This window comes from Escherichia sp. 93.1518 (assembly GCF_013368915.2).
Lineage (GTDB): Bacteria > Pseudomonadota > Gammaproteobacteria > Enterobacterales > Enterobacteriaceae > Escherichia > Escherichia ruysiae.
In genome coordinates this window covers 57672-107592 of the sequence record NZ_JABWMT020000015.1, presented here as the reverse complement: position 1 = coordinate 107592, position 49921 = coordinate 57672, and the positions used below count along the sequence as shown (strand labels likewise).

Here is a 49921-nt window from a genome sequence, read left to right as displayed (position 1 = left end):
TCAACTGAGAGCCGTTAACGGCATCTTTACTGTCAACAGTCAAATCACCGTCTTTCACGTTAGTGATTTTGTTGGTGGCATCGGTGCCGTGTTTGGCGGTGAATGCACCTGTGTCGTCATCCCATGACAGTGCATCCGCACCAAGGTTAGTCACCGTATCAGCCAGGTTGGTGATACTGGTGGTGTTGGCGGCAACGTCATTCGTCAGGTTAGTGATGTTAGTGGTGTTGCTAGCAACATCGCCGGTCAGGGTGCTGATATTGGTGGTGTTGGTGGCGATGTTGTCAGCGTTAATTTGCACATTGTCGTTAGTGGTTTTCAACTGAGAACCGTTAACCGCATCGGTACTGGATGCGTTCAGCTCACCCGCCGTAACGTTGGTGATTTTGCTGGTGGCATCGGAACCGTGTTTTGCACTGTAGACTTTTTTAAGCGAGTCCCATTGCAATGTATTATCGTCAAGACTTTTTAACGCTTCGCCAACATTATTAAAAGTACCGCTTTGCAGTTTGTAGTTAGGGGCGTTAACAATCCCTGCAGTACTCACGGAGGCACCGCCGCCCAGACGGTCTGCGACTGACTTACTGATATCATAAAGCTGTGAACCATTGATGGCATCAGTACTGGTACTGCTAATATCGCCTTTAGCCATATGGACAATTTTACGCTGTAGTGTGTCGTTACCTACTGAAACAGTATTATCTTCCACCGCTGTGGAACCCGTGCCCAGAGCAACGGAGTTGACACCCGTTACACTGGACAGGCTACCAATTGCAATACTTTTTTCAGTACCGGCAACGCTTTCTTGTCCAAGCGCAATACTGTTTTCGCCGCTTGACTGACTTTTATTACCCAGCGCAATAGAATTTAAACCGTCTGCTTTTCCTGCCTGACCGAAAGCCATTGCTCCAGCTTTGGTTGCATTGGCTCCATATCCAAGCGCAACGGTATTGTCCGCGTTAGCTATGCTGCTTGAACCCAATGCCAAACTATATAATCCATTGGCTTCGCTTGCGGCACCCATTGCAATGGCACCATCGGCATTCGCTAAAGCCAGTCTTCCAAATGCCAGGCTATCAATAGCATTGGCTTTTGTATCTGAGCCGAGTGCCAGACTATACTTTCCTGCGGCTAATGCCTGGTAACCAAGGCTAGCTGCATAATCAGCACCATCTTCTACTCTTGCACTTCTACCTATTGCAATGGAGGATGCACCACCGGTATAAGCTACCAAACCCAATGCAACGGAATACTCTGCTTTTGACTCTGCGCCGCTACCGAATGCTACGGATCTGTTCCCCGAGGCTTTAGACATGTGCCCTATAGCTATGGATAGCTCACCCAATGACTGACTCTTGTAGCCGAATGCGGTACTTCCTATTCCACTGGCTGTCGCGTCGATTCCTATTGCAATTGCGACTCCTCCATCTGTCTTTGATGTAGCTTTTGCATTCTTTCCGATAGCAATCCAGCTATCGTGTTCTTCGGGAGTTTCAATGCTCGTACCACCATCAAGACTGACAGAAGCACCCGCCCCGAACGACGACATCAGTCCACCGGCAACTAATGCAGAAATTAACAGCTTGCTGCGCCCGGACTTCTTTCCACGGCTTTTTGCCGTTTCGCTGGCGACGCTGTAACTCCCCGTTGCAGGGTTCCAGATAACTTTAAAAATTTTGTTCATTGTTGTTGCTCTCTATTCCTTGATATAAGTGCAATGACTGCATTTATTTTTTGCTTTTTTTCTGCCGGTTATCAGCCGGTGGAAGGTTGTCGAAGTTGATATTCTGCATATTAATAGCCAACTTCAGGTATTTCAGGTTATTGGGAGACACCCCTTTTAGCGTCAAGTTAATGTCTTGCCATTGACCTGGTAATAATTTCAGCGTGGAGTTCATGGTGGTGCTAAATAGCAGTTGTTGCCATTTTGCATATTCTTTTTGATCAATAGGTTTTTCACCGCCCCAGGTGGCATGAAAACCAATGTTAGAAACAGTTACGCTTAATAAATTAACCAGCGACATATGTATAACACTGCCATTTTCAGAGGCCTCTATTGATAATATGCGCCCCGCTAAACCCACAGACCCATTATTCAAAATAAAATATTTTGTTTGAGCTGGGTTAAATTCAGTAAAGACAAAGTAGTCTTGCTGACGCTTAATCTCTTTCACCACCTGAGCCAGCGTTTTTGTACTGTTTATTACGCTAATGTTTTGTTTTTCAATGGTGCCTATTTTTTTGTCTTGTTGTTCTAATTGTTTTTCGAGTTGATCGATTCTGGCCTTTTGTTCTTCCTGTTGTTTTGTTAGTTCATCAACTACTTTCGTTTTTTCGACGTAATCACAACCTGACAATACCAGCATTGTCGAAGCCGCCATGACGCCTGTAAAAAATTTATTCACATTCATACAAAGTTATCCTTACATATCATCCCTGCTAGCAATTTGAACTAAGGGATGTGTCCATTTGTGGTTGATGCTTTTGTGATTTATATGGCTGGCTTTATAATTATTGCTTATACATTCATTTTGAAAATTATTTATTAAATTTTAAAATTGTTTATTTGTATTAAGGAGGCGGATTTTAATGAGGAGGGTTGTCAGATGTCAAACACTGCATTTAAAGCAGAAAAATAGCTTTAATTTAATATTCATACAATCAATGTTTGGGGTGGATTTTTAGAATGCGGATGGAGAAAATAAGGGCAAAAGTTTTATTTTATGAATGATATCGTCCATTTTCAGGTGTCGAACCAAACCTTTTACTGAACGCATTTTCAGATTGAGTGCCACTGGTAAAAAGCAGGCTCTACGAGGAAACAGAGGAAAAAGAGGAAGATAATTGTTACATCCCGCATTTATCTGCAACGCGGGATGTGAAGGAGATAGACAGGTAAGAGGGTTAAAACGCTGTCTTTGAGAACCCGGTCATCTCTTGCAGACCCATTTCACGACCCAGTGCGGTCATCGGATGCACTACGACTAACCCACGGACACTCTTCTTCAGCTTACCCATATCGGCTTGTTCTTTTTTGGTAATCGCACGCTGAAACGGCATCTTCATCAGCTTTTGTGCTTCTTTGCTGAGTTTCTGGCTATGAACTTCACGCAGGCGGGCAATTTCCGCTTCCAGCGTAGCTTTCTCTTTTTCCAGCTCGGCATACTTGTCTGCGGCTTCAACCAGCGACAGTTCGGCCTGCTGGTGGCGGATGGCGTCCAGGCGATCGCTAAGACGTTTAATTTCGTTTTTTTCGACTTCTTTCATGGGATGGCTTCTGATAAAGATAAATTTATAGCCCCTAGTATGCGCGACCAGGTGCTTTGTTCACAACTGATGGCATTGTAATAGTTTTGTCGGGTAACAAATCTGGGGTTCAAAAATCATATAATGCATTGATTAATAAATAATATAATCAGAAGGTGAGGGCAAGCGTTGTGGATTTCGCACGTTTTCCTTAATGTCATTTTTATCGGGATCTAAACTAAAATCGGCGGTCGCGCATTCCCGGCGCGGGGTAATACGGAGATATTATTATGGGCAAATTAGGTGAAAACGTTCCGCTTCTTATTGATAAAGCCGTAGATTTCATGGCATCAAGCCAGGCGTTCCGGGAGTATCTGAATAAACTTCCCCCCCGTAACGCGATTCCATCCGGTATACCTGAGGAAAGCGTGCCGTTATATCTACAACGTCTGGAATATTATCGCCGACTTTATCGGCCGAATCCGGTAGAGGAGAAGTAAGCGAAAGTACTTACTTTTGAAAGGCTTTTTTTAAGCTGATTTTGGAAATCAGCTCTGTCAGTGAAAGGACCATTGTTGATCGCACAGCCTGTTGATAGCGTTGAACTTGCATCGCATACAAACTGGAGTCTATTGGTTCAAACTGTGGCGGCGGAGGCAGTGCCGCCACGCAATGCAGTTCGCCAAATGGCCCAAGAATTTCATCATCGGTAAATGCGTACTCGTTGCCGTCGTGGTTCAGCTCTTCCCGCAGTGCCATCAACAGTTCCGCATCTTCGTATTCATGGCGACTAATTACGCCAAGCCCATAAATCAGCTTTAAGCGCACGGACAAGTCGCCCAGCGGACCATCGCCGTCGAGTAATGGTTCTACAGCATACTTCACCGCGTAATCGTCTTTGCGGAATACCTGAAGCACCAGAAGATTCACCGCCTCGGTCAGGAGATCGACGGCGGTAATCAGAAAGCTTCGCACGGTTTTGCCAGCATTCAGACGCTCAAGCACACGGTTTTCAAAGGCCTGGGTTTGTTCCATTGTTGCCTGCATATCTGACAATCTGTTATTCGGGCGCAGGGAGTCCTGCGCCTGGTTCACCATTATTGCATTGCGTTATAAGCGGTTACCGCCTCGGTGACAACCTCGCTGTTGGCATCAAGCCCGGAAATGTGCGCCAGCGCAGCCTGCGGGCCTTTGTCGGCAATCAGCGCCGCCAGTTCTTGTGCCTGCGGATCATCTTCACTGCGGAAGTGCATTGCAGCGGCAATACCTTCAATCAGATTTTTGTGCGGCAAGCCATATTCCAGCGTACCCAGCAGCGGCTTGATCAGACGGTCGCCAGCACTCAGTTTACGCAGTGGTTGACGGCCTACGCGCTCAACATCATCTTTCAGATACGGGTTTTCAAAACGACCGAGGATTTTCTGGATGTACGCTGCGTGCTTGTCCGCGTCAAAACCGTAACGCTTAATCAGTACTGCGCCGCTTTCTTCCATCGCCCCTTTTACCACCGCACGGATTTTCTCGTCGAGAATCGCGTCACGAATGGTCTGATGACCCGCCAGTTTTCCAAGGTACGCGGTTATAGCATGACCCGTATTCAGGGTGAAGAGCTTACGTTCGACAAACGCCATCAGGTTGTCGGTTAACTCCATACCAGGAATATTTGGCAGTGTGCCTTTGAACTGGGTTTTATCGACAATCCATTCGCTGAAGGTTTCTACCGTCACTTCCAGCGGATCGTTAGTTGCCGAAGCAGAAGGCGGCACGATACGGTCAACGGCGGAATCCACAAAGCCAACGTGTTCTTCTACCCACGCTTTGGCATCTTCCGGCAGGGCGTTCATCACATGACCTTTCAGTTGTGTTGTGCCACGTACCATGTTTTCACAGGCGATAATGTTCAGCGGGGATTCATTACCTTGCTCTTTACGTTTCACCAGCCCTTTGGCGATTGCCGGAGCAATGCGTTCCAGCACGACCGGGCCAACGGCGGTGGTGACTAAATCAACCTGGGCGATTAAATCAACCACGTCGTCGCCAATGCTGCTGACGGCATTAACGCCGGAAACGGTATCCACCTGCTCGGTTTCGCCGACAACGTGAACCTGATAGCTATGACGGGCATTCAGGGCATCAAGTACCACCTGATTGACATCGGCAAACGTCAGTTGGATACCCGCGTCTGCCAGCAGTTTACCGATAAAGCCACGACCGATATTACCTGCGCCAAAATGTAATGCTTTCATAGTATTAACCTTCATCAATGTTTTTACCCGAGAGGGCTGGGGTGAGGCTTTTCCCTCACCCAAACCCTCTCCGTGAGGAGAGGGGCAGCGCCGGATGCGGCGTAAACGCCTTATCCGGCCTACAAGAGCGTGCAAATTTAACAAACTGCGCTTTGTTTTGTAGGCCTGATAAGCAAAGCGCATCAGGCAATCAGCCCCACCGTCTCCATGAGGAGAGGGTGGGCCTGGATTACTTACGACCTGCCAGCAGTTCCAGCACTTCATCCACGCTGGTGGTGTGTGCCAGACGCTCGATGACGGACTCATCATCCAGCGCGTTGGTCAGGCTGGTGATAACCTGAATGTGCTCGTTATTACGGGCAGCAATACCAATCACCAGACGGGCGATGTCATCTTCTTCTTCACCGAAGCGCACGCCTTCCGGGTACTGACAGAACACGACGCCTGTTTTCAGTACGCGATCTTTCGCTTCAACCGTACCGTGTGGCACCGCGATAGACTCACCCAGATAGGTCGGGGTCAGTTTTTCACGATCCAGCATCGCCTGTACGTATTCCGGCTCAACATAGCCGCCTTTCACCAGTTGTTCACCGGCAAAGCGAATCGCTTCTTCTTTGGTTGCCGCTTTGCGACCGAGGAAGATGTTCTCCGCGCCGAGCTTAAACAGGTTGGCGTTAGAATCGTCAAAGCTGTCTTTCAGGCTGTCTTTCACTTTCACTTCGTTTTCAGTATGGCGCTGGGCAGCAACCAGACGTTCGGTCAGGCTGGTGTACAGGCCGCTGTCGAGGAAGTTAGTCAGCGAAATATGCTGTGCCTGCGGAACCTGACGCATAGCACGTTCGGTCAGGTCACGGTGAGTGATGACCAGGTCCACATCCGGCGGCAGGTTGTTGATCGCGCTGTTAGTAACAGAAATCTGCGACAGACCTGCATCCTGAATTTTCTTACGCAGCACGCCCGCACCCATCGCACTGGAACCCATACCGGCGTCACAGGCAACGATGATTTTACGCACGTGGCTCAGGTCGTTAGTCACATCGCCAGCAGACAGTGGAGTAGCGCCTTTTGATTCAGCTTTCATCTCCTGGACACGACGCGCAGCCGCTTCAATATCGTCTTCTTCTTTCACTTTGCTGGTTTTCAGCAAAATAGCAGAGACAACGAAGGAGACTGCCATCGCCGCACACACACCTGCGATGTTAGCGAAGTAAGCACCTTTTGGCGTCATCGCCAGTACCGCGAGGATAGAACCCGGAGATGCCGGAGAAACCAGACCACCGCCCAGAATAGTCAGCGTGAACACGCCAGTCATACCACCGAGGATAACGGCCAGAATCAGACGCGGATTCATCAGCACATACGGGAAGTAGATTTCGTGGATACCACCCAGGAAGTGGATGATTGCCGCACCGCCCGCAGACTGTTTCGCACTACCGCGACCAAAGAACATGTACGCCAGCAGAACACCCATACCCGGACCCGGGTTCGCTTCAATCAGGAAGAAGATGGATTTGCCAAGTTCATGGGACTGCTGAATACCCAACGGCGAGAAGATACCGTGGTTAATGGCGTTGTTGAGGAACAGGATTTTCGCCGGTTCAACAAAGATAGACGCCAGCGGCAGCATGTCATGGACAACCATGAAGTTAACGCCCGCAGCCAGCATTTTGGACAGGGCTTCAACAATTGGACCAATGCCGAGGAATGCCAGAATGGCGAGGATCATCCCGATGATGCCAGCGGAGAAGTTATTCACCAGCATCTCAAAACCGGATTTGATCTTACCGTCTACCCAGCGGTCGAAGTGCTTAATGCACCAGCCACCCAGCGGACCTGCAATCATAGAACCGAGGAACATCGGCATGTCTGCGCCGACGATAACGCCCATGGTAGTGATAGCACCAACCACGCCGCCACGTTCGCCACCTACCAGCTTACCACCGGTATAACCGATCAGCAGCGGCAGGAGATAAGTGATCATCGGCCCGACCAGCTTCGCCAGCGTTTCGTTCGGTAACCACCCTGTTGGAATAAATAACGCGGTGATGATACCCCACGCGATAAACGCGCCGATATTTGGCATCACCATGTTGCTGAGGAAACGACCAAAGCTTTGCACTTTGATCTTAATATCGGATGACATAAAAACACCCCTTCTTATGTTTGCTGTCGCGCAGGCTGGAAGCCCGAGGTTTTTTGTTAATGTGGCGGCAGAGGTAGCCGGACCTTGTAGATACTGCGAAATCTGGCACTGAATCGGTTAACTGTCCAGTCGACGGCCTTTTGTGTGATATCGGTCACATAAATATAGGGGGTAGAGAGGTAATTGACGTGATGTGCATCACAAAATACTTGTGTAAAAAAGCAACAAGGCGGCGATTTTCGCTAAAAATGGCATTAAAATGTGAATAGCATCACATTTTTGTTTTGGTTGTTTGTTGAATTATTGTGATCTGAATCACAAGATATTTTCTTCGGTAATTCACCTGGTGTGATCTGCAGCATGTTCTGACTTTGCCTTAAGACTGTTTTGTAACTGAGCAACTCATCACCTTTTAAAATTATCCTTCGGTGTGATGGCGAGATTGGCAAACGCGGATTAATGTCAAAGTATCAGCCTGACTCCCTTCCGGCTGCCAGCCAAAAAACAACACTGATAAGCGTGAATCCGAGGCAGATATGTTTCTAAACTACTTCGCGTTGGGAGTGCTGATCTTCGTCTTTCTGGTGATTTTTTATGGAATCATCGCGATACATGACATCCCCTATCTGATTGCCAAAAAGCGCAACCATCCCCACGCCGACGCCATTCATACGGCGGGTTGGGTAAGTCTGTTTACCCTGCATGTAATCTGGCCGTTCTTGTGGATCTGGGCAACGCTTTACCAGCCAGAGCGCGGCTGGGGAATGCAGTCACATACTGCGTCGCAAGAGAAAGCGACTGACCCGGAAATTGCCGCGCTTTCTGACCGTGTTTCCCGGTTGGAGCACCAACTTGCAGCTGAAAAAAAGACTGACTATTCCACGTTCCCGGAGATCTGATTATGGATCTGTTAATTGTTTTAACTTACGTGGCGCTGGCATGGGCGGTCTTTAAAATCTTCCGCATTCCGGTGAATCAGTGGACGCTGGCGACAGCGGCGCTGGGTGGCGTGTTTCTGGTGAGTGGTTTGATTTTATTGATGAACTACAACCATCCTTACACTTTTACTGCGCAAAAGGCAGTGATAGCTATCCCCATCACGCCACAGGTGACGGGGATCGTGACTGAAGTCACCGACAAAAATAATCAGCTTATTCAGAAGGGCGAGGTGCTTTTTAAGCTCGACCCAGTACGTTATCAGGCGCGAGTAGACAGACTCCAGGCTGATTTGATGACGGCGACGCATAATATCAAAACGCTGCGCGCGCAGCTCACTGAAGCGCAGGCCAACACCACTCAAGTTTCAGCGGAGCGCGACCGTCTGTTTAAAAATTATCAACGTTACCTGAAAGGTAGTCAGGCGACGGTCAATCCGTTCTCGGAACGTGACATCGACGACGCGCGGCAAAATTTTCTCGCGCAGGATGCGCTGGTGAAAGGTTCGGTGGCGGAGCAGGCGCAGATCCAGAGCCAGCTCGACAGCATGGTCAACGGCGAGCAATCACAGATTGTGAGCTTAAGGGCGCAACTGACCGAAGCGAAATATAACCTTGAGCAAACTATTATTCGCGCGCCGAGCAACGGTTACGTTACTCAGGTACTCATTCGTCCTGGCACTTACGCGGCAGCGTTGCCGTTACGTCCGGTGATGGTCTTCATTCCAGAGCAAAAACGGCAAATCGTCGCCCAGTTCCGGCAAAACTCGCTGTTACGTCTGAAACCCGGTGATGATGCGGAAGTCGTATTTAACGCGCTGCCGGGGCAGGTATTCCACGGCAAACTGACCAGCATCTTGCCAGTGGTGCCTGGCGGTTCGTATCAGGCACAGGGGGTGCTGCAATCGTTAACGGTCGTGCCCGGAACGGATGGTGTGCTGGGAACCATTGAACTCGACCCTAACGCTGATATCGATGCCTTACCCGACGGCATCTACGCCCAGGTAGCCGTTTACTCCGACCATTTCAGCCATGTTTCGGTAATGCGGAAAGTACTGCTGCGGATGACCAGTTGGATGCATTATCTTTATTTGGATCATTGAGACTTGTATCACCTGTGTTTTGCGCGAGCCTGAGCCATACTGATATTTTTCCTCGCACAAAGGACATGGCATGAAACTCGTCGGTAGCTACACCAGCCCGTTTGTACGCAAACTTTCTATTCTGTTGTTAGAAAAGGGCATAACTTTCGAATTTATTAATGAACTGCCCTATAACGCGGACAACGGCGTGGCGCAATTTAACCCGTTAGGGAAAGTGCCGGTGTTGGTGACCGAAGAGGGCGAATGCTGGTTTGATTCACCGATCATCGCCGAATATATTGAATTAATGAATGTCGCTCCGGCGATGTTGCCGCGCGATCCGCTGGAGTCGTTGCGAGTGCGTAAAATTGAGGCGCTGGCCGACGGTATTATGGATGCCGGGCTGGTGTCGGTGCGCGAACAGGCGCGTCCTGCGGCGCAGCAGTCTGAAGATGAATTGTTACGCCAGCGAGAGAAAATCAACCGTAGCCTGGATGTGCTGGAAGGATATCTGGTCGATGGCACGCTCAAAGTCGATACGGTCAATCTGGCGACTATCGCCATTGCCTGTGCCGTTGGATATCTCAATTTCCGCCGCGTTGCGCCGGGCTGGTGTGTCGACCGCCCACACTTAGTCAAACTGGTCGAAAACTTGTTTAGCCGCGAAAGTTTTGCCCGCACCGAACCACCAAAGGCTTGATGCGCGATATGTCCTCCTGACCCATCTCACGTTACAATCCGTGGTTATGTTAAACGCCCTTCTCCGTGTGAGAGGGCCTTGATCAGCCAGGTTTCCTATGACAACCGAAACGCGTTCCCTCTATAGTCAACTTCCGGCTATTGATCGCTTATTGCGCGATAGCTCCTTCCTTTCTTTGCGTGATACTTATGGTCACACCCGCGTGGTGGAATTGCTGCGTCAGATGCTTGATGAAGCGCGAGAAGTGATTCGTGACAGCCAGACGCTGCCCGCGTGGTGTGAGAACTGGGCGCAAGAAGTCGATGCCCGGCTGACGAAAGAGGCGCAGAGCGCGCTGCGTCCGGTGATCAACCTGACGGGAACCGTGCTGCATACCAACCTTGGGCGAGCTTTACAGGCGGAAGCAGCGGTGGAAGCCGTTGCGCAGGCTATGCGTTCGCCGGTGACGCTGGAGTACGATCTGGACGACGCCGGACGCGGGCATCGCGATCGCGCACTGGCGCAACTGCTGTGCCGCATTACCGGCGCGGAAGATGCCTGTATCGTCAATAACAATGCGGCGGCGGTGCTGCTGATGTTGGCAGCCACTGCCAGCGGTAAAGAGGTGGTGGTGTCTCGTGGCGAACTGGTGGAGATTGGCGGCGCGTTTCGTATTCCTGACGTAATGCGTCAGGCAGGCTGCACCCTGCACGAAGTGGGGACGACCAACCGTACCCACGCCAGTGATTATCGTCAGGCAGTAAATGAAAATACCGCGCTGTTGATGAAAGTACATACCAGTAACTACAGCATTCAGGGATTTACCAAAGCGATAGACGAAGCGGAACTGGTGGCGCTCGGCAAAGAGCTGGATGTTCCCGTGGTGACTGATTTAGGCAGTGGTTCGCTGGTCGATCTTAGCCAGTACGGTTTGCCGAAAGAGCCGATGCCGCAGGAGTTGATTGCGGCGGGCGTCAGTCTGGTGAGCTTCTCTGGCGACAAGTTGTTAGGCGGGCCGCAGGCAGGGATCATCGTTGGTAAGAAAGAGATGATTTCCCGCCTGCAAAGCCATCCGCTGAAACGTGCATTACGCGCAGATAAAATGACCCTCGCGGCGCTGGAAGCGACGCTGCGCCTTTATTTGCACCCCGAAGCACTGAGCGAAAAATTACCTACCCTGCGTCTGCTTACCCGCAGCGCAGAGGTTATTCAAATCCAGGCACAACGTTTACAGGCTCCCCTTGCCGCACATTACGGCGCGGAGTTTGCGGTACAGGTTATGCCGTGTCTTTCGCAGATTGGCAGTGGTTCGCTGCCGGTTGATCGCCTGCCGAGCGCGGCATTAACGTTTACACCCCATGACGGACGCGGCAGCCACCTTGAAGCATTAGCCGCCCGCTGGCGTGAATTGCCGGTTCCGGTGATTGGACGTATCTACGACGGGCGATTGTGGCTGGATCTACGCTGCCTTGAAGATGAGCAACGGTTTATGGAGATGTTGTTGAAATGATTATTGCGACTGCCGGACACGTTGACCACGGCAAAACAACCTTATTGCAGGCGATTACTGGCGTAAATGCCGACCGTCTGCCGGAAGAAAAAAAGCGCGGTATGACCATCGATCTCGGCTATGCCTACTGGCCGCAGCCAGATGGGCGCGTGCCTGGTTTTATCGACGTTCCCGGTCATGAAAAGTTTCTTTCCAACATGCTGGCGGGCGTCGGGGGTATCGATCATGCGCTGCTGGTGGTGGCTTGCGATGACGGTGTGATGGCGCAGACCCGTGAGCATCTGGCGATTTTGCAGCTTACCGGTAACCCGATGCTGACAGTGGCGCTGACTAAAGCCGATCGCGTGGACGAAGCGCGTGTTGATGAGGTTGAACGTCAGGTAAAGCAGGTGCTGCGGGAATATGGTTTTGCTGAGGCAAAACTGTTTGTCACCGCAGCAACCGAAGGTCGGGGAATTGATGCCCTGCGTGAACATCTGCTTCAGTTGCCTGAACGTGAACACGCCAGCCAACATAGTTTCCGCCTCGCTATCGACCGCGCTTTTACCGTAAAAGGTGCCGGGCTGGTGGTCACTGGTACGGCGTTAAGCGGGGAAGTGAAGGTGGGTGATTCACTATGGCTGACCGGTGTAAATAAGCCGATGCGCGTGCGTGCTCTCCATGCGCAAAATCAACCAACAGAAACCGCCCATGCCGGGCAACGTATTGCGCTTAACATCGCCGGTGATGCGGAGAAAGAACAGATTAACCGTGGCGACTGGCTGCTTGCCGATGCGCCGCCGGAGCCGTTCACGCGGGTGATTGTCGAGCTACAAACTCATGTACCGTTGACCCAGTGGCAGCCGCTGCATATTCACCACGCCGCCAGCCACGTTACGGGGCGCGTTTCGCTGCTGGAAGATAACCTTGCCGAGCTGGTGTTCGACACGCCTCTGTGGCTGGCGGATAACGATCGCATAGTGCTGCGCGATATCTCGGCTCGCAACACGCTGGCGGGGGCGCGCGTGGTGATGCTCAACCCGCCACGTCGCGGTAAGCGTAAGCCGGAATATCTGCAATGGCTGGCGTCTCTTGCACGCACACAAAGCGATGCCGACGCACTGACGGTTCATCTGGAACGCGGAGCGGTGAATCTTGCCGATTTCGCCTGGGCGAGACAGCTCAACGGCGAAGGGATGCGCGAACTGCTGCAACAGCCTGGCTATATTCAGGCTGGTTATAGCTTGTTGAATGCGCCGGTTGCCGCCCGCTGGCAGCGGAAAATCCTCGACACATTAGCGGCTTATCATGAGCAGCATCGCGACGAACCAGGTCCGGGGCGCGAGCGCCTGCGGCGCATGGCGTTGCCGATGGAAGATGAAGCTCTGGTTCTGTTGTTGATTGAAAAGATGCGCGAAAGCGGCGATATCCACAGCCACCACGGCTGGCTGCATCTGCCGGATCATAAAGCCGGATTCAGCGAAGAGCAGCAGGCCATCTGGCAAAAAGCAGAGCCGCTATTTGGCGACGAGCCGTGGTGGGTGCGTGACCTGGCAAAAGAGACGGGAACCGACGAGCAGGCAATGCGCCTGACGCTACGCCAGGCGGCGCAGCAGGGGATAATTACGGCGATCGTCAAAGATCGTTATTACCGTAATGATCGGATTGTCGAATTTGCCAATATGATCCGCGATCTCGATCAGGAATGTGGTTCAACCTGCGCGGCGGATTTCCGCGATCGCTTAGGTGTAGGCCGAAAGCTGGCAATTCAAATTCTGGAATATTTTGACCGCATTGGCTTTACGCGGCGTCGTGGAAATGATCATTTATTGCGCGATGCATTATTATTTCCCGAAAGATAAGGAAATGATTAATTCATAATAAATATGAATTAATACAAAATTCTTATTAATATTAAGGAAGCACGTTATTTGATGAATGTAACGTGCTTTTTATTAAAAATATTTTGATAAACGGTAATGTTGATCATATTTCCGAATGAAAATACTTTGTAATCTGCCAGCCCTTTTTACTCTTCCAGGAGTGTTTTATGGCAGCTTCAACCTTTTTTATTCCTTCAGTGAATGTCATTGGCGCTGATTCATTGACTGATGCAATGAATATGATGGCAGATTATGGATTTACCCGTACCTTAATTGTCACTGACAATATGTTAACGAAATTAGGTATGGCGGGCGATGTGCAAAAAGCACTGGAAGAACGCAATATTTTTAGCGTTATTTATGATGGCACCCAACCTAACCCAACCACGGAAAACGTCGCCGCAGGCCTCAAACTGCTGAAAGAAAATAATTGTGATAGCGTAATTTCCTTAGGTGGTGGTTCTCCGCACGACTGTGCGAAAGGCATTGCGCTGGTAGCAGCCAACGGCGGTGATATTCGCGATTACGAAGGCGTTGACCGCTCTGCAAAACCACAGTTGCCGATGATCGCCATTAACACCACGGCGGGTACTGCGTCTGAAATGACCCGTTTCTGCATTATCACTGACGAAGCGCGCCATATCAAAATGGCGATTGTGGATAAACACGTAACTCCGCTGCTTTCTGTCAATGACTCTTCTCTGATGATCGGTATGCCGAAGTCACTGACCGCCGCAACGGGTATGGATGCCTTAACACACGCTATCGAAGCGTATGTGTCTATTGCCGCAACGCCGATCACCGACGCTTGCGCACTGAAAGCCGTGACCATGATTGCCGAAAACCTGCCGTTAGCCGTAGAAGATGGCAGCAATGCGAAAGCGCGTGAAGCGATGGCTTATGCCCAGTTCCTCGCCGGTATGGCGTTCAACAATGCGTCTTTGGGTTATGTTCATGCGATGGCGCACCAGTTAGGCGGTTTCTACAATCTGCCGCACGGTGTATGTAACGCCGTTCTGCTGCCGCACGTTCAGGTATTCAACAGCAAAGTAGCTGCCGCACGTCTGCGTGACTGCGCTGCTGCAATGGGTGTGAACGTGACAGGTAAAAACGACGCGGAAGGTGCAGAAGCCTGCATTAACGCTATCCGCGAACTGGCGAAGAAAGTCGATATTCCGGCAGGTCTGCGCGATCTGAACGTGAAAGAAGAAGATTTCGCGGTACTGGCGACCAATGCTCTGAAAGATGCCTGCGGATTTACTAACCCGATTCAGGCAACTCACGAAGAAATTGTGGCGATTTATCGCGCTGCGATGTAATCATCATTCCCACAACGGCTGGCAAATTGTCAGCCGATTTTTCAATTATCTCTGTAATCCTTGCCCGTAAATTCGTGATTGCCGTCGTAAAGCTGTCACCGGCTGGCGAAGATTTCGCCAGTCACGTCTACCCTTGTTATACCTCACACCGCAAGGAGACGATCATGACCAACAATCCCCCTTCAGCACAGATTAAGCCCGGCGAGTATGGTTTCCCCCTCAAGTTAAAAACCCGCTATGACAACTTTATCGGCGGCGAATGGGTAGCACCCGCCGATGGCGAGTATTACCAGAACCTGACGCCGGTGACCGGGCAGCTACTGTGCGAAGTGGCGTCTTCGGGCAAACGCGACATCGATCTGGCGCTGGATGCCGCGCATAAAGTGAAAGACAAATGGGCGCATACTTCGGTGCAGGATCGCGCGGCGATTCTGTTTAAGATTGCCGATCGAATGGAACAAAATCTCGAACTGTTGGCGACGGCAGAAACCTGGGATAACGGCAAGCCCATTCGTGAAACCAGTGCTGCCGATGTGCCGCTGGCGATTGACCATTTCCGCTATTTCGCTTCGTGTATTCGGGCGCAGGAAGGTGGTATTAGTGAAGTCGATAGCGAAACCGTGGCTTATCACTTCCACGAACCGTTAGGCGTGGTGGGGCAAATTATCCCGTGGAACTTCCCGCTGCTGATGGCGAGCTGGAAAATGGCTCCCGCGCTGGCGGCGGGCAACTGTGTGGTGCTAAAACCCGCACGACTTACCCCGCTTTCAGTGTTGCTTTTGATGGAGATCGTCGGTGATTTACTGCCGCCAGGCGTGGTGAACGTGGTCAACGGCGCGGGTGGGGAAATTGGCGAATATCTGGCGACCTCAAAACGCATCGCCAAAGTTGCGTTTACCGGCTCAACGGAAGTCGGTCAGCAGATTATGCAGTACGCCACGCAAAATATTATTCCGGTGACGCTGGAGCTGGGCGGTAAGTCGCCAAATATCTTCTTTGCTGATGTGATGGATGAAGAAGATGCTTTCTTCGATAAGGCGCTGGAGGGCTTTGCACTGTTCGCCTTCAACCAGGGCGAAGTCTGTACCTGTCCGAGCCGTGCTTTAGTGCAGGAGTCTATCTACGAACGCTTTATGGAACGCGCCATCCGTCGTGTTGAAAGCATTCGTAGCGGTAACCCGCTCGACAGCGTGACGCAAATGGGCGCACAGGTTTCTCATGGGCAACTGGAAACCATCCTCAATTACATTGATATCGGTAAAAAAGAGGGTGCAGATGTGCTTACCGGCGGGCGGCGTAAGCTGCTGGAAGGCGAACTGAAAGACGGTTACTACCTCGAACCGACGATTCTGTTTGGTCAGAACAATATGCGCGTGTTCCAGGAGGAGATTTTTGGCCCGGTGCTGGCGGTAACCACCTTCAAAACGATGGACGAGGCGCTGGAGCTGGCGAACGACACGCAATATGGCCTGGGCGCGGGCGTCTGGAGCCGCAACGGTAATCTGGCCTATAAGATGGGGCGCGGCATTCAGGCTGGGCGCGTGTGGACCAACTGTTATCACGCTTACCCGGCACATGCGGCGTTTGGCGGCTACAAACAATCAGGCATTGGCCGCGAAACCCACAAAATGATGCTTGAGCATTACCAGCAAACCAAGTGCCTGCTGGTGAGCTACTCGGATAAACCGTTGGGGCTGTTCTGATATAAGAAGCTGGTCGCATCGGGCATTCATTGCCTGATGCGACGCTTGCGTGTCTTATCGGTTCAAATGTTTACGTCTCCTGGGGCTGAGCATTAGCATTCACTGAACTAAATTAAGAGCATCTTTTCTACAAATTACTGCACACCGTTATTCTTCTTACGAATATCCCTATTAGCCCCCCCTTTAAACTTATTTTCGTTGATTGTAATGAGAGTGATAAGCGGCGATATGCCGTGAAGCTGTGACAATGTAAGGAAGAGAGAAAGGCACCTTTTGCGGAGCAGGACACATATTGGTGGCTAAAATAAACATCGCGAATAAAAAATACTTTTTAATGATTTGATGAATATTTAAATATCTCGAATGTTTCTGTGCAAAGCTATTTATTTTTATGGTTTATGAATTGGCAGGAGTCATATCTAATATTTTTTATGATATTTGGTTAAAAACGGCACTATTGTTATATTCCTCACGTTCCAGGAAATCAGCTGATTTACTCGTATTATGTGGCGGGATACTATTCGCTGGCTTGCTGATGTTGCATTAAAATCGAAAGTGCACATCCTATTAAAACAACTTTTATATTTTTCTATATACGCACTCATTCTTGAAAGCGTAGGGCATCCTTTATTTCAGGGAACGTAAATAATGAAAAAATCGACGTTATCTTTAGCCATAGGTTTATTATTGGCATGTAGTACCGGTATGGCAAAAACACAGCATTTAACGCTGGAACAACGCATGGCATTGCTGGAAGAACGCCTGGAAGCGGCAGAAATGCGGGCAGCAAAAGCAGAGGGGCAGGTAAAACAGCTGCAGACACAACAAGCCGCTGAGATCCGCGAAATTAAGGCTGCCCAGGGCAATACGCCGGTAAATGGACAGGCAACGGCGGAATCTGCAAAGAAAAATGCCACCTCACCTAATCTTTTGCTTTCAGGTTATGGCGATTTAAAAATCTACGGCGACGTAGAATTTAATATGGATGCGGAAAGTAATCATGGCCTGCTGGCAATGACCAACGCTGATGTGAATAGCGATCCTACCAATGAACAGTGGAATCTCAATGGCCGTATTCTGTTAGGCTTTGATGGTGTAAGAAAGCTGGACAACGGTTATTTCGCCGGGTTCTCCGCACAACCGCTGGGGGATATGCACGGTTCTGTGAATATCGATGACGCGGTTTTCTTCTTTGGCAAAGAAAATGACTGGAAAGTCAAAGTAGGGCGTTTTGAAGCCTACGATATGTTCCCGCTAAATCAGGATACCTTTGTTGAGCATTCAGGTAATACTGCGAACGATCTTTATGATGATGGCAGCGGTTATATCTATATGATGAAAGAGGGGCGCGGGCGTTCTAACGCTGGTGGTAATTTCCTTGTCAGCAAACAACTCGATAACTGGTATTTTGAATTAAACACGTTACTGGAAGACGGAACATCTTTATATAACGACGGTAATTATCATGGTCGCGATATGAAGCAGCAGAAAAATGTTGCTTACCTGCGCCCGGTGATAGCCTGGTCGCCGACGGAAGAATTAACCGTTTCCGCAGCGATGGAAGCGAACGTGGTAAATAATGCTTACGGTTATACCGATAGCAAGGGTAATTTTGTCGATCAGTCCGATCGTACCGGTTATGGTATGAGCATGACCTGGAACGGCCTGAAAACCGATCCGGAAAATGGTATCGTGGTTAATCTTAATACCGCCTATTTAGATGCCAATAATGAGAAAGATTTCACTGCCGGGATTAACGCGCTGTGGAAACGTTTCGAGCTGGGTTATATCTACGCGCACAATAAGATTGATGAATTCAGTGGGGTAGTTTGTGATAACGACTGCTGGATTGATGATGAAGGGACGTACACCATTCACACCATTCATGCGTCTTATCAGTTCGCTAACGTGATGGATATGGAGAACTTTAATATTTACCTTGGTACTTATTACTCCATTCTGGATAGCGACGGCGATAAAAAACACGGCGACGATAATGATGATCGTTACGGCGCACGCGTTCGTTTTAAATACTTCTTCTGATGAAAGTGCGGCGCCGGAAAAATATCCGGCACCGCAACTCATTAAGGCAGGTAAAACACTTCTTGTAGCTCGCTGCTGACCGGGCTGTTATCCGGATTAGCGGGCATAACGTCGGTCATATATTTCCACCAACGTTGGCAAACGTCAGTGCTGGCAACCGCATTCCAGCGTTCTTCAGATTCAATTTCTACTGTGGCAAACAGCAAATTTCGCGCTTTATCGAGATAGATGGCGTAGTTATGCGCGCCGTGTGACTTCAACACCGCTTCCAGTTCCGGCCAGATCGGGTTATGCCGACGCTGATACTCGTCGTGGGCGTCCGGGTTGACTTGCATAACAAAGGCTTTGCGGATCATAACGCCTCCAGATAAAGCTCACGCACTTCGTCGCGGCTGGCGGTACGTGGGTTACATGGTGCGCATGGGTCGGCCAGGGCTTTATCTAACCAGCCTTCGATATCCTCTTTGCTGATGCCAAGCTGACTAAATCCCGCAGGTATGCCTACGCGATGGCTCAAGGCTCGAATGGCATTAATTGCTTCCAGACTTGCCGCTTCATCACTCATCCCGCGCGTATCGACCCCCATCGCCTGGGCGATACGGGCAAAGCGTGCGATGGCATTCGGGCGGTTAAAGTTTTCGATTACTGGCAACAAGATGGCATTACACACCCCGTGTGGCAGGTTGTGGGTAGCACCGGGCTGATGCGCCAGTGCGTGAACCAGCCCCAGTCCCGCGCTGTTAAAAGCCATACCCGCCAGATATTGCCCGAAAGCCATCTGTTCGCGAGCTTCCAGATTATGACCATCTTCTACCGCTTTCGGCAGCCACAGAGAAATCAAGCGGATAGCCTCCAGCGCGTTGGCATCAGTTAGCGGATGGGCGCCAACGGAAACAAAGGCTTCTATGGCATGGGTTAGTGCGTCCATACCGGTGGCAGCGGTAACGGAGGCAGGGATCTCCAGCATTACACTGGCATCATCCACGGCGATATCAGGAATAATATTCGAATCGATGATGACTTCTTTCACCTGCCGCGCAGTGTCGATGATCACCGCATTGCTGGTCATCTCAGCGGCAGTTCCGGCAGTAGTATTGATCGCCACCAGCGGCACGCCTGGGTTTCTTACTTTGCCAATGCCAGAGTAAGCAGTAGAAGGGCCTGGATTAGCGGTAAGGATTTTCACGGCTTTTGCGGTATCAATCGGGCTACCGCCACCGAAAGCAATAATGTAGTTACATGCGGCGTCCTGAAATGCAGCGTAGCCTTTTTGCACCAGTTCTTCGGTGGGATTTGGAAAGACTTCATCGAATAGGTGGTAAGACATTTCGTGTTGATCCAGCGCGGTGAACAGACTGTCCAGCAATCCCAACTTAACCAGTTGCCCATCGGTAACGATCAGTGCTTTTCCCCACTGCTTATTCGCAACCAGGTTTACCATATCGCCAATTGCCCCAGCGCCATGCAGGCTGATTTTCGGTAATGCCAACATAAAACTCATGATTATTCTCCTTAAGATCAAATCCTTCTGTCCGGCGGCATAACCCGCGCCGCCAGATGCGAAACGGGGTGTTAAAGCGCCAGTGCGTTTGCCAGTGGGGTGACGCCGAAACGTTTGCCCAGGGCTATCAACTCTTCACGGCTGATGGTCTGTTTCATGCCGCCCATCGAATACACTTTCACCAACACTTCCGCCGATTTTTCTGCGGTATCGATCAGGCCAAACGCTTCGTCCAGCGTCGGACCACTGCCGAAGACGCCGTGGAAAGGCCAGAGAACCAGTGAATGTTTTTGCATTTCCTGCGCGGTGGCCAGGCCGATTTCGTCCGTGCCGGGCACCATCCACGGCAAAATGCCAACGCCATCCGGGAATACCACCAGGCACTCGGTGCTGCCTTCCCACAGTTGGCGAGTGAAGACCGCCGTGTCGTTTTCCAGTACATAGGTGAGGGCGATCAGGTTGGTGGCATGGCAGTGCATGATCACCCGATCTTGGCCGTTGGTGGCTTTAATACGTTCGCAATGGGAGAGAAAGTGCGCCGGAAGTTCAGAGGTTGGGACGGCTTCGTGGGTTAGCCCCCAGAGAATATGGTAGCCCGCACCGTCGCTGTCGACCTTTACGACGCCTATATTTGCTGCGGGATCGAGCTGGACGTTGCGGAAGAATTTGCCGGAGCCGGTGACGATAAACGGTGTGTTTGCCAGTAAAGGCATAGGCTGGCTGAGCGGGATATAGCGCGGTTGTGGGTGAAAATTGTCGTTATACGGCGCGATATCAGCGTCATCCAGGCGCAGCGTCAGGTTGCCGCCGTTGCGCTCGTCCCAGCCTTTCAGCCAGGCGTCGGTGGTGGCTTTGATCATTCCCTGGACAAACCAGGACTGGGTAATGTTTTGCATGTTCTGTGTTCCTGTAAATTCGGTGCCTTGTTGATACATGGTGCGGCTTGTTCCCCTCACCCTAACCCTCTCCCCAAAGGGGCGAGGGGACTGTCCGGCGCTGTGTTTATCTCCGTTGCCGGAGGAGGCTATGTTTTTCCCCCTCTCCCTTTCAGGGAGAGGGCCGGGGTGAGGGTGACAGCCAGCACGGTCATTCGACCTGTAGGCCGGATAAGGCGCTCGCGCCGCATCCGGCGGTGTTTACCCACGCTGACGCAAAATCGTATTCTCATAAGCCCGCACGCTTTCCAGCCATTCGCTACCCGCTGGCGTATCGTGACGCTGGCAATACATTTCCCACACCGCCTGCCACGGCAACGATTTCTGCTCTTCCAGCAGCGCCAGTCGTGCGGTGTAATCCCCTGCCGCTTCCAGCTTGCGCAGTTCGGCTGTCGGTTCTAACAACGCACGCAGCAGGGCTTTTTTCATATTGCGCGTGCCAATGACCCACGCGGCAATGCGGTTGATAGAGGCATCGAAGAAGTCGAGACCAATGTGTACCCGGTCAAACAGGTCATGACGGACAATCTCACTGGCGATTGCCTGGGTTTCATCATCCAGCAGCACCACGTGATCGCTGTCCCAGCGAACCGGGCGGCTGACGTGCAGCAGCAACTGCGGCACATACAGCATGGCGGCGGAAATCTTGTCGGAAATCACTTCAGTCGGGTGGAAATGTCCGGCGTCCAGACACAAAGCGGTCTGGCGGCTGGTGGCATACCCCATGTAAAACTCATTGGAGCCAACCGTGTAACTCTCCGCGCCAATGCCAAACAATTTGCTCTCTACGGCGTCGATATGGTGTGCCGGGTTCAGCTTTTCGCTGATTACCTCATCCAGAGCTGCCAGCAAACGCTGACGCGGGGCGAGACGGTCAACGGTGATATCTTTCATGCCATCCGGGATCCAGATGTTCATCACCGACGGTGTGCCGAGTTGCTCGCCAAAATAGGCGGAAACGCGACGGCTGGCCTTGCAGTGGTCAATCCAGAACTGGCGAATGCGGTCGTCGGCATGGGAGAGCGTAAAGCCATCGGCACTTAGCGGATGCGAAAAACAGGAGGGGTTAAAATCCAGACCGAGGTGATTGGCTTTTGCCCATTCAACCCAGTTTTTGAAGTGCTCTGGTTTGATTTGGTCGCGCGAGACGGGCGTGTCTGATTCCAGATAAATCGCATGTAAATTAAGCCGTTTCGGCCCCGGAATCAGCCGCATAGCCTGTTCCAGATCGGCACGTAGCTCTTCGGCATTGCGCGCTTTGCCCGGATAATTGCCAGTAGCCTGAATCCCACCAGTCAACGAACCTTCCGGGTTTTCAAAACCAGAAACATCATCGCCCTGCCAGCAGTGCATTGAAACGGGTAAGCGATCAAGTTGGCGCAGCGCCTCCTCGACATCAATCCCTACCGCCGCGAAACGCTGTTTCGCCAGTTCCCAGGCCTGTTCCAGTTGTGTGGTCATGCGCAAAGCTCCTTTGTCTGTCGTGTAGAGTGAATCCGCGCCACATAGTGGGCAATTTCACTGTCAGGATTAGGGGTAAAGGTGGTCAGATTCGCGGTGGCGCCTACGACCTGACGGAAATCATCCACATTGTTGAGTTCATCCAGCGTCATTAACTGGATGCCGATATTGCCGAGTGTTGAGGCTTCAACTGGCCCGGCGATCACCCGAATACCGCAGGCATCGGCACACAACTGGTTGAGCAGCGCGTTCTGGCTGCCGCCGCCGACAATATGCAGTTGCGAGAAATCTTCACCGCGTAGCTGCGCCAGTTCGTGCAGTACGTCGGCATACAGCAGCGCCAGACTGTCGAAAATACAGCGTGCCAGTTCAGCATCATTTTCTGGGATTGGTTGCGCCGTTTCCCGACACGCTGCCTGAATTTCGCTGCACATCTCGTCAGGATTAATAAAGCGATCGTCATTGGGGTTGATGATGAAGCGACAGGCCGGGAGTGCCTGTGTCGCGGCGATAAGCGTCGGGAGATCGTTGATTTGTCGCTCCTGAAGTACCCGCTGGAGCAGCCATAAACCCATGATATTTTTCAGCACCCGATAGCGACCTTCCGCACCGCCTTCATTGGTGATGTTGGCTGCCAGCGCCGCATCATCGGTGAATGGCGTCTGGCTTTCGAAGCCCATCAATGACCAGGTGCCGGAGGAGAGATAAGCGGCGCGTGAACCGTTTAACGGCGAGGCGATAACCGCGCTGGCGGTATCATGGCTGGCAACGGCGACCACCGGAATCTCATTACCCTGCGGGCAAATCCAGTGACCTATGACATTACCCGGATGCGTCGGGCGACCAAACCAGGCTTTGTTGGCACCGCTCCACGCCAGCAGGGACTCGTCCCAGTCGTCGCTATTGATATTGACCAGTTGCGTGGTTGTGGCGTTGGTGTACTCCCAGTTCATCTTGCCGGTCAGGCGATAACTGAAGTAATCCGGCATCAGCAGAGCGTGAGCGATTTGTGGAATAAGTTCAGGTTGTTGCGCCGTCAGCGCACGTAGCTGATAGATTGTATTGAAGGGCAGGAACTGGATGCCGCTACGCTGATAAATATCGTGTTTGCCAATTTGCTGCTGTGCCAATGTCATCAGTCCGTTAGTGCGGCTATCGCGATAGGAAATCGGTAAACTGACGCGCTGACCGTGTTGATCCAGCAGCACATAGTCTACGCCCCAGGTATCAATGCCGATGCTATCGATACGAATCCCTTCCTCGCACACCTTGTTTAACCCAAGGCGAATGGCGTTTTCCAGACTATCGACATCCCAGGTGGCATAACCGCTCTGGTAATACAGCCCATTAGTAAAACGATGGATTTCACGCAGCGTCAGGCTGCGACATTCACGGTGGTAACGCGCCAGCATTACGCGCCCACTGGATGCGCCAAGATCAACGGCGACGCAGTAGCGAAAGGTCATAATGAGATCCTTCTAGGTTTCATTACGCCCAGTCTAAGAAGCACCCGACTTCGCTACCTTCTCGTTACTGACAGGAAAATAGACCGCTGGCAACCAGGGAAAGATGAACGTGATAGCGTTCACAATTTTCAAAAATGTGGTGGTGTGATGTTTGCCGCATTTTCTGAAAAATCACGCTTTATCTTGAAAAATCGACATTTTTTACGTGTTTTGCTGTCGAAAATTTAAGGTAAGAACCAAATCGCTTGATTACTATTCCGCCATGTTGACGGCATCAGGAGGCTTATATGGACGTATTACATTGCGTGGATTTTTTTCCGTCTGGTAACGTGTCTGTGGCAATAGAACCCCGGCTTCCACAGGTGGATTTTCCTGAACATCACCATGATTTCCATGAGATTGTGATTGTCGAACATGGCACGGGTATCCACATTTTCAATGGGCAGCCTTATACCATCTCCGGTGGAACAATCTGTTTCGTGCGCGATCATGATCGGCATTTATACGAACATACGGACAATCTGTATTTGACCAATGTGCTGTATCGCTCCCCGGATAGATTTCAGTTTCTCGCCGGGCTGCATCAGCTTCTGCCGCAAGAGCAAGACGGGCAATATCCGTCCCATTGGCGCGTGAGCCACAGCATATTGCAGCAGGTACGGCAGCTGGTTTCGCAGCTGGAACAGCAGGACAGAACGAATGATTTACCCTCGAAAGCTAGCGGTGAGATCTTGTTTATGCAATTACTGCTCTTGCTGCGTAAAAACAGTTTGCAGGAGAGCATGGAAAGTCGCGAATCGCGCCTGAACTTGTTGTTGGCCTGGCTGGAAGAACATTTTGCCGACGAGGTGAATTGGGAAATGATGGCGGATCAATTTTCTCTGTCACTACGCACGTTGCATCGTCAGCTAAAACAGCAAACCGGTTTGACGCCCCAGCGTTACCTTAACCGTTTACGGTTGGTGAAGGCGCGTCATCTGTTACGTCATAGCGAGGACAGCGTGACCGAAATCGCATATCGCTGCGGATTCAGCGACAGTAACCACTTTTCGACGCTGTTTCGCCGTGAGTTTAACTGGTCACCACGCGATATTCGCCAGCGGCGGGATGGCTTTCTGCAATAACGCGAATCTTCTCAACGTATTTCCACGCCAGTTTATGAATAATCAAACGCGTCTTCCGGCTGAGGTGGCACGGTGGTTCATCAGTTTGTCCTTCGTAAAAAAGATTTTTTTGCCAGCGAACAGCAGGCGGTCGCGGTTGCTGATCGTTATCCGCAGGATGTCTTTGCCGAGCATACACATGATTTTTGTGAACTGGTGATCGTCTGGCGCGGTAACGGTTTGCACGTGCTCAACGACCGTCCTCATCGTATTACCCGTGGCGATCTCTTTTATATCCACGCAGACGATAAACACTCCTACGCTTCCGTTAACGATCTGGTTTTGCAGAACGTTATTTATTGCCCGGAGCGGCTGACACTTAATCTCGACTGGCAGGGGACGATTCCGGGGTTTAACGCCAGCGCAGAACAACCACACTGGCGTTTAGGTAGTGCGGGCATGGCGCAGGTGCGGCAGGTTATCGGGCAGCTTGAGCACGAAAGCAGTCAGCCCGCGCCGTTTGCCAACGAAATGGCAGAGTTGCTGTTCGGGCAGTTGGTGATGCTTTTGCAGCGCCATCGCTACACCAGTGATTCATTACCGCCAACATCCAGTGAAACGTTGCTGGATAAGCTGATCACCCGGCTGGCGGCTAGCCTGAAAAGTCCTTTTGCGCTGGATAAATTCTGTGATGAGGCGTCTTGCAGTGAACGCGTCTTGCGCCAGCAATTTCGCCAGCAGACCGGGATGACTATCAATCAATATCTGCGGCAGGTCAGAGTGTGCCATGCGCAATATCTTCTCCAGCATAGCCGCCTGTTAATCAGTGATATTTCGACAGAATGTGGCTTTGAAGATAGCAACTATTTTTCGGTGGTATTTACCCGTGAAACCGGGATGACGCCCAGCCAGTGGCGTCATCGCAATTCCCGGAAAGATTAACTCGCCATGCCCATGCCGACGATGTTGGCAGCGACAATAATCACCACACAACCGAGGCTCAACACGGTAACCGGACGGCGTCCCGCATTGTTCCACTCTTTCAGCACCAGCCCGACGATACCGCCGCACAATACATAGAAGCTCATATGCAGCATCCAACTGATGTAGTCATACTGCGCCGGAATGCGGGCGTGGCTCCAGGCATAGAAAAAGAATTGCAGATACCACATCAAACCGCCCAGTGCCGAGAGTAACACGTTGTGAATGATCAGCGGTTTTGCCAGCGAGAAGTCGGCTTTTAGCGACAAATCTTTCACTTTTGCCAGACGAATAAAACAGAAACCGAGGTTGATGATCGCGCCGCCACCCATGATGACAACATAGCTTGGCAGAGCGACATACAGTGGATCAACGCCCAGCGTGGCAGCTGCTTCATGCATCGGTTTTGCGGCGTTCATCGCAAAAGACATCCCGGCAGAGAAAATGCCGCACATTACCGCCAGCACCAGCCCTTTTTTCAGGTTGAACTCTTCGGCTTTAATGCCCATTTTGCGCTCTTTCAACTGCCCGGCGCGAGTCACAATCCCCACGCCAATCAGCGCCACCAGTACGCCGAGCAACGTCATGCGCCCACCGTCGGTGTTAATCAGCACATCGAAATTGCCGTTGATAATTGGCGTCATCAGCGTACCGACGATCAACGTAATGCCAATGGCGATACCTATCCCCATCGACATGCCGAGATAACGCATGGTCAGGCCGTAGTTGATATTACCAATCCCCCACATAGCGCCGAACAGAAAAACAGGCAGCAGGGTAGAGAGGCTGAACGAGCTGTAATATGCCCAGAAATCAGGTAGTAGCATGGCGCTGATGGCCCACGGCAGAATAATCCACGAAACAATCCCACCGACTGACCACATGGTTTCCCATGACCACTTTTTTACTTTTTTGAACGGAGCGTAAAAACAGGCTGCACTGGCCGCGCCGATCAAATGCCAAAATATCCCCATCGTAATCGCGTTACTCATCTTCTTATCCTCATCATTTTTCGTCGCGTCACATCTCCGACGAGATGAGTGTAAAAATCGTGCTGTCGATTAACCTTTCGCCTGTTGCCGCCGTTGCCGATTTACTGGCAATCACGGCATTAAGTGGGTGATTTGGTTCACATCTCGGACATTTGCCTGCAAAACCATTCCCCTATGAAAAGTACGGCATTGATAATCATTTTCAATATCATTTAATTAACTATAATGAACCAACTGCTTACGCGGCATTAACAATCGGCCGCCCGACAATACTGGAGATGAATATGAGCTATACCCTGCCATCCCTGCCGTATGCTTACGATGCCCTGGAACCGCACTTCGATAAGCAGACCATGGAAATCCACCACACCAAACACCATCAGGCCTACGTCAACAACGCCAATGCGGCGCTGGAAAGCCTGCCAGAATTCGCCAACCTGCCGGTTGAAGAGCTGATCACTAAACTGGACCAGCTGCCAGCAGACAAGAAAACCGTGCTGCGCAACAACGCTGGTGGTCACGCCAACCACAGCCTGTTCTGGAAAGGCCTGAAAAAAGGCACGACTTTGCAGGGCGACCTGAAAGCGGCTATCGAACGTGATTTCGGTTCCGTTGATAACTTCAAAGCAGAATTTGAGAAAGCGGCAGCTTCCCGCTTTGGTTCCGGCTGGGCATGGCTGGTGCTGAAAGGCGATAAACTGGCGGTGGTTTCTACTGCTAATCAGGACTCCCCGCTGATGGGCGAAGCCATTTCTGGCGCTTCCGGCTTCCCTGTTCTGGGTCTGGATGTGTGGGAACACGCTTACTACCTGAAATTCCAGAACCGCCGTCCTGACTACATCAAAGAGTTCTGGAACGTGGTGAACTGGGACGAAGCTGCGGCACGTTTTGCGGCGAAAAAATAATCGCATATTGCCTGCTGCAATGAGGCGTTTACGCCGTTTTTCAGCATAAAAAACAAACCATCGCCCATAGCGGTGGTTTTTTTGTGATCAATTTCAAAATAAAAACAATGATCCTATAAAAATAAAACAACGTTTCAATTGATGTGGTTTTGATCACTTTTATTGCTCTGTTGAATGTCTATCTTCATTTCCATCAACACTGATGCATCGTGAAGGACTTATGCATCAGCCTATAAAAATATGCCGATAGGTGATGAAAATGCAGATAAAACACACGATAGAGAAAATCCCAGGAGGGATGATGCTCGTCCCGTTGTTCCTTGGCGCACTGTGTCACACTTTCTCGCCAGGGGCGGGAAAATACTTCGGTTCATTCACAAATGGAATGATTACCGGCACGGTGCCGATTCTGGCGGTGTGGTTTTTCTGCATGGGGGCATCGATAAAATTAAGTGCGACGGGAACGGTATTGCGTAAATCCGGTACGCTGGTGGTAACCAAAATTGCTGTGGCGTGGGTGGTTGCGGCAATTGCTTCACGCATTATTCCTGAACATGGTGTTGAAGTTGGATTCTTTGCCGGACTTTCAACGCTTGCGCTGGTGGCGGCGATGGATATGACCAACGGCGGACTTTACGCTTCGATCATGCAGCAGTATGGCACTAAAGAAGAGGCCGGAGCGTTTGTATTAATGTCGCTGGAATCCGGGCCGCTTATGACGATGATTATTCTGGGGACTGCCGGGATTGCATCGTTTGAACCGCATGTTTTCGTCGGTGCGGTATTACCGTTCCTCGTCGGCTTTGCATTAGGGAACCTTGACCCTGAGCTGAGAGAATTTTTCAGCAAAGCGGTACAGACGTTGATCCCGTTCTTTGCCTTTGCGCTGGGCAATACCATTGATTTAACCGTGATTGCTCAGACCGGTTTGCTGGGGATTTTGCTGGGTGTGGCGGTGATCGTCGTGACCGGTATTCCGTTGATTATTGCCGATAAATTGATTGGTGGTGGCGATGGTACAGCCGGAATCGCGGCTTCCAGTTCTGCCGGTGCTGCGGTGGCGACGCCGGTACTGATTGCTGAAATGATCCCCGCCTTTAAACCAATGGCGCCAGCGGCAACTTCGCTGGTGGCGACGTCAGTGATTGTGACCTCGATTCTGGTACCAATTTTGACTTCTGTCTGGTCGCGCAAAGTTAAAGCCAGAGCGGCGAAAATCGAAATATTGGGTACGGTGAAGTAATCTCCATCCATATAAATCAAGAGGCCGGATGATTTGTAGTCATCCGGCCTTTTGCGTTATCTGACAAAGACTTCATCAATTGTTCGACATTCACTTTCGCTTAACTCACCACCCGCATTGCGTGATACGCCAGTGCAATAGCCAAACTTACGCGATACCACCGTCTTGATAGTAGTGACAAAATCCTCACCAATGGCGTAGATGGACATATAAGTGCCAATCTGTTGCTGAATCTCTTGTAAAGCCGCCAGGTCGCCGCGTTTGAAGGCTTCACGGGCTTCGACAAACAGCTCCGGCATAACGTTGTTCAGGCCGGATATTATTCCCGCGCCGCCTGCCAGCAGATTAGGAATGTAATACTCGTCATAGCCCGAAAGTACTGCAAAATCAGAACGAACTGCCAGGGTTGCCTGAATCATGCTGCGGGTGTGTGACTGGCAATCGACGGTATCTTTAATTCCGGCAAAGTCAGGAAATTCACTCGCCAGCGTGGCGACCAGGTCAGGGGTTAAATCACAACCGGTTCTTGCCGGGAAGTTATATGCGAACCATTTGCCCTGTAATTCGCGACCCAGATGGCGGAAATAGCTTAGTAATTGCTTTGCTGTCTGGCCGTAGTAGTAAGGCGGGAGGATCATCACTGCATCATAGCCTGTGCGATACGCTTCTTGCGCCATCAGCAATACATCGTGTGTGCAGGTGGAAGAAACGTTAGCGACCATTTTTAATGTGCTCATGGAACGCGCTTCGCGGATAAGCATGAGCCTCTCTTCGAGGGTGAAAGAGGCAAATTCACCAATGCTACCCATCAGCAATATCACATCAATATTGGCTTCTGTTAGCCGCTGCAGATGCTTCTTCAGTCCGTTAAGATCCACATTACCGTCTTTATCCATTGGCGTAATGGAAGGGCACCAGACGCCAGAAAACTGTGTTTGCTCGGTCACGTTGTACACTCCTGATAATGAAATGGCGTTTCAAATTCATCTCATTGATAACATTTCTAAGACGTCGTCATGTGAACCGTGCTCTCATTTTGCGCGCCTGACGTAAAATAAATATGGTCTAATGGGGAAATTTCTCGGTGGAGAGGGAACAGATGCGATATCCGGTTGATGTATACACAGGCAAAATACAGGCTTATCCCGAAAGCAAACCCAGCGCGATTGCGAAAACCCAGGTCGATGGCGAGTTGATGTTGACAGAGCTGGGGCTGGAAGGTGACGAGCAGGCAGAGAAAATAGTTCACGGTGGGCCGGACAGGGCGCTGTGTCACTATCCTCGTGAGCATTATCTCTACTGGGCGCGGGAATTTCCTGAACAGGCAGATTTGTTTGTTGCGCCTGCGTTTGGTGAAAACCTCTCAACCGACGGCCTGACGGAAAGCAATGTTTATATTGGCGATATTTTCCGCTGGGGAGAGGCATTAATTCAGGTCACCCAGCCGCGCTCTCCGTGCTACAAACTCAATTACCATTTTGACATCAGCGATATGGCACAGTTGATGCAAAACGCCGGTAAAGTTGGCTGGCTGTATAGCGTGATTGCGCCGGGGCTGGTATCTGCGGATGCGCCGCTGGAGCTGGTTTCTCGCGTCAGCGATGTCACCGTGCAGGAGGCAATAGCTATCGCATGGCATATGCCGTTTGATGACGAGCAGTATCACCGTTTACTCTCCGCTGCCGGGCTGTCGAAAAGCTGGACGCGGACGATGCAGAAGCGCCGACTTAGCGGCAAGATTGAAGATAATTCGCGGCGTTTGTGGGGGAAATAACCCCCGAAGAGTAGGCCTGATAAGACGCGACCAGCGTCGCATCAGGCATTCTGCTCAAATGCCGGATACGGCGTAAACGCCTATCCGGCCTGCGCGGAGTTTAACTCCGCTTATACAGCGGCAGCCAAATTACCAGCCGTAAACCGCCCAGCGGGCTGTCTTCAGCTTTAACCCAACCACGGTGCTGCTGAATGGCAGTTTCGACAATCGCCAGCCCCAATCCTGTACCGCCAGATTCACGATCGCGTGCTTCATCGGTGCGATAGAACGGACGGAAAATTTGTTCGCGATCTTCCGGGCTGACGCCAGGACCATCGTCGTCCACCGTAATGGTGATACCGTCTTTATCTACCGCAAAGCCCACTTCAATCTTCGTATGGGAATAACGCAGGGCATTACGAACAATGTTTTCCAGCGCACTTTCCAGGGCGTTCGGGTTGCCGTACAGCGGCCATGGCCCAGGCGGGAAGTTAACGGTAAACGACTTGCCCATCTGCTCCGCTTCGAACGCTGCGTTATCCAGCACTTCGCTCCACAACTGGTTGGCTTTGATGGTCTCGCTCACCAGCGCGTTTTTCTGCTGATTACGTGACATCACCAACAGGTCGTTGATCATGCTGTCCAGACGTTGTGCTTCGGTTTCAATTCGCTCCAGTTCCTTACTTTCACCACTACGACGGCGCAGTAACGCCGTACCCAGTTGCAGACGCGTCAGCGGGGTGCGCAGTTCGTGAGAGATATCAGAAAGCAGGCGCTGCTGAGAGGTCATCATGCGCTCCAGCGCGGTGACCATCTGGTTAAAACTGGCACCGGCGGCAAGAAATTCCTGTGGCCCCGCTTCCAGTTCCGGATGCTGGCGTAAGTTTCCCTGGGCGACTTCATCGGCAGCGTTTTTCAGCTTACGCGCCGGTTTTGCCAGACTCCAGGCTAACCACAACAGCAGCGGCGTACTGACCAACATGGTGACAATCAGCAGTAATAGCGGACGGTCAAACAGTAAGTTAATGAAATCGGATTGAGAACTGCTGGCTGGACGAATCAGATACAGTTGGTAATTATCTTCGCCATCACGCACAGAGAACGGGCCGACCAGTTCCACGCGACCATACTTTTTCTTCTGCGGATGATCGGCGTTATCGGCCTGGCCAATAAAGTTGCGAATGATCTGCATTTCGCTGCGTTCTGCGCCAATCACGCGGCCTTCGGTGGTCACCAGTAACAAACGCTGCCCCGGTGGTGCCCACTTATCAATGGCACGGAACAGACGGCGCCACCACATTAAATCGTTGGGTGGATCGTTCGCCAGTTCCGCTTCGACATGCTGCTCAATCATCAGCCCCTGACGCTGTTCGCTATCCAGAAGCTCGGTCATCTGGCGTGAATCGAGCTTGGGTAACATCAAAACCAACATCAACACCAGCGCCAGCGTCAGCCAGAAGATGGCGAAGATGCGCGCGGTTAAGCTGCCTATCATGAAGCGGAAACCATCAGATAGCCGCGACCACGCAAGGTTTTAAACCACGGGTGACCATCTTTACGATCCGGCAGCTTACGACGCAGGTTGGAGATGTGCATATCGATAGCGCGGTCGAAAGGCGTCAGGCGTTTGCCCAGCACTTCCTGGCTTAAATGTTCACGAGAAACCACCTGACCCAGATGCTGTGCCAGTAAATAGAGCAGGGTAAATTCAGTACCGGTTAACTCCAGCGTTTGCCCATCGAAGCTGGCTTCCTGACGGCCTGGATTCAGCACTAAGGCATCAACTTCAAGTGTCGGTGAACCGTTTTCGTTGTTTTGCTGTTGCTCGCTCCAGTGCGAACGGCGCAGGATCGCGCGAATACGAGCCACCAACTCACGGTCGTTAAACGGTTTCGGGAGATAGTCATCTGCGCCTAACTCAAGGCCGAGGACGCGATCAAGTTCACTGCCGCGCGCCGTCAACATAATGACAGGCGTCTGGTGTGTCTGGCGAAGTGCTTTTAATGTGTCGATACCATTTTTCTTTGGCATCATTACATCAAGCAAAAGTAAATCAATGCTGTCGTCCAGAAGATCAAGCGCCTGTTCCCCATCGTGGGCAACAATTACGTTGAAGCCTTCCATCTCGAGCAGCTCCTTTAACAGGGAAGTCAGCTCTCGGTCATCATCAACTAACAGGATTTTATTCATTGTTTAAATACCTCCGAGGCAGAAATTACGTCATCAGACGTCGCTAATCCATGACTTTACGTTGTTTTACACCCCCTGACGCATGTTTGCAGCCTGAATCGTAAACTCTCTATCGTTGAATCGCGACAGAAAGATTTTGGGAGCAAATGATGCGCATAGTTACCGCTGCCGTCATGGCCTCAACGCTGGCAGTCAGTTCATTAAGCCACGCTGCTGAAGTCGGTTCAGGCGATAACTGGCATCCGGGCGAAGAACTTGCGCAGCGCAGTACGCAGAGCCATATGTTCGACGGCATAAGTTTAACCGAACATCAGCGTCAGCAGATGCGAGATCTTATGCAACAGGCCCGGCATGAACAGCCTCCTGTTAATGTTAGCGAAGTGGAGACAATGCATCGCCTTGTCACCGCAGAAAATTTTGATGAAAACGCTGTGCGCGCTCAGGCAGAAAAAATGGCGAAAGAACAGATCGCTCGCCAGGTTGAGATGGCTAAAGTCCGCAACCAAATGTATCACCTGTTAACGCCAGAGCAGCAAGCGGTTTTAAACGAGAAACATCAACAACGAATGGAGCAGTTGCGCGACGTGACGCAATGGCAAAAAAGTTCATCGTTGAAGCTATTGAGTAGTAGCAACTCACGTTCCCAGTAGTAAACCCTGTTTTCCTTGCCATAGACACCATCCCTGTCTTCCCCCACATGATGTGGGGGTTTTTTTTATCTTCAATTTGCCTGTTGCTTGATGCATTGCAGATGATTTGCTTCCGTTATACTACCGTCAGTTGATAGCGGGAGTATTTATGAATCAATCTTATGGACGGCTGGTCAGCCGGGCGGCGATTGCTGCGACGGCGATGGCTTCGCTGCTATTGCTGATTAAAATTTTTGCATGGTGGTATACCGGTTCGGTGAGTATTCTTGCCGCGCTGGTGGATTCGTTGGTGGATATTGGCGCGTCGTTGACGAATTTACTGGTGGTACGTTACTCGCTGCAACCTGCCGACGACAATCACTCGTTTGGTCACGGTAAAGCCGAGTCCCTCGCGGCGCTGGCGCAAAGTATGTTTATCTCCGGTTCGGCGCTGTTCCTGTTTTTGACTGGTATTCAGCATTTGGTTTCTCCGACGCCAATGACAGACCCAGGCGTCGGGGTTCTCGTGACTATTGTGGCGCTAATTTGTACGATTATCCTTGTTTCGTTTCAGCGTTGGGTCGTGCGCAGGACGCAGAGCCAGGCGGTGCGGGCAGATATGCTACATTATCAGTCCGATGTTATGATGAACGGTGCGATTCTGCTGGCGCTGGGGTTGTCCTGGTATGGCTGGCATCGTGCTGATGCACTGTTTGCATTGGGAATCGGCATCTATATTTTATATAGCGCGTTACGCATGGGGTATGAGGCGGTACAGTCATTACTGGATCGCGCGCTGCCCGATGAGGAACGGCAAGAAATTATTGATATCGTGACTTCCTGGCCGGGAGTTAGCGGCGCTCACGATCTTCGTACGCGGCAGTCAGGGCCGACCCGCTTTATTCAGATTCATTTGGAAATGGAAGACTCTCTGCCTTTGGTTCAGGCGCATATGGTGGCGGATCAGGTAGAGCAGGCTATTTTACGGCGTTTTCCGGGATCGGATGTGATTATTCATCAGGACCCCTGTTCCGTCGTACCCAGGGAGGGTAAACGGTCTATGCTTTCATAATCAGTATAAAAGAGAGCCAGACCCGCATTTTGTGTATAAAATACCGCCATTTGGCCTGACCTGAATCAATTCAGCAGGAAGTGATTGTTATACTATTTGCACATTCGTTGGATCACTTCGATGTGCAAGAAGACTTCCGGCAACAGATTTCATTTTGCATTCCAAAGTTCAGAGGTAGTCATGATTAAGAAAATCGGTGTGTTGACAAGCGGCGGTGATGCGCCAGGCATGAACGCCGCAATTCGCGGGGTTGTTCGTTCTGCGCTGACAGAAGGTCTGGAAGTAATGGGCATTTATGACGGCTATCTGGGTCTGTATGAAGACCGTATGGTACAGCTAGACCGTTACAGCGTGTCTGACATGATCAACCGTGGTGGTACGTTCCTCGGTTCTGCGCGCTTCCCGGAATTCCGCGACGAGAACATCCGCGCCGTGGCTATCGAAAACCTGAAAAAACGTGGTATCGACGCGCTGGTGGTTATCGGCGGTGACGGTTCCTACATGGGTGCAATGCGTCTGACCGAAATGGGCTTCCCGTGCATCGGCCTGCCGGGCACTATCGACAACGACATCAAAGGCACTGACTACACTATCGGTTTCTTCACTGCGCTGAGCACCGTTGTAGAAGCCATCGACCGTTTGCGTGACACTTCTTCTTCTCACCAGCGTATTTCCGTGGTGGAAGTGATGGGTCGTTACTGTGGCGATCTGACGCTGGCTGCGGCCATTGCCGGTGGTTGTGAATTTGTTGTGGTTCCGGAAGTTGAATTCAGCCGCGATGACCTGGTAAATGAAATCAAAGCGGGTATCGCGAAAGGTAAAAAACACGCAATTGTGGCGATAACCGAACACATGTGTGATGTTGACGAACTGGCGCATTTCATCGAGAAAGAAACCGGTCGTGAAACCCGCGCAACTGTGCTGGGCCACATCCAGCGTGGTGGTTCTCCGGTGCCTTACGACCGTATTCTGGCTTCCCGTATGGGCGCTTACGCTATTGAACTGCTACTGGCAGGTTACGGCGGTCGTTGCGTAGGTATTCAGAACGAACAACTGGTTCACCATGACATCATCGACGCTATCGAAAACATGAAGCGTCCGTTCAAAGGTGACTGGCTGGACTGCGCGAAAAAACTGTATTAATGATTTCGGGCAGATTTCTTTCGCCTGAAACCGATGACAGAAGCAAAAATGCCTGATGCGCTTCGCTTATCAGGCCTACATGAATTCTGCAATCTATTGAGTTTGCAAGTTTTTGTAGGCCGATAAGGCGTTCACGCCGCATCCGGCATGAACAAAGCGCACTGTGTCAGCAATATGAGGCGGATTTCTTCCGCCTTTTTAACTCCCCAACATATACCCGCAAGTTATAGCCAATCTTTTTTTATTCTTTAATGTTTGGTTCACCTTCTGGCACGCTTTGCTTATCACAACACAACATAAGAGAGCCGGGCGATGAACAAGTGGGGCGTAGGGTTAACATTTTTGCTGGCAGCGACCAGCGTGATGGCAAAGGATATTCAGTTACTTAACGTTTCGTATGATCCAACGCGCGAGTTATACGAACAATACAACAAAGCCTTCAGCGCCCACTGGAAACAGCAAACCGGCGATAACGTGGTGATTCGTCAGTCGCACGGTGGTTCAGGGAAACAGGCAACATCGGTAATCAACGGGATAGAAGCTGATGTTGTTACGCTGGCGCTGGCTTACGACGTAGATGCGATTGCTGAACGTGGTCGAATTGATAAAGAGTGGATCAAACGTCTGCCGGATAACTCCGCGCCGTATACCTCCACCATTGTCTTCCTGGTACGTAAGGGCAACCCGAAGCAAATCCATGACTGGAACGACCTGGTTAAACCGGGTGTTTCGGTGATCACGCCTAACCCGAAAAGCTCCGGCGGCGCTCGCTGGAACTATCTGGCGGCGTGGGGATATGCGCTGCACCACAACAATAACGATCAGGCAAAAGCACAGGATTTTGTGCAATCGTTGTATAAAAACGTTGAAGTGCTGGACTCCGGTGCGCGTGGTTCAACAAATACTTTCGTCGAGCGCGGGATTGGTGACGTGCTGATCGCCTGGGAAAACGAAGCACTGCTGGCAACGAATGAGCTGGGGAAAGATAAGTTCGAAATCGTCACGCCGAGTGAGTCTATTCTCGCGGAGCCGACGGTGTCGGTTGTCGATAAGGTGGTGGAGAAAAAAGGCACCAAAGAGGTGGCAGAAGCCTATCTGAAATATCTCTACTCGCCAGAAGGTCAGGAGATTGCAGCCAAAAACTATTACCGTCCGCGCGATCCTGACGTGGCGAGAAAGTATGAAAATGCTTTTCCGAAGCTGAAGTTATTCACCATTGATGAAGAGTTCGGCGGCTGGACGAAAGCGCAAAAAGAGCATTTCTCTAACGGCGGTACGTTTGACCAAATCAGCAAACGTTAATTTTGTTGACGATAACCAGACCCGGTGGCATCTCGCGACCGGGTTTTTTATTTGTCGCGATTTTGCGTTACCCTTGCATCTCTTTGAGGTACAGGGAAAAAACGATGAAAAAAACGGTTATTCTCATTTTGGTGATGATAGTTATCGCCGTTGCTGCGGGTATCGGCTACTGGAAATTTACCGGTGATTCGGATGTGTTACGTAAGATTGTCCTTGAGCAATGTTTGCCCAACCAGCAGCAAAACCAAAATCCTTCGCCATGTGTGGAAGTAAAACCCAATGCCGGATATGTGGTTTTAAAAGACATTAACGGTCCACTGCAATATCTGTTGATGCCAACATATCGTATTAACGGTACTGAAAGCCCTTTGTTGACCGATCCTTCAACGCCGAACTTCTTTTGGCTGGCCTGGCAGGCGCGTGATTTTATGAGTAAAAAATACGGTAAGCCGGTTCCCGATCGCGCGGTCTCGTTGGCGATAAACTCCCGCACGGGACGCACGCAAAACCATTTTCATATTCATATATCTTGCATCCGTCCTGATGTGCGCGAACAACTGGATAATAACCTGGCGAACATCAGCAGTCGCTGGTTGCCGCTGCCGGGCGGATTACAGGGGCATGAATATCTGGCGCGCCGGGTAACGGAAAGCGAACTGGTTCAACGTAGTCCGTTTATGATGCTGGCGGAAGAAGTGCCAGGAGCGCGGGAACATATGGGAAGTTACGGGCTGGCGATGGTACGACAGAGTGATAACTCGTTTGTATTACTGGCGACGCAAAGAAATCTGCTGATGCTAAACCGTGCTTCAGCCGAGGAGATTCAGGATCATCAGTGTGAGATTTTGCGTTAAGGCGAGCAGTTAAGGAAAGTTAAGTGCCGGATGTGAAATCCGGCACCTGTCAGACTTAAACCTGTTTAGCCGCTTCTGCAGCTTTAACGATCACCGCAAAGGCGTCAGCTTTCAGAGAAGCACCGCCAACCAGCGCGCCGTCGATGTCCGGCTGAGCGAACAGTTCTGCAGCGTTAGACGCGTTTACAGAACCGCCGTACTGGATGATCACTTGTTCAGCGATGTCAGCGTCAACTTTAGCAATGTGATCACGGATGAATTTGTGAACAGCCTGTGCCTGCGCCGGAGTTGCAGATTTGCCAGTACCGATTGCCCATACTGGTTCGTAAGCGATAACCGCACCTTCGAATGCTGCCGCACCTTGAGTTTTCAGCACTGCGTCGATCTGACGTGCGCAAACTTCTTCAGTTTTGCCCGCTTCGTTCTCAGCTTCAGTTTCACCAATGCACAGAACCGGAGTCAGACCTTGCTCTTTCAGCACAGCGAATTTTTTCGCGATCAGTTCGTCAGACTCTTTGTGGTAAGTACGACGTTCAGAGTGACCGATGATGATGTACTGTGCGCCGATGTCTTTCAGCATAGCGGCAGAGGTTTCACCGGTGAATGCGCCGGACAGGTTCAGATCCACGTTCTGCGCACCCAACATGATGTGGCTGCCTTCAGCTTCACGCTTCGCCATATCGATGTACATTTCCGGTGGTGCGATTGCAACCGCACAGCCAGCAACACCTGCCAGCTCTTTACGCAGGTTAGAAACCAGCTCGTGAACCATGTGGCGGCTGCCGTTCAGTTTCCAGTTACCCATCACTAAAGGATGTCGCATTTTAATTCTCCACGCTTATAAGCGAATAAAGGAAGATGGCCGCCCCGCAGGGCAGCAGGTCTGTGAAACAGTATAGAGATTCATCGGCGCAAAGGCTTTGCTTTTTGTCATTTATTCAACCCTTCCAGCGTTTCAGATAGCGCCAGCTTAATCGGTTCAACAGCGAAGGTCAGTCCCTTTTCGCCGTTGTCCGCGACAACATAGCGCAACGCGCCTTCTGTCTCAGTGTAGTAACGTTTGTTTTTCCCCGCCGTAAGGAGTGACTGCAGCTTTTTCTGACTTTGTGTTTTGGTCATCAGCGGGGTGAGTGTGCGGATCATTGCTGCCATGTATTCCTGGGCTTTCGCTTTAGCGGCTTTTTGCTCTGGCCCCTGGATTGGCAGCCAGGTAATTTGAATGCTTTTGATTTTTAAGGTGCCGCGCTCAAGCGCCGTGGAAGCATACAAGTTCTCGTTAATTTTACTGGCGGCGCGAGTCAGGTTGGCTTTGTCGGGGCTGCTGTCGATGGCACGAAATTCGTTCAGTGGCAGATTGGGGTTCTGGCTGTTAAAGTCTTCTCGAAACTGGCTGATGGAGAGATCGAAAGTGGGGGCGCCAGCCAGCAGGTAGGGCGCTGTCGTTGACGTGCCAGGCGATTGTGCGTGCACCGTTGCACTAACGGATAACACGGCAGATAAGAGAAAAAACACTGAACACCCTGACTTCATCGGCAGTACCTTTTGTTATGACTGGGTTCGATTAAAACGATATCTGTCGCCCTTGTCAAAAGGGTAGAATCCTGGAAAAGACAACCATCAAGGAACTTACATGACCATACAGCAATGGTTATTCTCATTTAAAGGGCGTATTGGACGCCGCGATTTCTGGATTTGGATTGGCCTCTGGATCGTTGGCATGTTGGTGCTTTTCTCACTGGCGGCTAAAGAATTACTCGATATCCAGACCGCCGCTTTTTGCCTTGTGTGCCTGCTATGGCCGACAGCGGCAGTGACGGTGAAACGACTGCACGATCGTGGGCGTTCTGGAGCATGGGCATTTCTGATGATTGTAGCGTGGATGCTTCTGGCGGGTAACTGGGCGATTTTACCAGGCGTCTGGCAATGGGCGGTGGGGCGGTTTATTCCGACGTTGATTCTGGTGATGATGCTTATCGATCTTGGCGCATTTGTCGGCACCCAGGGCGAAAATAAATTTGGTAAAGACACCCTGGACGTAAAGTATAAGTCTGAGAATAAATCAAGCCATTAATCTGCAATATATCTCTTATTGCTATTTTTATCCGGTATCGTTATTTCCATATTGCAAATGACGATACCCGGAAAATCTCCCTCATTTCCTCACCTTAATCAATATCAAAAAAAATGGTAATCCATAAGATCATTACTTGTTTGTTCTTCCCTTAACGGCGCATTATTCTTAAGTGGCAATCGACAGAGAGGCGAATATACAGAGGTGCCCTATGAAAGATGTCGTAGATAAATGCAGTACTAAAGGATGTGCGATTGATATCGGTACGGTGATTGATAACGACAACTGTACCAGCAAACTTTCGCGCTTTTTTGCTACCCGTGAAGAAGCCGAGTCCTTTATGACCAAACTGAAAGAGCTTGCAGCCACTGCATCCTCTGCGGATGAAGGTGCCAGCGTGGCCTATAAGATTAAAGATCTGGAGGGGCAAGTCGAGCTTGATGCAGCTTTCACCTTCTCATGCCAGGCCGAGATGATTATTTTTGAGTTATCACTGCGTTCACTTGGTTAATGGAGTTAAACATGGCTTATAAACACATTGGCGTGGCAATTTCCGGGAATGAAGAAGATGCCCTACTGGTGAACAAAGCCCTGGATCTCGCCAGACATAATGACGCTCATCTGACGTTAATTCATATTGATGATGGCTTAAGTGAGTTGTATCCGGGTATCTACTTCCCCGCAACAGAAGATATTCTTCAACTGTTGAAAGATAAGTCGGATAACAAACTGTATAAGCTGACGAAAAATATTCAGTGGCCGAAAACGAAACTGCGCATTGAGCGCGGCGAAATGCCGGAAACACTGCTGGAAATTATGCAAAAAGAGCAGTGTGACCTCCTTGTCTGTGGTCATCACCACTCGTTTATCAACCGTTTGATGCCGGCATATCGCGGGATGATCAATAAGTTGAGTGCGGATCTCTTGATCGTGCCGTTTATCGACAAGTAACCGCTTACCAGTAATGCTCCGCTGTCATGTGACCCGGTCGGCGACGTAAATGCTTCGTCATCTGCCGGGTCTCTTTCAGCAGTTGTTGCGTATCACGTACCATCTGCGGATTACCACACAGCATCACATGGCTGGTTTCTTTATTCATTGGCAGTCCAACCGCGTTTTCCAGTTCACCGCTTTCAATTAACGCCGGTATTCTCCCGGTGAGTGAGCACTCTGCCGTTTCCCGACTGACAACCGTCTGAATGCGCAGTTTTCCTTCGTAGTGTTTTTCCAGTTCCTGCATCAGTGGCAAATAGCTTAAGTCGGCGGCGTAACGCGCGGCGTGAACCAGTACCAGATTTTTGAAGCGATCTAAATCTTTGCCTAATTGCAGAATCGACAAATAAGGGCCAATCGCTGTACCGGTTGCCAGCATCCATAGCGTTTCACAATCTGGTACTTCATCCAGTACAAAAAAGCCAGTCGCTTCGCTAACCACCTGCACTTCGTCACCCGGTTTTAGTGCCGCCAGTCGCGGGCTTAATTTGCCATCAGGGACGGTGACCAGGTAAAACTCCAGGTCGGGATTGTCGGGAGAATTAACGTAAGAGTAGGCGCGCTGGACGCGTTCGCCGTCAATTTCAAGGCCAAGTTTGGTGAATTGTCCGGCGGTAAATGGAAGTACCGGAGCGTGAACGGTGAGACTAAACAGGGCGTCGGTCCAGTTCTGCACTTTAGTGACTTTGCCTGTTACCCAATCAGCCATGTTTCTCTCCTGTTTTGATTGACTTGCCTTATCTTCGTTCTCCGGACAAAAAAATTCCAGTCCCGAAGGACTGGAAGGCTCAATCGATCAAATCAATCAGAGAATGTGCTCCTGCATTTCTGGGTCTTTACGATCCAGATAATGGATGGACTGAATACGGCGAATAGTGCGGGATTTGCCACGGATTAGCAGCGTTTCGGTGGTGGCGATATTGCCTTTGCGGCTAATCCCTTCCAGCAGATCGCCTTTGGTGATACCGGTGGCAGAGAAGATGACGTTATCGCTACGCGCCATATCGCCCAGACGCAGCACTTTACCCGCTTCGATGCCCATCGCTTTGCAGCGTGCCAGCTCCTGCTCGCCAATGCGACGATTCTCTTCGTTGTCGCCTTTGACGTCATGACGAGCCAGCAGACGACCATTCATATCGCCATCTAATGCGCGGATCACCGCCGCTGAAACCACGCCTTCTGGGGCGCCGCCAATACCGTACAGCACGTCAACTTCACTGTCTGGCATACAGGTAAGAATCGAGGCTGCGACATCGCCATCAGGAATGGCAAACACGCGCACGCCGAGTTGCTGCATTTCTGCGATAATTGCGTCGTGGCGCGGTTTCGCCAGAATAGTGACCGTCAGTTCGCTTAACGGTTTGCCGAGTGCCGCTGCAACATTGCGTAGGTTATCCGCCAGCGGCAGATTCAGGTCAATGGTGCCCTTAGCTCCCGGTCCGACGATCAGCTTTTCCATATACATATCCGGCGCATTAAGGAAGCAGCCCTTATCGCCGACAGCCAGCACCGCCAGCGCGTTAGCCTGACCCATCGCCGTCATGCGCGTGCCTTCAATCGGGTCAACAGCAATATCTACCGCATCGCCGCGACCAGTACCGACTTTTTCACCAATGTAGAGCATCGGTGCTTCGTCGATTTCGCCTTCACCAATGACGATGGTGCCGTCAATGTTGACCTGGTTGAGCATAATACGCATGGCGTTTACCGCCGCGCCGTCAGCGGTGTTTTTATCGCCGCGTCCTAACCATTTGTAGCCAGCCAGCGCCGCAGATTCGGTGACGCGGGAAAATTCGATGGCAAGTTCTCGTCTCATAGCAAACTCTAAGCAGTAAGGAATGGCGCGAAGTGTAGCACAGGGGAAGGGCGGGATTATTGATGTGTGCGGGGTTGCCCCCGCACGGTTTCAGAGTCTGCATGATGCCGGATATGTATCCGCCTCGTAGGCATGATAAGACGCGTCAGCGTCGCATCAGACGATCAGCATCAGACGATCAGCATCAGACAATCGTTCAGATGTCTGACATCACTCCTCGTGTTCTTCCCACGCCATCGCGCGTTTAACCGCTTTTTTCCAGCCAGCGTAACGGTAATTACGCTCAGTGGTTTCGATGCCTGGACGGAACTCGCGCTCAATCACCGCTTTCTCTTGCAGCTCGTCGAGGTTCTGCCAGAAACCGACCGCCAGACCAGCAAGATAGGCCGCACCCAACGCAGTCACTTCGCGAACTTCCGGACGCTCAACGCGGGTGCCGAGAATATCCGACTGGAACTGCATCAGGAAATTGTTCGCCACAGCACCGCCGTCCACGCGCAGCGCGTGCAGACGAATACCGGAGTCGGCCTGCATCGCTTCCAGTACGTCACGCGTCTGATAAGCAATAGACTCCAGCGTCGCGCGGATGATGTGGTTAGCATTCACCCCACGAGTCAGACCGAAAATCGCCCCGCGCGCATACGGATCCCAGTACGGCGCGCCCAGACCGGTAAAGGCCGGAACGACATATACGCCGTTGGTATTTTGCACTTTGGTGGCAAAGTATTCGGAATCGTCGGCGTCGCTAATCAGCTTCATCTCATCGCGCAACCACTGAATCGATGCGCCCGCCATAAATACCGCGCCTTCCAGCGCATAGTTCACTTCGCCAGTCGGGCCACAGGCGATGGTCGTAAGCAGGCCGTTTTCTGATGTCACCGCTTTCTCACCGGTATTCATCAACATAAAGCAGCCTGTACCATAGGTATTCTTCGCCATCCCTTCTTTAACGCACAACTGACCGAATAACGCCGCCTGCTGATCACCCGCGATCCCGGCGATCGGAATACGTGTGCCGCCTTTACCGCCGATGTTGGTCTGACCGTATACTTCCGAAGAGCGACGCACTTCTGGCAGCATCTCGCGCGGGATATCCAGTGCGTCGAGCATTTTGTCGTCCCAGTCCAGAGTATGGATGTTGAACAACATGGTGCGAGACGCGTTGGTGTAATCGGTCACGTGAACGCGACCTTGAGTCATTTTCCAGATAAGCCAGGTATCAACCGTACCAAACAGCAGTTCACCACGACGCGCACGCTCGCGGGAGCCTTCCACATGGTCGAGGATCCACTTCACTTTGGTGCCAGAGAAGTACGGGTCAATGACCAGACCGGTGTTATTACGAATGTACTCTTCCATGCCATCGCGTTTGAGATGCTCGCAAATCTCAGCGGTACGACGGCACTGCCAGACAATGGCGTTATAGATAGGCTTGCCGGTTTCTTTTTCCCAGACGATAGTGGTTTCTCGCTGGTTAGTAATCCCAATAGCTGCAATTTGATCGGAACTGATATCGGCTTTCGCCAGCACTTCTACCAGCGTAGAGCTTTGGGTGGCCCAGATTTCCATTGGGTCGTGTTCTACCCAGCCTGGTTTTGGGTAGATTTGCTCAAATTCGCGCTGTGACACGCTAATGATATTGGCATCGTGATCCATCACGACTGCGCGGGAGCTGGTGGTGCCCTGGTCGAGCGCAACGATATATTTTTTTTCAGTCATGTTTAATTGTCCCGTAGTCACATTACAGTGAAGCTTTTTGTTCTGAAGGAGTTGTGATCTCCTTTTCTTCCACAACACAGATATCGCAAGGCAAATGGCGGCCAATCAGTTTGCGGTAGGCAAATGCACCTACAATCGCGCCAACGATAGGGCCAAAAAGCGGCACAAGGAAGTAAGGAATGTCTCTGCCGCCGGTAAAGGCGACCTTGCCCCAGCCCGCCAGCCAGGCAAAGACTTTCGGACCGAAGTCACGCGCTGGGTTCATGGCAAAGCCTGTCAATGGACCCATAGATGCGCCGATGACCGCAATCAGTAGACCAATCAACAACGGTGCCAATGGCCCACGCGGTACACCGTTACCATCGTCCGTGAGCGCCAGGATCAGCCCCATCAGAATAGCGGTAATCACCATTTCAACTGCGAAAGCCTGCACAAAATTGATATGAGGGTTAGGGTAAGTAGAGAATGTGCCCGCCAGATCAACACTTTCGACGCTGCCGCGAACAATATGATGGGTCTGTTCGAAGTCGAGGAATAAATTGTAGTAAAGCCCGTAAACTAATGCCGCAGCGCAGAAAGCACCGGCAACTTGTGAAACGATAAAAGGAATAACTTTTCGCTTGTCGAAACAGGCAAACAGCCACAACGCAATAGTGACAGCGGGATTAAGATGCGCGCCGGAAACCCCTGCGGTCAGGTAGATGGCCATTGCCACCCCTAGTCCCCAAATGACACTGATTTCCCACTGACCAAAAGACGCACCAGCGACTTTAAGTGCTGCAACGCAACCCACACCGAAAAAAATCAACAACCCGGTCCCTAGGAATTCAGCAATGCACTGGCCTTTCAAGGTTGATGTTTGACTCATAATCGGATCCTGAAGAGTTAATGTTTGTTGTAAGCGTGAAAGTCACTGACGTTCACGATGCTTGTAGGCATCCTGTGAATTTATCGTTAACGAGCAAAAACGAGAAATATCGAAATCAAAATGTGTGTGCCGCGTCATAAAATGAGCGTTATCGCGCCATTTCTTTCATATTTTCTTACATGATGCACGTTTGTTAAATCATTCTTGCAACAAATTTTTTAACATTTTCGATTCGTGTGGATTATGTCACCAGGAGAAGGATGAAAAGTGTGGCAAACTGGAATCTGCAAGGCGTGCTGCTGGACAGAGATGGCGCGGCTTCATACAATCGGAGCTAACGAAAACGCGCACGTATTTATTAAGGCGTCACCGATAATCGGGACGAGGATTTATATCCATCAACGCCTTGCAATTCAGGAGAGGTATGACAATGTCATTAGAAGTGTTTGAGAAACTGGAAGCAAAAGTACAGCAGGCGATTGATACCATCACTTTGTTGCAGATGGAAATCGAAGAGCTGAAAGAAAAAAACAACTCACTGTCGCAGGAAGTTCAGAATGCCCAGCATCAGCGTGAAGAGCTGGAGCGTGAGAACAACCATCTGAAAGAACAGCAGAACGGCTGGCAGGAACGTCTGCAGGCTCTGCTGGGTCGCATGGAAGAGGTTTAATCTTTTCCACTCAGAGGCGCCGCAAGGCGCCTTATTTTTTACTTCACTGCATTTTTAGCAGAAAGCATAATCCCCATCGCCTGTTGGCGATATTTATCTGCCGTATCTGGCTCCATCAATGCAATGATCCCCACAGCCCTGGGGGTGTCCTCAAGATAAACACTGATGGTTCTCTTCTGCTGACCATCGAAATTTATCAACACATCCTGATACTTACAGGTGAAATGTTTGGCATTACAGTCATGAAATTGGAAGGTTTCTTCATTGTATTGATCCTTGAGATTGTCTCGCTGCATCTTCTTTAACTCTTCCAGCGAGTCATCGGCGCTACGTCCTGCGGGTAGGCGGAAAGCAGAAATAAAGATGCTATTATCTTCACTTCTTATATCAATGGTTTTATCTGTACGAATGGAAATCGTTTTCCAGTGTCTGTTAGGGACAGTCACGGAAATAGCGGCATTCTCAAACGTATATTGCCATGGGGTGATTATGCGAAACGTATTGCTGATATTGGATAAAAGTAGTACCCCCAATACCCAACAGCACCCGCGAGTAAAACTGGCGAAGTTACGCGTTTTTTTAGCGAATGCGCACAGAATACCTGACACAAGCACGGGAAGTAACAGCGGCCCCAGAAGTACTGAACCGATATACTCGCCAACCATGCCAGGATCTCCAGACAGTAGGTTGCTGTGCTGAAGGTGACTAAGAAAAGCAGTTATTATCCATAGTATTAATAAGATAACGTATCTCATATCAATCCCTTATTATTAACATGCACATCAGATCATTGACGGGCAGAAAGCATCATTTTCATTACTTCTTCTTGATATTCGTCCAAATAATCTGGGTCGATGGCTGCGACCAGTTGTATCAAATTAGTGTTATCCAGTAGAGTCATGAAAATAGCATGTCTTACTTTGCCATCACTCATTGTTTGCACTCCTTCCTGATAAGCGCAGGTAAATCCCTGAACATCACAAACATGCATTTCTGCAGTTCCGTTTTGAGTCGCGGTAAGTTCCTCGATTGAATGTACACCGAGTTCATTTTGTGAGAAGGCAACAATAGCTAAAATAGCATGGGCATCCCGAGTCACCAGGGTTGGTCCTTGTTTTACTATATTGGTAACCCACTGTTTGCTCGGAACCATGACGGTGATACCTGGCCCCGGGAAAGTATATTCCCATGTGCTATGTCGTTCCCACACCGTATAGCTGCTATAGATAAGAAATAGCCCCATTAACCAACAAGTGCCGCGAATAAAGCTGCGGCTGCTTCTTTTTTTTATCGTTATACAGATGATTGTGGCGATAATAAATGATAAGGCAAGTGGGTTAAAAAATACGTTAGCAAAATATAAAATCATTTCACCCGTGTTGCCAGATAAAAGGAATTTGTAGCGGAAATGGTTAACGACTATAAGTAATAAATATATAAATAAAAGAATAATATTCTGCATGAATACGTCCATGTATAAAAAAGGGGAATTTAATTCCCCTTTTAACGCATGGCAGATACTTATTCAATATCCAGCGGATCTTCAGAAAGAATAATCCCGGTATTGTCGGCGTAGAGATGGTCGCCGGAGAAGAAGGTGACGCCGCCAAAGTTGACGCGGACGTCGCTTTCGCCAATGCCTTCGCCAGCAGCACCGACCGGAATTGCCGCCATCGCCTGGATGCCGATATCCAGCTCTTCCAGGTCATCTACCTGACGCACCGCGCCGTAAATGACCAGGCCTTCCCATTCATTTTGTACTGCCAGACGCGCCAGTTCAGCATCGACCAGTGCGCGACGAACAGAACCACCGCCATCGACGACAAGAACACGACCACGACCATTCTGTTCGAGCAGATCATACAGCAACCCGTTGTCCTCGAAACATTTTACCGTGATGATTTGTCCGCCAAACGACGCCCGTCCACCAAAGTTGGAGAACAGCGGTTCCACGACGTTGACATCTTCTTGATAGATGTCACAAAGCTCGGAAGTATCGTATTTCATAGGCTTAACATTCAGTTGCTGCGAGAATTTTCAGTATATCGCGCTATGTGGGTTGTTGGCAAAATCATCAATTGTTAATTGATATTTGTCAGTTATGCTGCCCACTGGCTTAGGAATATCCCTAAAACAAACAGCAAGTTAGTCAGTAATGCGCCCTTGACAGTGCGTTCCAGCATTGGTCGCATCGCTACCGGATCCATTTCACGCATCACATAACGAGCCTGTTTCACCAATAATGGCGTTGCCAGCAGGAACAACCAGCCCCACAGGCTGTGCAGCGAAAAGAGATTAAACAGCGCCAGGCACACCAGTGAGCCCATCAGCAGGCAGGCATGGTAACGACGTGCGTTTACTGCACCTAAGCGCACCACCAGCGTGTTTTTGCCATTCTCGCGGTCGCTATTAATATCACGCAGGTTATTAATGTTTAGAACCGCTGTTGCCAGCAGGCCACAGGCGGTCGCCGGAAGGATCAATGCCGGAATCAACGTATGCGCCTGCAAATACCAGCTCCCCATCACGCTCAACCAGCCAAAGAAAACCAGTACGGAAATATCACCCAGACCGATATAACCATAAGGGCGATTGCCCACGGTGTAGGTGATAGCGGCGATGATCGACAACCCGCCCAGAATCAGGAAGCCGACAAAATCGGCCAGCGTATGGCACGCCACTGCGACCAGCGCCAGTCCGGAGAGACAGATGAGCACGACGGTAATGATGAGCGCCCGTTTCATCTCTTGCTGGGTAATAACCCCTTTTTGCATACCACGTAGTGGTCCGATACGGTCAGGTTTGTCGCTGCCTTTGACGGCATCGCCGTAATCATTGGCGAGGTTAGAGAGAATTTGAAGCAGTCCGGCGGTAATCAGTGCCAGCAGGGCGACCAGCGGATCGAAGTGACCTTGCCACCATGCCAGTGCTGTCCCGACGATAATTGCAGCAAAGGCGAGGGGGAGGGTTTTAGGTCGTAAACTTTCCAGCCACGCCTGAGTTCGGCTAATTTGTTGTTCAGTCATAATACGCGCCAATAAAAATGGGGCCTTTCAGCCCCATCAAACAATGATGAAAATGATTGAACGCGATTATAGGATAAAACGGCTCAGATCTTCATCTGCCACCAACGCATCCAGATGTTTGCTCACATAATCTGCGTCAATGGTGATAGTTTGACCGCTTAAATCGCTGGCGTCGTAGGAAATCTCTTCCATCAAACGCTCCAGAACGGTATGTAAACGACGTGCACCGATGTTTTCGGTAGATTCGTTCACCTGCCATGCCGCTTCCGCGATACGCTTAATACCGGAATCCGTAAATTCGATATTCACGCCTTCAGTCGCCATCAGTGCTTTGTATTGCACGGTGATAGAGGCATTCGGCTCGGTCAGAATGCGCTCGAAGTCGCTGGTGGTCAGCGCCTGGAGTTCGACGCGGATCGGCAGACGACCTTGCAGTTCCGGGATCAGGTCAGACGGTTTC

At 50.7% G+C, this 49921-nt stretch carries 49 protein-coding genes (1 of these 49 running past the window's edge); 23 read left to right on the top strand and 26 right to left on the bottom strand.

Annotated features, from left to right (window positions below):
- The 3 genes from HEN21_RS13295 to HEN21_RS13285 all read right to left on the bottom strand — a co-directional run.
- On the bottom strand, nt 1–1684 hold a 1684-nt coding region (locus tag HEN21_RS13295; protein WP_286192468.1), incomplete at its 3' end, for an ESPR-type extended signal peptide-containing protein.
- Nucleotides 1685–1727: 43 nt separating this feature from the next.
- Complete coding sequence (locus tag HEN21_RS13290; protein ID WP_176252172.1) at nt 1728–2411, bottom strand: DUF3251 domain-containing protein; 684 nt, start codon at nt 2409–2411, stop codon at nt 1728–1730.
- A gap of 493 nt (nt 2412–2904) precedes the next feature.
- The gene (locus HEN21_RS13285; protein WP_000665684.1) at nt 2905–3267 is read right to left on the bottom strand and encodes a YibL family ribosome-associated protein; all 363 of its coding nucleotides are present in this window, start codon (nt 3265–3267) and stop codon (nt 2905–2907) included.
- Between the two features lie 269 nt (nt 3268–3536).
- Here HEN21_RS13285 and yibT point away from each other — a divergent pair, with 269 nt between their 5' ends.
- A complete protein-coding gene (yibT, locus tag HEN21_RS13280) occupies nt 3537–3746 on the top strand; it encodes a protein YibT (protein WP_000517102.1) in 210 nt (69 codons plus the stop codon).
- A 10-nt stretch (nt 3747–3756) separates the two neighbouring features.
- Here yibT and mtlR read toward each other — a convergent pair whose 3' ends face one another.
- The 3 genes from mtlR to mtlA all read right to left on the bottom strand — a co-directional run bounded on the left by mtlR (nt 3757) and on the right by mtlA (nt 7635).
- A complete protein-coding gene (gene mtlR / locus HEN21_RS13275; RefSeq protein WP_000247990.1) occupies nt 3757–4344 on the bottom strand; it encodes a mannitol operon repressor MtlR in 588 nt (195 codons plus the stop codon).
- Complete coding sequence (mtlD, locus tag HEN21_RS13270) at nt 4344–5492, bottom strand: mannitol-1-phosphate 5-dehydrogenase (protein WP_000645428.1); 1149 nt, start codon at nt 5490–5492, stop codon at nt 4344–4346. The genes mtlR and mtlD overlap by 1 nt, the downstream gene beginning before the upstream one ends.
- 229 nt (nt 5493–5721) lie before the next feature.
- Entirely contained in the window at nt 5722–7635 is a 1914-nt protein-coding gene (mtlA, locus tag HEN21_RS13265) for a PTS mannitol transporter subunit IICBA (protein ID WP_000093246.1), read from the bottom strand.
- Nucleotides 7636–8171: 536 nt separating this feature from the next.
- On the opposite strand from mtlA, the gene HEN21_RS13260 reads away from it, so the two are divergent.
- The 8 genes from HEN21_RS13260 to HEN21_RS13225 all read left to right on the top strand — a co-directional run bounded on the left by HEN21_RS13260 (nt 8172) and on the right by HEN21_RS13225 (nt 18768).
- The gene (locus tag HEN21_RS13260) at nt 8172–8534 is read left to right on the top strand and encodes a DUF3302 domain-containing protein (RefSeq protein ID WP_000479617.1); all 363 of its coding nucleotides are present in this window, start codon (nt 8172–8174) and stop codon (nt 8532–8534) included.
- Nucleotides 8535–8536: 2 nt separating this feature from the next.
- Nucleotides 8537–9673 (top strand): HlyD family secretion protein, encoded by a 1137-nt coding sequence (locus HEN21_RS13255; protein WP_000364945.1) that lies wholly within the window; start codon nt 8537–8539, stop codon nt 9671–9673.
- A 70-nt stretch (nt 9674–9743) separates the two neighbouring features.
- A complete protein-coding gene (locus tag HEN21_RS13250; protein ID WP_000779795.1) occupies nt 9744–10352 on the top strand; it encodes a glutathione S-transferase in 609 nt (202 codons plus the stop codon).
- A gap of 97 nt (nt 10353–10449) precedes the next feature.
- Nucleotides 10450–11841: an L-seryl-tRNA(Sec) selenium transferase gene (selA, locus tag HEN21_RS13245; RefSeq protein WP_000206250.1), complete on the top strand. Its 1392-nt coding sequence runs from the start codon at nt 10450–10452 to the stop codon at nt 11839–11841.
- Nucleotides 11838–13682 carry a selenocysteine-specific translation elongation factor gene (gene selB / locus HEN21_RS13240; RefSeq protein WP_176252171.1) on the top strand — a complete coding sequence of 615 codons (1845 nt, stop codon included), beginning with the start codon at nt 11838–11840 and terminating at the stop codon, nt 13680–13682. Before selA ends, selB begins: the two co-directional genes overlap by 4 nt.
- Before the next feature lie 188 nt (nt 13683–13870).
- The gene (gene yiaY / locus HEN21_RS13235; protein ID WP_000741518.1) at nt 13871–15022 is read left to right on the top strand and encodes an L-threonine dehydrogenase; all 1152 of its coding nucleotides are present in this window, start codon (nt 13871–13873) and stop codon (nt 15020–15022) included.
- Between the two features lie 164 nt (nt 15023–15186).
- A complete protein-coding gene (aldB, locus tag HEN21_RS13230) occupies nt 15187–16725 on the top strand; it encodes an aldehyde dehydrogenase AldB (protein WP_001551836.1) in 1539 nt (512 codons plus the stop codon).
- A 648-nt stretch (nt 16726–17373) separates the two neighbouring features.
- Entirely contained in the window at nt 17374–18768 is a 1395-nt protein-coding gene (locus HEN21_RS13225) for a carbohydrate porin (RefSeq protein WP_000749924.1), read from the top strand.
- A 41-nt stretch (nt 18769–18809) separates the two neighbouring features.
- On the opposite strand, the gene rhaM is transcribed toward HEN21_RS13225, so the two are convergent.
- The 5 genes from rhaM to rhaB all read right to left on the bottom strand — a co-directional run bounded on the left by rhaM (nt 18810) and on the right by rhaB (nt 24131).
- Nucleotides 18810–19124 (bottom strand): L-rhamnose mutarotase, encoded by a 315-nt coding sequence (gene rhaM, locus HEN21_RS13220; protein ID WP_000619484.1) that lies wholly within the window; start codon nt 19122–19124, stop codon nt 18810–18812.
- On the bottom strand, nt 19121–20269 hold the full coding sequence (gene fucO, locus HEN21_RS13215; protein WP_000009275.1) for a lactaldehyde reductase: 1149 nt from the start codon (nt 20267–20269) through the stop codon (nt 19121–19123). Before fucO ends, rhaM begins: the two co-directional genes overlap by 4 nt.
- A 71-nt stretch (nt 20270–20340) precedes the next feature.
- Nucleotides 20341–21165: a rhamnulose-1-phosphate aldolase gene (gene rhaD, locus HEN21_RS13210; RefSeq protein ID WP_176252170.1), complete on the bottom strand. Its 825-nt coding sequence runs from the start codon at nt 21163–21165 to the stop codon at nt 20341–20343.
- Between the two features lie 240 nt (nt 21166–21405).
- Nucleotides 21406–22665, bottom strand: coding sequence for an L-rhamnose isomerase (gene rhaA / locus HEN21_RS13205; RefSeq protein WP_105287070.1), 1260 nt, complete (start codon nt 22663–22665; stop codon nt 21406–21408).
- The gene (gene rhaB / locus HEN21_RS13200; protein WP_176252169.1) at nt 22662–24131 is read right to left on the bottom strand and encodes a rhamnulokinase; all 1470 of its coding nucleotides are present in this window, start codon (nt 24129–24131) and stop codon (nt 22662–22664) included. Before rhaB ends, rhaA begins: the two co-directional genes overlap by 4 nt.
- 287 nt (nt 24132–24418) lie before the next feature.
- Here rhaB and rhaS point away from each other — a divergent pair, with 287 nt between their 5' ends.
- Together rhaS and rhaR are read left to right on the top strand one after the other, a co-directional pair.
- Nucleotides 24419–25255, top strand: coding sequence for an HTH-type transcriptional activator RhaS (rhaS, locus tag HEN21_RS13195; protein ID WP_000382765.1), 837 nt, complete (start codon nt 24419–24421; stop codon nt 25253–25255).
- 72 nt (nt 25256–25327) lie between these two features.
- On the top strand, nt 25328–26176 hold the full coding sequence (gene rhaR, locus HEN21_RS13190; protein ID WP_000233565.1) for an HTH-type transcriptional activator RhaR: 849 nt from the start codon (nt 25328–25330) through the stop codon (nt 26174–26176).
- On the opposite strand, the gene rhaT is transcribed toward rhaR, so the two are convergent.
- A complete protein-coding gene (rhaT, locus tag HEN21_RS13185; RefSeq protein ID WP_176252168.1) occupies nt 26173–27207 on the bottom strand; it encodes an L-rhamnose/proton symporter RhaT in 1035 nt (344 codons plus the stop codon). The genes rhaR and rhaT overlap by 4 nt on opposite strands.
- Before the next feature lie 284 nt (nt 27208–27491).
- Here rhaT and sodA point away from each other — a divergent pair, with 284 nt between their 5' ends.
- On the top strand, nt 27492–28112 hold the full coding sequence (gene sodA / locus HEN21_RS13180; protein ID WP_010350891.1) for a superoxide dismutase [Mn]: 621 nt from the start codon (nt 27492–27494) through the stop codon (nt 28110–28112).
- Nucleotides 28113–28371: 259 nt separating this feature from the next.
- The gene (gene kdgT, locus HEN21_RS13175) at nt 28372–29355 is read left to right on the top strand and encodes a 2-keto-3-deoxygluconate transporter (protein ID WP_024191187.1); all 984 of its coding nucleotides are present in this window, start codon (nt 28372–28374) and stop codon (nt 29353–29355) included.
- 56 nt (nt 29356–29411) lie between these two features.
- Here the strand turns inward: kdgT and HEN21_RS13170 are convergent, their stop codons facing one another.
- Nucleotides 29412–30302: a dihydrodipicolinate synthase family protein gene (locus HEN21_RS13170; RefSeq protein ID WP_176252167.1), complete on the bottom strand. Its 891-nt coding sequence runs from the start codon at nt 30300–30302 to the stop codon at nt 29412–29414.
- Nucleotides 30303–30454: 152 nt separating this feature from the next.
- Between HEN21_RS13170 and yiiM the strand changes: the two genes are divergently transcribed.
- Nucleotides 30455–31129: a 6-hydroxyaminopurine reductase gene (yiiM, locus tag HEN21_RS13165; protein ID WP_176252166.1), complete on the top strand. Its 675-nt coding sequence runs from the start codon at nt 30455–30457 to the stop codon at nt 31127–31129.
- A gap of 100 nt (nt 31130–31229) precedes the next feature.
- Here the strand turns inward: yiiM and cpxA are convergent, their stop codons facing one another.
- Nucleotides 31230–32603, bottom strand: a complete 1374-nt coding sequence (gene cpxA / locus HEN21_RS13160) for an envelope stress sensor histidine kinase CpxA (protein ID WP_000580416.1) — start codon at nt 32601–32603, stop codon at nt 31230–31232.
- Complete coding sequence (gene cpxR / locus HEN21_RS13155) at nt 32600–33298, bottom strand: envelope stress response regulator transcription factor CpxR (RefSeq protein WP_176252165.1); 699 nt, start codon at nt 33296–33298, stop codon at nt 32600–32602. The genes cpxA and cpxR overlap by 4 nt, the downstream gene beginning before the upstream one ends.
- 149 nt (nt 33299–33447) lie before the next feature.
- On the opposite strand from cpxR, the gene cpxP reads away from it, so the two are divergent.
- The 5 genes from cpxP to cdh all read left to right on the top strand — a co-directional run bounded on the left by cpxP (nt 33448) and on the right by cdh (nt 38298).
- A complete protein-coding gene (cpxP, locus tag HEN21_RS13150) occupies nt 33448–33948 on the top strand; it encodes a cell-envelope stress modulator CpxP (RefSeq protein ID WP_016158830.1) in 501 nt (166 codons plus the stop codon).
- A 148-nt stretch (nt 33949–34096) separates the two neighbouring features.
- Nucleotides 34097–34999, top strand: coding sequence for a CDF family cation-efflux transporter FieF (gene fieF, locus HEN21_RS13145; protein ID WP_001076752.1), 903 nt, complete (start codon nt 34097–34099; stop codon nt 34997–34999).
- Between the two features lie 180 nt (nt 35000–35179).
- Nucleotides 35180–36142, top strand: a complete 963-nt coding sequence (pfkA, locus tag HEN21_RS13140) for a 6-phosphofructokinase (protein WP_001355350.1) — start codon at nt 35180–35182, stop codon at nt 36140–36142.
- A gap of 312 nt (nt 36143–36454) precedes the next feature.
- Nucleotides 36455–37444, top strand: coding sequence for a sulfate/thiosulfate ABC transporter substrate-binding protein Sbp (gene sbp / locus HEN21_RS13135; protein WP_176252164.1), 990 nt, complete (start codon nt 36455–36457; stop codon nt 37442–37444).
- A gap of 104 nt (nt 37445–37548) precedes the next feature.
- The gene (gene cdh, locus HEN21_RS13130) at nt 37549–38298 is read left to right on the top strand and encodes a CDP-diacylglycerol diphosphatase (RefSeq protein WP_010349502.1); all 750 of its coding nucleotides are present in this window, start codon (nt 37549–37551) and stop codon (nt 38296–38298) included.
- A gap of 55 nt (nt 38299–38353) precedes the next feature.
- Here the strand turns inward: cdh and tpiA are convergent, their stop codons facing one another.
- Complete coding sequence (gene tpiA / locus HEN21_RS13125; protein WP_176252163.1) at nt 38354–39121, bottom strand: triose-phosphate isomerase; 768 nt, start codon at nt 39119–39121, stop codon at nt 38354–38356.
- A 107-nt stretch (nt 39122–39228) separates the two neighbouring features.
- On the bottom strand, nt 39229–39828 hold the full coding sequence (locus HEN21_RS13120; RefSeq protein WP_000834908.1) for a YiiQ family protein: 600 nt from the start codon (nt 39826–39828) through the stop codon (nt 39229–39231).
- A 100-nt stretch (nt 39829–39928) separates the two neighbouring features.
- Between HEN21_RS13120 and HEN21_RS13115 the strand changes: the two genes are divergently transcribed.
- The 3 genes from HEN21_RS13115 (at nt 39929) to uspD (ending at nt 41320) form a co-directional block, all read left to right on the top strand.
- On the top strand, nt 39929–40369 hold the full coding sequence (locus HEN21_RS13115) for a DUF805 domain-containing protein (RefSeq protein WP_021551627.1): 441 nt from the start codon (nt 39929–39931) through the stop codon (nt 40367–40369).
- A gap of 211 nt (nt 40370–40580) precedes the next feature.
- On the top strand, nt 40581–40880 hold the full coding sequence (locus HEN21_RS13110; RefSeq protein ID WP_000655995.1) for a DUF406 domain-containing protein: 300 nt from the start codon (nt 40581–40583) through the stop codon (nt 40878–40880).
- Between the two features lie 11 nt (nt 40881–40891).
- The gene (gene uspD, locus HEN21_RS13105; protein WP_000323549.1) at nt 40892–41320 is read left to right on the top strand and encodes a universal stress protein UspD; all 429 of its coding nucleotides are present in this window, start codon (nt 40892–40894) and stop codon (nt 41318–41320) included.
- A 4-nt stretch (nt 41321–41324) separates the two neighbouring features.
- Here uspD and fpr read toward each other — a convergent pair whose 3' ends face one another.
- The 4 genes from fpr to glpF all read right to left on the bottom strand — a co-directional run bounded on the left by fpr (nt 41325) and on the right by glpF (nt 45765).
- Entirely contained in the window at nt 41325–42071 is a 747-nt protein-coding gene (gene fpr / locus HEN21_RS13100) for a ferredoxin--NADP(+) reductase (protein WP_176252162.1), read from the bottom strand.
- Between the two features lie 96 nt (nt 42072–42167).
- Entirely contained in the window at nt 42168–43178 is a 1011-nt protein-coding gene (gene glpX, locus HEN21_RS13095) for a class II fructose-bisphosphatase (RefSeq protein WP_001250634.1), read from the bottom strand.
- Between the two features lie 210 nt (nt 43179–43388).
- Nucleotides 43389–44897, bottom strand: coding sequence for a glycerol kinase GlpK (gene glpK, locus HEN21_RS13090; protein WP_000136801.1), 1509 nt, complete (start codon nt 44895–44897; stop codon nt 43389–43391).
- A 22-nt stretch (nt 44898–44919) separates the two neighbouring features.
- Nucleotides 44920–45765 (bottom strand): glycerol uptake facilitator protein GlpF, encoded by an 846-nt coding sequence (gene glpF, locus HEN21_RS13085; protein ID WP_000084276.1) that lies wholly within the window; start codon nt 45763–45765, stop codon nt 44920–44922.
- Nucleotides 45766–46189: 424 nt separating this feature from the next.
- Between glpF and zapB the strand changes: the two genes are divergently transcribed.
- The gene (gene zapB, locus HEN21_RS13080) at nt 46190–46435 is read left to right on the top strand and encodes a septal ring assembly protein ZapB (protein ID WP_001296623.1); all 246 of its coding nucleotides are present in this window, start codon (nt 46190–46192) and stop codon (nt 46433–46435) included.
- A gap of 38 nt (nt 46436–46473) precedes the next feature.
- Here the strand turns inward: zapB and HEN21_RS13075 are convergent, their stop codons facing one another.
- The 5 genes from HEN21_RS13075 to hslU all read right to left on the bottom strand — a co-directional run.
- Nucleotides 46474–47100: a hypothetical protein gene (locus HEN21_RS13075; RefSeq protein ID WP_123058529.1), complete on the bottom strand. Its 627-nt coding sequence runs from the start codon at nt 47098–47100 to the stop codon at nt 46474–46476.
- A gap of 122 nt (nt 47101–47222) precedes the next feature.
- Complete coding sequence (locus tag HEN21_RS13070; RefSeq protein WP_105287113.1) at nt 47223–47897, bottom strand: hypothetical protein; 675 nt, start codon at nt 47895–47897, stop codon at nt 47223–47225.
- Nucleotides 47898–47956: 59 nt separating this feature from the next.
- Entirely contained in the window at nt 47957–48442 is a 486-nt protein-coding gene (rraA, locus tag HEN21_RS13065; protein WP_000872908.1) for a ribonuclease E activity regulator RraA, read from the bottom strand.
- 92 nt (nt 48443–48534) lie between these two features.
- Entirely contained in the window at nt 48535–49461 is a 927-nt protein-coding gene (gene menA / locus HEN21_RS13060; protein ID WP_010353974.1) for a 1,4-dihydroxy-2-naphthoate polyprenyltransferase, read from the bottom strand.
- Nucleotides 49462–49527: 66 nt separating this feature from the next.
- Nucleotides 49528–49921 carry the 3' portion of an HslU--HslV peptidase ATPase subunit gene (hslU, locus tag HEN21_RS13055; RefSeq protein WP_001293348.1) on the bottom strand. The gene runs 938 nt beyond the window's last position, so only the last 394 of its 1332 coding nucleotides appear in the window; the start codon falls outside the window, past its right edge — the gene reads right to left on this strand; the stop codon is at nt 49528–49530.

Excerpts from the sequence above, each read along its gene's own strand:
- fucO (WP_000009275.1), bottom strand. The coding sequence starts at position 20,269 with ATGAGTTTTATGTTGGCATTACCGAAAATCAGCCTGCATGGCGCTGGG.
- yiiM (WP_176252166.1), top strand. The coding sequence starts at position 30,455 with ATGCGATATCCGGTTGATGTATACACAGGCAAAATACAGGCTTATCCC.
- mtlA (WP_000093246.1), bottom strand. The coding sequence starts at position 7,635 with ATGTCATCCGATATTAAGATCAAAGTGCAAAGCTTTGGTCGTTTCCTC.
- rraA (WP_000872908.1), bottom strand. The coding sequence starts at position 48,442 with ATGAAATACGATACTTCCGAGCTTTGTGACATCTATCAAGAAGATGTC.
- HEN21_RS13115 (WP_021551627.1), top strand. The coding sequence starts at position 39,929 with ATGACCATACAGCAATGGTTATTCTCATTTAAAGGGCGTATTGGACGC.
- rhaS (WP_000382765.1), top strand. The coding sequence starts at position 24,419 with ATGGACGTATTACATTGCGTGGATTTTTTTCCGTCTGGTAACGTGTCT.
- rhaD (WP_176252170.1), bottom strand. The coding sequence starts at position 21,165 with ATGCAAAACATTACCCAGTCCTGGTTTGTCCAGGGAATGATCAAAGCC.
- pfkA (WP_001355350.1), top strand. The coding sequence starts at position 35,180 with ATGATTAAGAAAATCGGTGTGTTGACAAGCGGCGGTGATGCGCCAGGC.
- HEN21_RS13225 (WP_000749924.1), top strand. The coding sequence starts at position 17,374 with ATGAAAAAATCGACGTTATCTTTAGCCATAGGTTTATTATTGGCATGT.
- fpr (WP_176252162.1), bottom strand. The coding sequence starts at position 42,071 with ATGGCTGATTGGGTAACAGGCAAAGTCACTAAAGTGCAGAACTGGACC.
- cpxR (WP_176252165.1), bottom strand. The coding sequence starts at position 33,298 with ATGAATAAAATCCTGTTAGTTGATGATGACCGAGAGCTGACTTCCCTG.
- rhaT (WP_176252168.1), bottom strand. The coding sequence starts at position 27,207 with ATGAGTAACGCGATTACGATGGGGATATTTTGGCATTTGATCGGCGCG.
- menA (WP_010353974.1), bottom strand. The coding sequence starts at position 49,461 with ATGACTGAACAACAAATTAGCCGAACTCAGGCGTGGCTGGAAAGTTTA.
- mtlR (WP_000247990.1), bottom strand. The coding sequence starts at position 4,344 with ATGGTGAACCAGGCGCAGGACTCCCTGCGCCCGAATAACAGATTGTCA.
- HEN21_RS13250 (WP_000779795.1), top strand. The coding sequence starts at position 9,744 with ATGAAACTCGTCGGTAGCTACACCAGCCCGTTTGTACGCAAACTTTCT.
- cpxA (WP_000580416.1), bottom strand. The coding sequence starts at position 32,603 with ATGATAGGCAGCTTAACCGCGCGCATCTTCGCCATCTTCTGGCTGACG.
- glpF (WP_000084276.1), bottom strand. The coding sequence starts at position 45,765 with ATGAGTCAAACATCAACCTTGAAAGGCCAGTGCATTGCTGAATTCCTA.
- yiaY (WP_000741518.1), top strand. The coding sequence starts at position 13,871 with ATGGCAGCTTCAACCTTTTTTATTCCTTCAGTGAATGTCATTGGCGCT.
- cdh (WP_010349502.1), top strand. The coding sequence starts at position 37,549 with ATGAAAAAAACGGTTATTCTCATTTTGGTGATGATAGTTATCGCCGTT.
- glpK (WP_000136801.1), bottom strand. The coding sequence starts at position 44,897 with ATGACTGAAAAAAAATATATCGTTGCGCTCGACCAGGGCACCACCAGC.
- kdgT (WP_024191187.1), top strand. The coding sequence starts at position 28,372 with ATGCAGATAAAACACACGATAGAGAAAATCCCAGGAGGGATGATGCTC.
- cpxP (WP_016158830.1), top strand. The coding sequence starts at position 33,448 with ATGCGCATAGTTACCGCTGCCGTCATGGCCTCAACGCTGGCAGTCAGT.
- mtlD (WP_000645428.1), bottom strand. The coding sequence starts at position 5,492 with ATGAAAGCATTACATTTTGGCGCAGGTAATATCGGTCGTGGCTTTATC.
- tpiA (WP_176252163.1), bottom strand. The coding sequence starts at position 39,121 with ATGCGACATCCTTTAGTGATGGGTAACTGGAAACTGAACGGCAGCCGC.
- zapB (WP_001296623.1), top strand. The coding sequence starts at position 46,190 with ATGACAATGTCATTAGAAGTGTTTGAGAAACTGGAAGCAAAAGTACAG.
- rhaB (WP_176252169.1), bottom strand. The coding sequence starts at position 24,131 with ATGACCTTTCGCTACTGCGTCGCCGTTGATCTTGGCGCATCCAGTGGG.
- aldB (WP_001551836.1), top strand. The coding sequence starts at position 15,187 with ATGACCAACAATCCCCCTTCAGCACAGATTAAGCCCGGCGAGTATGGT.
- selB (WP_176252171.1), top strand. The coding sequence starts at position 11,838 with ATGATTATTGCGACTGCCGGACACGTTGACCACGGCAAAACAACCTTA.
- rhaA (WP_105287070.1), bottom strand. The coding sequence starts at position 22,665 with ATGACCACACAACTGGAACAGGCCTGGGAACTGGCGAAACAGCGTTTC.
- rhaM (WP_000619484.1), bottom strand. The coding sequence starts at position 19,124 with ATGATCCGCAAAGCCTTTGTTATGCAAGTCAACCCGGACGCCCACGAC.
- HEN21_RS13110 (WP_000655995.1), top strand. The coding sequence starts at position 40,581 with ATGAAAGATGTCGTAGATAAATGCAGTACTAAAGGATGTGCGATTGAT.
- HEN21_RS13070 (WP_105287113.1), bottom strand. The coding sequence starts at position 47,897 with ATGCAGAATATTATTCTTTTATTTATATATTTATTACTTATAGTCGTT.
- HEN21_RS13285 (WP_000665684.1), bottom strand. The coding sequence starts at position 3,267 with ATGAAAGAAGTCGAAAAAAACGAAATTAAACGTCTTAGCGATCGCCTG.
- HEN21_RS13255 (WP_000364945.1), top strand. The coding sequence starts at position 8,537 with ATGGATCTGTTAATTGTTTTAACTTACGTGGCGCTGGCATGGGCGGTC.
- sbp (WP_176252164.1), top strand. The coding sequence starts at position 36,455 with ATGAACAAGTGGGGCGTAGGGTTAACATTTTTGCTGGCAGCGACCAGC.
- glpX (WP_001250634.1), bottom strand. The coding sequence starts at position 43,178 with ATGAGACGAGAACTTGCCATCGAATTTTCCCGCGTCACCGAATCTGCG.
- uspD (WP_000323549.1), top strand. The coding sequence starts at position 40,892 with ATGGCTTATAAACACATTGGCGTGGCAATTTCCGGGAATGAAGAAGAT.
- HEN21_RS13120 (WP_000834908.1), bottom strand. The coding sequence starts at position 39,828 with ATGAAGTCAGGGTGTTCAGTGTTTTTTCTCTTATCTGCCGTGTTATCC.
- selA (WP_000206250.1), top strand. The coding sequence starts at position 10,450 with ATGACAACCGAAACGCGTTCCCTCTATAGTCAACTTCCGGCTATTGAT.
- yibT (WP_000517102.1), top strand. The coding sequence starts at position 3,537 with ATGGGCAAATTAGGTGAAAACGTTCCGCTTCTTATTGATAAAGCCGTA.
- HEN21_RS13075 (WP_123058529.1), bottom strand. The coding sequence starts at position 47,100 with ATGGTTGGCGAGTATATCGGTTCAGTACTTCTGGGGCCGCTGTTACTT.
- fieF (WP_001076752.1), top strand. The coding sequence starts at position 34,097 with ATGAATCAATCTTATGGACGGCTGGTCAGCCGGGCGGCGATTGCTGCG.
- sodA (WP_010350891.1), top strand. The coding sequence starts at position 27,492 with ATGAGCTATACCCTGCCATCCCTGCCGTATGCTTACGATGCCCTGGAA.
- HEN21_RS13260 (WP_000479617.1), top strand. The coding sequence starts at position 8,172 with ATGTTTCTAAACTACTTCGCGTTGGGAGTGCTGATCTTCGTCTTTCTG.
- HEN21_RS13290 (WP_176252172.1), bottom strand. The coding sequence starts at position 2,411 with ATGAATGTGAATAAATTTTTTACAGGCGTCATGGCGGCTTCGACAATG.